This window comes from Cytobacillus sp. S13-E01 (assembly GCF_029193815.1).
Lineage (GTDB): Bacteria > Bacillota > Bacilli > Bacillales > Bacillaceae_L > Bacillus_BV.
Map to the genome: position 1 here is coordinate 1 of NZ_JARFVC010000013.1, position 57,671 is coordinate 57,671.

At 36.8% G+C, this 57,671-nt stretch carries 53 protein-coding genes and 7 pseudogenes (1 of these 60 running past the window's edge); 49 read left to right on the top strand and 11 right to left on the bottom strand.

Features of this window, described 5'->3' with window-relative positions; genetic code table 11:
* The coding region (gene tnpA / locus PY093_RS10175; RefSeq protein ID WP_275645788.1) for an IS200/IS605 family transposase at positions 1 to 304 on the bottom strand (304 nt) is incomplete at its 3' end.
* Between the two features lie 408 nt (positions 305 to 712).
* Between tnpA and PY093_RS10180 the strand changes: the two genes are divergently transcribed.
* The 8 genes and pseudogenes from PY093_RS10180 to PY093_RS10215 all read left to right on the top strand — a co-directional run bounded on the left by PY093_RS10180 (position 713) and on the right by PY093_RS10215 (position 4,525).
* Positions 713 to 1,285: a hypothetical protein gene (locus PY093_RS10180; RefSeq protein WP_275645789.1), complete on the top strand. Its 573-nt coding sequence runs from the start codon at positions 713 to 715 to the stop codon at positions 1,283 to 1,285.
* Between the two features lie 173 nt (positions 1,286 to 1,458).
* Positions 1,459 to 1,632 (top strand): annotated as a pseudogene (locus PY093_RS10185) (DNA alkylation repair protein); the annotation flags it as partial.
* A gap of 103 nt (positions 1,633 to 1,735) precedes the next feature.
* The gene (locus PY093_RS10190) at positions 1,736 to 2,359 is read left to right on the top strand and encodes a hypothetical protein (protein ID WP_275645790.1); all 624 of its coding nucleotides are present in this window, start codon (positions 1,736 to 1,738) and stop codon (positions 2,357 to 2,359) included.
* 154 nt (positions 2,360 to 2,513) lie between these two features.
* Positions 2,514 to 2,771, top strand: coding sequence for a hypothetical protein (locus PY093_RS10195; protein WP_275645791.1), 258 nt, complete (start codon positions 2,514 to 2,516; stop codon positions 2,769 to 2,771).
* A gap of 124 nt (positions 2,772 to 2,895) precedes the next feature.
* The gene (locus tag PY093_RS10200) at positions 2,896 to 3,309 is read left to right on the top strand and encodes an RrF2 family transcriptional regulator (protein ID WP_275645792.1); all 414 of its coding nucleotides are present in this window, start codon (positions 2,896 to 2,898) and stop codon (positions 3,307 to 3,309) included.
* A gap of 72 nt (positions 3,310 to 3,381) precedes the next feature.
* The gene (locus PY093_RS10205) at positions 3,382 to 3,852 is read left to right on the top strand and encodes a Crp/Fnr family transcriptional regulator (RefSeq protein ID WP_275645793.1); all 471 of its coding nucleotides are present in this window, start codon (positions 3,382 to 3,384) and stop codon (positions 3,850 to 3,852) included.
* A gap of 68 nt (positions 3,853 to 3,920) precedes the next feature.
* Positions 3,921 to 4,316: an IDEAL domain-containing protein gene (locus PY093_RS10210; protein ID WP_275645794.1), complete on the top strand. Its 396-nt coding sequence runs from the start codon at positions 3,921 to 3,923 to the stop codon at positions 4,314 to 4,316.
* Between the two features lie 2 nt (positions 4,317 to 4,318).
* The gene (locus tag PY093_RS10215; protein WP_275645795.1) at positions 4,319 to 4,525 is read left to right on the top strand and encodes a hypothetical protein; all 207 of its coding nucleotides are present in this window, start codon (positions 4,319 to 4,321) and stop codon (positions 4,523 to 4,525) included.
* 158 nt (positions 4,526 to 4,683) lie between these two features.
* Here the strand turns inward: PY093_RS10215 and PY093_RS10220 are convergent, their stop codons facing one another.
* Positions 4,684 to 4,833 carry a nitroreductase family protein gene (locus PY093_RS10220; RefSeq protein WP_275645796.1) on the bottom strand — a complete coding sequence of 50 codons (150 nt, stop codon included), beginning with the start codon at positions 4,831 to 4,833 and terminating at the stop codon, positions 4,684 to 4,686.
* Here PY093_RS10220 and PY093_RS21415 point away from each other — a divergent pair.
* Together PY093_RS21415 and PY093_RS10225 are read left to right on the top strand one after the other, a co-directional pair.
* Positions 4,832 to 5,122: pseudogene (locus tag PY093_RS21415) on the top strand (thioredoxin domain-containing protein); the annotation flags it as partial. The gene PY093_RS10220 and the pseudogene PY093_RS21415 sit on opposite strands and share 2 nt — an antisense overlap.
* 154 nt (positions 5,123 to 5,276) lie before the next feature.
* Positions 5,277 to 5,531 (top strand): annotated as a pseudogene (locus tag PY093_RS10225) (DsbA family oxidoreductase); the annotation flags it as partial.
* Between the two features lie 110 nt (positions 5,532 to 5,641).
* Here PY093_RS10225 and PY093_RS10230 read toward each other — a convergent pair.
* Positions 5,642 to 6,559: a phosphatidate cytidylyltransferase gene (locus PY093_RS10230; RefSeq protein WP_275645797.1), complete on the bottom strand. Its 918-nt coding sequence runs from the start codon at positions 6,557 to 6,559 to the stop codon at positions 5,642 to 5,644.
* Positions 6,560 to 6,651: 92 nt separating this feature from the next.
* Between PY093_RS10230 and PY093_RS10235 the strand changes: the two are divergent.
* The 4 genes and pseudogenes from PY093_RS10235 to PY093_RS10250 all read left to right on the top strand — a co-directional run bounded on the left by PY093_RS10235 (position 6,652) and on the right by PY093_RS10250 (position 10,398).
* Positions 6,652 to 7,208: pseudogene (locus PY093_RS10235) on the top strand (hypothetical protein).
* 305 nt (positions 7,209 to 7,513) lie between these two features.
* Positions 7,514 to 8,230, top strand: a complete 717-nt coding sequence (locus PY093_RS10240) for a (Fe-S)-binding protein (RefSeq protein ID WP_275645798.1) — start codon at positions 7,514 to 7,516, stop codon at positions 8,228 to 8,230.
* Between the two features lie 21 nt (positions 8,231 to 8,251).
* On the top strand, positions 8,252 to 9,682 hold the full coding sequence (locus tag PY093_RS10245) for a LutB/LldF family L-lactate oxidation iron-sulfur protein (protein ID WP_275645799.1): 1,431 nt from the start codon (positions 8,252 to 8,254) through the stop codon (positions 9,680 to 9,682).
* Positions 9,679 to 10,398 (top strand): LutC/YkgG family protein, encoded by a 720-nt coding sequence (locus PY093_RS10250; protein WP_275645800.1) that lies wholly within the window; start codon positions 9,679 to 9,681, stop codon positions 10,396 to 10,398. Before PY093_RS10245 ends, PY093_RS10250 begins: the two co-directional genes overlap by 4 nt.
* A gap of 92 nt (positions 10,399 to 10,490) precedes the next feature.
* On the opposite strand, the gene PY093_RS10255 is transcribed toward PY093_RS10250, so the two are convergent.
* From PY093_RS10255 to PY093_RS10265, 3 genes are all read right to left on the bottom strand, one after another.
* Positions 10,491 to 10,865, bottom strand: a complete 375-nt coding sequence (locus tag PY093_RS10255) for a GntR family transcriptional regulator (RefSeq protein WP_275645801.1) — start codon at positions 10,863 to 10,865, stop codon at positions 10,491 to 10,493.
* 352 nt (positions 10,866 to 11,217) lie between these two features.
* A complete protein-coding gene (locus PY093_RS10260; protein WP_275645802.1) occupies positions 11,218 to 13,530 on the bottom strand; it encodes a thiamine pyrophosphate-dependent enzyme in 2,313 nt (770 codons plus the stop codon).
* Between the two features lie 19 nt (positions 13,531 to 13,549).
* A complete protein-coding gene (locus PY093_RS10265) occupies positions 13,550 to 14,557 on the bottom strand; it encodes a 2-oxoacid:acceptor oxidoreductase family protein (RefSeq protein ID WP_275645803.1) in 1,008 nt (335 codons plus the stop codon).
* A 528-nt stretch (positions 14,558 to 15,085) separates the two neighbouring features.
* Here PY093_RS10265 and PY093_RS10270 point away from each other — a divergent pair.
* The 13 genes from PY093_RS10270 to PY093_RS10330 all read left to right on the top strand — a co-directional run bounded on the left by PY093_RS10270 (position 15,086) and on the right by PY093_RS10330 (position 32,289).
* Complete coding sequence (locus PY093_RS10270) at positions 15,086 to 15,778, top strand: response regulator transcription factor (protein ID WP_275645804.1); 693 nt, start codon at positions 15,086 to 15,088, stop codon at positions 15,776 to 15,778.
* Entirely contained in the window at positions 15,756 to 17,969 is a 2,214-nt protein-coding gene (locus tag PY093_RS10275; protein ID WP_275645805.1) for a HAMP domain-containing sensor histidine kinase, read from the top strand. Before PY093_RS10270 ends, PY093_RS10275 begins: the two co-directional genes overlap by 23 nt.
* A 437-nt stretch (positions 17,970 to 18,406) precedes the next feature.
* Entirely contained in the window at positions 18,407 to 19,303 is an 897-nt protein-coding gene (locus PY093_RS10280; RefSeq protein ID WP_275645806.1) for a hypothetical protein, read from the top strand.
* A gap of 348 nt (positions 19,304 to 19,651) precedes the next feature.
* On the top strand, positions 19,652 to 20,803 hold the full coding sequence (locus PY093_RS10285; protein WP_275645807.1) for an MGDG synthase family glycosyltransferase: 1,152 nt from the start codon (positions 19,652 to 19,654) through the stop codon (positions 20,801 to 20,803).
* A gap of 38 nt (positions 20,804 to 20,841) precedes the next feature.
* On the top strand, positions 20,842 to 21,456 hold the full coding sequence (locus tag PY093_RS10290; protein ID WP_275645808.1) for a DedA family protein: 615 nt from the start codon (positions 20,842 to 20,844) through the stop codon (positions 21,454 to 21,456).
* Entirely contained in the window at positions 21,449 to 22,264 is an 816-nt protein-coding gene (locus PY093_RS10295; protein ID WP_275645809.1) for a patatin-like phospholipase family protein, read from the top strand. The genes PY093_RS10290 and PY093_RS10295 overlap by 8 nt, the downstream gene beginning before the upstream one ends.
* Before the next feature lie 104 nt (positions 22,265 to 22,368).
* Positions 22,369 to 23,112, top strand: a complete 744-nt coding sequence (locus tag PY093_RS10300; RefSeq protein WP_275645810.1) for a hypothetical protein — start codon at positions 22,369 to 22,371, stop codon at positions 23,110 to 23,112.
* Positions 23,109 to 23,837, top strand: coding sequence for a hypothetical protein (locus PY093_RS10305; protein ID WP_275645811.1), 729 nt, complete (start codon positions 23,109 to 23,111; stop codon positions 23,835 to 23,837). The genes PY093_RS10300 and PY093_RS10305 overlap by 4 nt, the downstream gene beginning before the upstream one ends.
* 254 nt (positions 23,838 to 24,091) lie before the next feature.
* Positions 24,092 to 27,883, top strand: a complete 3,792-nt coding sequence (locus PY093_RS10310) for a DEAD/DEAH box helicase (protein WP_481769293.1) — start codon at positions 24,092 to 24,094, stop codon at positions 27,881 to 27,883.
* Positions 27,876 to 28,616 (top strand): hypothetical protein, encoded by a 741-nt coding sequence (locus PY093_RS10315; protein WP_275645813.1) that lies wholly within the window; start codon positions 27,876 to 27,878, stop codon positions 28,614 to 28,616. The genes PY093_RS10310 and PY093_RS10315 overlap by 8 nt, the downstream gene beginning before the upstream one ends.
* A gap of 520 nt (positions 28,617 to 29,136) precedes the next feature.
* The gene (locus PY093_RS10320) at positions 29,137 to 29,589 is read left to right on the top strand and encodes a CBO0543 family protein (protein WP_275645814.1); all 453 of its coding nucleotides are present in this window, start codon (positions 29,137 to 29,139) and stop codon (positions 29,587 to 29,589) included.
* 147 nt (positions 29,590 to 29,736) lie between these two features.
* Positions 29,737 to 30,207, top strand: a complete 471-nt coding sequence (locus PY093_RS10325; protein ID WP_275645815.1) for a GNAT family N-acetyltransferase — start codon at positions 29,737 to 29,739, stop codon at positions 30,205 to 30,207.
* Positions 30,208 to 30,639: 432 nt separating this feature from the next.
* On the top strand, positions 30,640 to 32,289 hold the full coding sequence (locus PY093_RS10330; RefSeq protein ID WP_275645816.1) for a catalase: 1,650 nt from the start codon (positions 30,640 to 30,642) through the stop codon (positions 32,287 to 32,289).
* Positions 32,290 to 32,441: 152 nt separating this feature from the next.
* On the opposite strand, the pseudogene PY093_RS10335 reads toward PY093_RS10330, so the two are convergent.
* The 3 genes and pseudogenes from PY093_RS10335 to PY093_RS10345 all read right to left on the bottom strand — a co-directional run.
* Positions 32,442 to 32,681, bottom strand: a pseudogene (locus tag PY093_RS10335) (nuclear transport factor 2 family protein); the annotation flags it as partial.
* A gap of 81 nt (positions 32,682 to 32,762) precedes the next feature.
* Positions 32,763 to 34,568, bottom strand: a complete 1,806-nt coding sequence (locus PY093_RS10340) for a YhgE/Pip domain-containing protein (RefSeq protein WP_345774239.1) — start codon at positions 34,566 to 34,568, stop codon at positions 32,763 to 32,765.
* 2 nt (positions 34,569 to 34,570) lie between these two features.
* Positions 34,571 to 36,628 (bottom strand): efflux RND transporter permease subunit, encoded by a 2,058-nt coding sequence (locus tag PY093_RS10345; RefSeq protein WP_275645860.1) that lies wholly within the window; start codon positions 36,626 to 36,628, stop codon positions 34,571 to 34,573.
* A 168-nt stretch (positions 36,629 to 36,796) separates the two neighbouring features.
* Here PY093_RS10345 and PY093_RS10350 point away from each other — a divergent pair, with 168 nt between their 5' ends.
* On the top strand, positions 36,797 to 37,363 hold the full coding sequence (locus PY093_RS10350; protein WP_275645818.1) for a TetR/AcrR family transcriptional regulator: 567 nt from the start codon (positions 36,797 to 36,799) through the stop codon (positions 37,361 to 37,363).
* Between the two features lie 490 nt (positions 37,364 to 37,853).
* Entirely contained in the window at positions 37,854 to 38,561 is a 708-nt protein-coding gene (locus tag PY093_RS10355; protein WP_275645819.1) for a DNA alkylation repair protein, read from the top strand.
* 304 nt (positions 38,562 to 38,865) lie between these two features.
* On the opposite strand, the gene PY093_RS10360 is transcribed toward PY093_RS10355, so the two are convergent.
* Complete coding sequence (locus PY093_RS10360; protein WP_275645861.1) at positions 38,866 to 39,537, bottom strand: DUF1829 domain-containing protein; 672 nt, start codon at positions 39,535 to 39,537, stop codon at positions 38,866 to 38,868.
* 299 nt (positions 39,538 to 39,836) lie between these two features.
* On the opposite strand from PY093_RS10360, the gene PY093_RS10365 reads away from it, so the two are divergent.
* From PY093_RS10365 to PY093_RS10405, 9 genes and pseudogenes are all read left to right on the top strand, one after another.
* Complete coding sequence (locus PY093_RS10365; protein ID WP_275645820.1) at positions 39,837 to 40,220, top strand: VOC family protein; 384 nt, start codon at positions 39,837 to 39,839, stop codon at positions 40,218 to 40,220.
* A gap of 69 nt (positions 40,221 to 40,289) precedes the next feature.
* Positions 40,290 to 40,886 (top strand): class I SAM-dependent methyltransferase, encoded by a 597-nt coding sequence (locus tag PY093_RS10370; protein WP_275645821.1) that lies wholly within the window; start codon positions 40,290 to 40,292, stop codon positions 40,884 to 40,886.
* 253 nt (positions 40,887 to 41,139) lie between these two features.
* Positions 41,140 to 41,305: pseudogene (locus PY093_RS10375) on the top strand (tyrosine-type recombinase/integrase); the annotation flags it as partial.
* Between the two features lie 264 nt (positions 41,306 to 41,569).
* The gene (gene sstT, locus PY093_RS10380; RefSeq protein WP_275645822.1) at positions 41,570 to 42,808 is read left to right on the top strand and encodes a serine/threonine transporter SstT; all 1,239 of its coding nucleotides are present in this window, start codon (positions 41,570 to 41,572) and stop codon (positions 42,806 to 42,808) included.
* Between the two features lie 153 nt (positions 42,809 to 42,961).
* Positions 42,962 to 43,108 carry a hypothetical protein gene (locus PY093_RS10385; protein ID WP_275645823.1) on the top strand — a complete coding sequence of 49 codons (147 nt, stop codon included), beginning with the start codon at positions 42,962 to 42,964 and terminating at the stop codon, positions 43,106 to 43,108.
* 169 nt (positions 43,109 to 43,277) lie between these two features.
* Positions 43,278 to 43,769, top strand: coding sequence for a DUF2975 domain-containing protein (locus PY093_RS10390; RefSeq protein ID WP_275645824.1), 492 nt, complete (start codon positions 43,278 to 43,280; stop codon positions 43,767 to 43,769).
* Positions 43,770 to 43,779: 10 nt separating this feature from the next.
* Entirely contained in the window at positions 43,780 to 44,001 is a 222-nt protein-coding gene (locus PY093_RS10395; RefSeq protein ID WP_275645825.1) for a helix-turn-helix domain-containing protein, read from the top strand.
* A gap of 314 nt (positions 44,002 to 44,315) precedes the next feature.
* Positions 44,316 to 44,612, top strand: coding sequence for a nucleotidyltransferase family protein (locus tag PY093_RS10400; RefSeq protein WP_275645826.1), 297 nt, complete (start codon positions 44,316 to 44,318; stop codon positions 44,610 to 44,612).
* Between the two features lie 100 nt (positions 44,613 to 44,712).
* Positions 44,713 to 44,943 (top strand): HepT-like ribonuclease domain-containing protein, encoded by a 231-nt coding sequence (locus PY093_RS10405; protein ID WP_275645827.1) that lies wholly within the window; start codon positions 44,713 to 44,715, stop codon positions 44,941 to 44,943.
* A gap of 214 nt (positions 44,944 to 45,157) precedes the next feature.
* On the opposite strand, the gene PY093_RS10410 is transcribed toward PY093_RS10405, so the two are convergent.
* Complete coding sequence (locus tag PY093_RS10410; protein ID WP_275645828.1) at positions 45,158 to 46,249, bottom strand: carbohydrate kinase; 1,092 nt, start codon at positions 46,247 to 46,249, stop codon at positions 45,158 to 45,160.
* A 284-nt stretch (positions 46,250 to 46,533) separates the two neighbouring features.
* Between PY093_RS10410 and PY093_RS10415 the strand changes: the two genes are divergently transcribed.
* From PY093_RS10415 to PY093_RS10465, 11 genes and pseudogenes are all read left to right on the top strand, one after another.
* Complete coding sequence (locus PY093_RS10415) at positions 46,534 to 47,628, top strand: carbohydrate kinase (protein ID WP_275645862.1); 1,095 nt, start codon at positions 46,534 to 46,536, stop codon at positions 47,626 to 47,628.
* Positions 47,629 to 48,546: a pseudouridine-5'-phosphate glycosidase gene (locus PY093_RS10420; RefSeq protein WP_275645829.1), complete on the top strand. Its 918-nt coding sequence runs from the start codon at positions 47,629 to 47,631 to the stop codon at positions 48,544 to 48,546.
* 476 nt (positions 48,547 to 49,022) lie between these two features.
* Entirely contained in the window at positions 49,023 to 50,390 is a 1,368-nt protein-coding gene (locus PY093_RS10425) for an FAD-binding oxidoreductase (RefSeq protein ID WP_275645830.1), read from the top strand.
* 125 nt (positions 50,391 to 50,515) lie between these two features.
* Positions 50,516 to 51,224 (top strand): annotated as a pseudogene (locus PY093_RS10430) (DNA alkylation repair protein).
* 458 nt (positions 51,225 to 51,682) lie between these two features.
* A complete protein-coding gene (locus tag PY093_RS10435) occupies positions 51,683 to 51,904 on the top strand; it encodes a hypothetical protein (RefSeq protein ID WP_275645832.1) in 222 nt (73 codons plus the stop codon).
* Complete coding sequence (locus PY093_RS10440; protein WP_275645833.1) at positions 51,897 to 52,166, top strand: type II toxin-antitoxin system RelE family toxin; 270 nt, start codon at positions 51,897 to 51,899, stop codon at positions 52,164 to 52,166. The genes PY093_RS10435 and PY093_RS10440 overlap by 8 nt, the downstream gene beginning before the upstream one ends.
* 278 nt (positions 52,167 to 52,444) lie before the next feature.
* Positions 52,445 to 53,149, top strand: a complete 705-nt coding sequence (locus PY093_RS10445) for a response regulator transcription factor (protein ID WP_275645834.1) — start codon at positions 52,445 to 52,447, stop codon at positions 53,147 to 53,149.
* Complete coding sequence (locus tag PY093_RS10450) at positions 53,146 to 54,147, top strand: sensor histidine kinase (protein WP_275645835.1); 1,002 nt, start codon at positions 53,146 to 53,148, stop codon at positions 54,145 to 54,147. Before PY093_RS10445 ends, PY093_RS10450 begins: the two co-directional genes overlap by 4 nt.
* Before the next feature lie 86 nt (positions 54,148 to 54,233).
* Positions 54,234 to 54,995, top strand: a complete 762-nt coding sequence (locus PY093_RS10455) for an ABC transporter ATP-binding protein (protein WP_275645836.1) — start codon at positions 54,234 to 54,236, stop codon at positions 54,993 to 54,995.
* On the top strand, positions 54,970 to 56,862 hold the full coding sequence (locus tag PY093_RS10460) for an ABC transporter permease (protein WP_275645837.1): 1,893 nt from the start codon (positions 54,970 to 54,972) through the stop codon (positions 56,860 to 56,862). Before PY093_RS10455 ends, PY093_RS10460 begins: the two co-directional genes overlap by 26 nt.
* Positions 56,863 to 57,109: 247 nt before the next feature.
* A protein-coding gene (locus PY093_RS10465) for a hypothetical protein (RefSeq protein WP_275645838.1) crosses the window boundary here: on the top strand, positions 57,110 to 57,671 show its 5' portion. 32 nt of this gene lie beyond the right edge of the window; only the first 562 of its 594 coding nucleotides appear in the window; it begins with the start codon at positions 57,110 to 57,112; its stop codon lies beyond the right edge, outside the window.

Here is a 57,671-nt window from a genome sequence, read left to right on the forward strand (position 1 = left end):
TGTTGTAGAATTCTTTTAATTTAGGGAACTTCTTAAATAATTCTCTAGCAGAAATACTTTTAAGGATACGGACTACGTCCGTAGGTGCAATTGTTGGCTTGGTTGATATAAATAAATGAATATGGTCGGGCATTATTTCTATTTCTTTAATTTCAAATTCATATTGAGTGCTAATAATCCAAAGGATTTGTTTCAACTCTGATTCTACGTTCCCTTTTAACACATTAAATCTAAACTTTGGACACCATATAATATGGTATTGGATAAGGAATTTACAATGATTTAATCTATTGTATTCGCTCATTTTTCACCTTAAAATCTTAAAATCAAAACTCTATATGTGAATTTTACCACACAGGAATGTATGTTCTCAATACATATTTTGAAAGAAAGTCGCTCAAATAGGGCAGTCCGAAGACTACCCTTGAGCGAAGCCCTTACATCGACGGGGCAAGCCCGCGTGGTTTTACGGGCTATTTCTATAACAAATAATTTTTAAATGACTGCCAATCTACAATTTAAATATCATATGAAATCGAGTATGAGAACCGCACATGGTTTTATACTCGATTTTTTGTTTTGTATGTGATTATGACGGTATAACCCTTAAAACAACGTCTTATTTTAACAGAAACAAGGGAAAATATGTTAAAATGAATACGAAGATTATGAATATTTCACTTAAACTAAACTCAAGATGGAGGTTAGCTTAATGAACATCTTCTTTAACGTCTTAATGCTATTTGCTAATTTTTTACTCATCGCAGTCTTAATCGGATTTCTTACATTTTTTATGAGCTTATTTTTCAAGAAAAGAAGTACACTGATTGCTTCTGTGATTATAGTGATTTTTGGAACCCTCTTTATTGTGGACCAAATGCAATATACAACTTTTCAAAAGTTAGTTTCAGACCAGCTCAATGAAGAAAGTATTGTTGAAAGTATTTCGATAACGATTAATGATGTGTCTGAATCTGGTGGTTTACCAGTGAGGGTAGCGCGTGTGAAAATAGAAGATGAGGAGATTATTAAACGTATATTGCAAGATTTTTCAGATATGGAACTAAAAAGAGATGTCGATGCCCGTCAGACAGGAAGAGACTATTCTGTTAGAATCCTAACAACAAATGAAGTTAAGGAGAATTTTTTAGAAACTAGTAGTATAAGCTTGGAGTTGGATGATTACTATGTCAATGAGTATGAAATAGTCAATAAGACAGTTCATTTAAAGACCATTGAATCACTGGTTGAAAATGATGAAATCGATTGGGATTACTATGAGTAATTTATTGCTAAAAAATTTTACCACGAAAATAAATTAAGTTATTTAAAAAGAACAACGGTTAACAATAAAAATATTATGTTAACTACAATTCGAAATAATCCCTAATCAGTTTATAAAATGAATGAGTCTGAAATCTTGTTTGATTAAGGTTTATAAATCCTGTTGGCGTTTAACTTAGATATAAGGCGGAGACGGACCAAACAAGGTTATACCGCTATATTTTAACAAACGCAAACAGTAAGGAATTCTTTATCCAAAAGGCAATTGGATGGGCCTTAAGAGAATACTCTAAAACAAATCCAGAGTCGGTACGACAATTTACCAGTGAAAATACCCTTGCTAAATAAAGCTTTCGAGAGTGTAGTAAATACCTGTAAACCGTTTAAAGTGAAATTAGGCAAACGGTAAAAACGTAAGCAATATTGCCAGACACAAAAAAGAGGTGGAAAAATGGGAGAGAAGAATGATTATGTGTGGTATGCAAGCTATGGTTCAAATATAAATGTTGATCGATTTTTATGCTATGTACAAGGAGGACAGCCGTTTGGCTCATCGGAAATTGAGGTAGGATGTAGAGATGACTCCCTTCCAATTGATGAGAGTACATTTATTATTAATCACCAACTCTACTTTGCAAAAAAGGCTGCAAGATGGGACTCCGGGGGTGTCGCATTTATCGGACAGCAAAAAAGTAAAGATATCACATTAAGTAAGAAATATTTAATAACAGCAGAACAATTCTTCGACGTTGTAAAGCAGGAAAACAGTGGAATTGAATTTGAAATAAACTTAAATGATATAAAAGAAAAAGGGTCCCAAATACTTCGAAGCAATTCCTGGTACGGAAATATTCTATATCTTGGCGAAAGCAAAGGTTACCAGATTTTTACGTTTACAGCCCCATGGGATATGAATGAAGTAGAGTTGAGTAAGCCTTCCCATGCATACTTAGCCACCATTATTACTGGATTAAAAAAGGATTATTCAAACGAAGAAATCTATGACTATTTTAATACCAAATCAGGGATAAAAGGAAACTATTCTCCTGAGGAATTAGCTCATTTGATCTTTTGATCTGAGAATTAATAGCTTTGTACAAAAGAAAAAAATAAAATTTCATGCCACCATTTTAACACCTTCTTTCGATAACTATGATGAAGGTGTTTATTTTATATTTATGAAAGGTGGAAAATGAAATGAATAGTAACCTTATTTTGATGAGAGACCATTGTTAAATATTCCGTCATTAGCTACTGCAATTGGCTTAAATGAAAGCATTATTTTACAGCAGTTGCATTATTGGTTACAAAGAAGTACTAACATTCGGTTGGATGAGAAATGGGTCTATTTTACATGCGATCAATTGGGAGAGCAATTCCCATTCTTTTCAATCAGTACAATTAAAAGAGCGATATTACGACTTGAAGGCCGTGGTCTACTGAAATCAAGTCAATTTAATAAAATGAAAATAGATAAAACAAAATGATAGTCTATTGGGACATAGGACATTTCCTTCGTCCTGTATTTGACTTTTTTGACTGTAACATTTATTATTACAGTATAAGCGCTGCAGGTTCTATTTAGGTAGTGACAAAATTGGAGGTTGTAATTTGAATAGTGATTTCACATTAGCAGTTCACAGTTTAACTCTTTTGTCACTGCTTCCAGATCGAATGTGTTCAAGTGATGCCATTGCAAAGAGTGCTTGTGTACACCCAGTAAGAATCCGTAAAGTATTAGGTTTATTAAAGAGACAAGGGTTAATTCAGTCTAAAGAAGGAACTGGCGGGGGCTTTGTGTTTGTAAAAGATCCTGCTGACGTTACACTTTGGGAGTTATATAAACTGACATCGGAAGGATCACTGCTACCTAAATGTCCAAAAGCGAATTCAGAATGCATTGTGGGTTCAAGTATGAAAAGTGTCCTAACCTCGATATTTTCCGAAGGTGAACAGCACCTAGGGATTTTTTTAAACCAATATACAATTAAAGACATAATCAAACAAGTCAAACAGGAGCAATGAGCAAAATGCTTTTCATTTTCCAATTACTTAATTAAAATGTAAAATAAATCATTACAGTTAGGAGTGAATGAAATGAATGCTTTAATATCAAAAAACACTCAAGAAGTTGACGATAATCTAGACCTTAGCAAATATGGCAATACAATGCAAATAGGGCAAAAACAGATTATCTACTCTCCTGACAAGCCTACAATATCAGCTTTTTATTTGATGAAAGGTTGCGTTAAAATAGTTAATATTCAAAAAGGAACTTCTCAGGTCGTTAACAAGGGACAATTCTTTGGAGACCGTTCAATCTTTTATTCAAAGAATATTTATGCCGAAGCGTTAACAGATGTTGAAATAGTGGTAATTAACAATGATAATTTCCATAAAATGATTAAGCAAGATGTTGGGCTTGCGTTTCGCATTACTAAAGAACTATCAAATATGCTAGGGCGAAATGATCGAACTACTTCAAAAATGGACGACTATATCACAAAATTTAAAAATAAACGTAAAGATAACACTGGACAAGTACACAACAACGAGTGTCATTGTTAGTTATTCATTTGACATCATAACTCGTAATTATTTATTTAACATTATAACGCTTTTAGGCGGTGAGGGTAGTGGAACAGTTGGGAAATCATAAAGTTGGAGCATGGATTAAAGGAAAATGGAAGAATGGAGAATTATTTCACGGATTTATTGATAGTTATGAGCCGTTTTCTAGGAGTGTTAAAGTGAGAGTTGTGAAAAGTGATAATGAAGGTCTAGAAGGGAAGACGATTTCCGTGATCGAATCAAAAATAGAAAGATTAGGAACAACGATTACCTATTCAAGAGAGGCGATCTTAAACTTAATAGATGTGGCACTTTTAATAAAAGATGAAAATTGGTTTAAGGAGTTATCATTACAATTAGAATGTGTAAACGAAAAAGAAGAAAATAAAGATTCTTCTTTTACAATAAAGAAAGAAAACGAGATAAAGCTAGAACACAAAAACCAAAAGGGGAGAAGATAAAAATGGCGATTGCAAATACTAGAAATAAAACATTTGATAATGACCCAAAACAAGGCGCCGTATTAGGAAAATTAGAGGGTCAGACAATAAATAACGAGTACAAAGGTAGTCAAAAAAGAGTAGGTAGTGAGCCAGAACCACAGGACAAAGAAAAACTTATCCTAAAGATTGAAACTGGAATGGCGTGTGGGCCAGGTGGTATGTGTTAGAAAATATGAGTATGACTTTTGGCGATTATTGGATTTTGACAATCTTATCGTAAATTTCCGATTTAAAGTGAGTTTGAATACAGCATGAGTTTATACACTCATGGGAAATGTCAACAATCCTAAGAAGTAGCCTCGAATCTGAGGCTACTTCTTACTTTTTAATGATAAGAAACGATTTTGTCTAATTTAAAGCGGTGATGCTCATAGCCTTCAGTATCAGCAATACCGAAAGGTACCATTGCTGCAAATTTAACATGTTCGGGAAGACCTAATATTTCTTTTACTTTTTCTTGATCAAAACCGAGCATTGGGACACTTGAGTATCCGTGTCCTTGTAATGTAGTTACGGAGGTTCCGCTTTAAGAGGCTATAAAGGGTAAGGATATTGAAATTGAGTGGATGCCTTATGAGTTACGCCCATATCCAACAAAAACGTTATAACCAGAAGGAGAATACCTACAATCAACTTGGGAACATCACGTTTACCCGATGGCAGAAAGACTTGGTGTTAAAATAATATTGCCAAGGGTTTCGCCACAACCTTATACCCATTTAGCATTTGAAGGTTATCAATATGCAAATAAGAAAAGCGCAGGGCGCCCACCTTTCGGCGACAAGCATAAGACGAGCCCTGACTGAAGGCGTTTTTTGCCTTCGGGAAGGGATTGGCTTATACCATAGAGCCGATGGCGCCCGGAGCTAGACACTAAAACTAGGTACAAACTTTTATACTTTCTTATCTTTAGAAAAAGGAAAAGCGAATGAATACAACCATCGTATGTTCACAGCCTTTTTTCAAGAAGAACAAGATATAGGCAAAATTGAAATCTTAGTAAATTTAGCGGGAAAGTTAGGGCTCGATCAAGAAAAATTCAAAGAAGCTTTAGAAACAAGGAAATACAAAAATGCTCATCAACAAGCATTACAGCATGTCTACAATGAGGCCAATATACAGGCTGTTCCTACATTTATAATAGGTAAAACAGAACTTCAGGGTGCTCGTTAGAAAGAGGTATTAGAACAGATTATTGATGACGAACTATACAAAGGGAACAAAAGGACCTGACCCACAGTACGTTACAGCTTTAACGCGTTGGGGTCAGGCACCTGAAAAAATTACATAAAATCAAAAAAGTACCGAATCACATGGAAAAAGATTGGCGTAGTATAGGTTAGGCTATCAACTCGGCTAAGGTAACTTTCTTTGGGTGACGTTAATTTTTCTTCATCACCAATTAATAAATCACGTTTTAATACGGATATTGTAAGGGCTCCAAAAAAGCCTCCAAAACCAATAAGTAGGCCTGAGATGATACCAAATTTCACATCAAAAGGTGTTAGGTAAGGATATATAAAATAAGCTACAATGGTCGTAATGATTGTTGCTCCTACAAAACCTTCCCAAGATATATTTGGGTTTGCTGTGGGCACAACCTTTCTTTTTCCGAAATAGAGAGAAATTAAAAAATGTACAACATCATTAAGCTGTGTTAATAAAACTAAGAACAATACTAGATTTGCTCCATATTCTGGTGAGGCAAATTGGAAGTATGCTAGATGACTTAACCCAAAAACCATTAGCATTAGTCCCCATTGAGTGGAGCTGACTGATCGTAAAAGTCCGACGGTACCTTTGTTTCCCAGTATTCTAGGTAATGGTAAGAACAAAAAGACATAAATCGGAATGAAAACAATAAACATCCCGTACCACTCGATGTAGATCCAATAAAATTGTATAGGGATTGATAAATACGCCCACAAAAAGGCTCGTCGATCAACTTTCCTCGTTTTGATCATTGAATAATATTCTTTAAGGGCAAAAAAGCAAAGCACCATTAATGATATCAAAGAAACGACCGGATTAAATAATGTAGCAAAAACAAAAATAACAAACATTCCCCACCATGTTTTCACTCGCAAAGAAAGGGAAGAAAAATCCTTGTCGGGCTGAATCTTGTTAATGATGCTAAATAATAAACTAATCGTTAGTAAACTAATAAAAATAACTAACTGTGTCCAGAGTGTGGTAGTCAACCTCTCACCAACTTTTACTATTTATATTTTTAAGATCCGTCAAGTATAATTAATCATAGGATAAAAATGTCATTTTTAAAAGAGGTAATAAAATGGAAACGACACGAAGTGTATATATTATGCTCACCGATACAGGTACCTTCTTACAAAATCGATAAAAAAATACACAAAGGCTCCTTATAACCACGCCTCAATCGCCTTCGACTCTGATCTACAAGAGTTATATAGTTTCGGCCGAAAAAAACCAAACAATCCTATTAATGGTGGTTTTGTGAAGGAGGATATTTTTGAGGGCACCTATAGTAAATATCCAGAAACAACATGCGTAATCTATAGAATAGAAGTTTCCGTTCGAGATGTTGAAAAAATGAAGCGAGTGATAAATGTCTTCAAGAAAAATAAAAACAAATTTCTATATAACTTACTTGGCTTAGTAGGGGTCTCTCTAAATGAACCCGTAGAGTTCAGCAACTCTTACTTTTGCTCTCAGTTTGTTGCGGAAATTCTCCATCGATCAGGGATTCGCCTGTGGGATAAACTCCCAGCACTCATTACCCCTGACGATTTCCGAAACAACCCACGATTCCAACCAGTGTATGAAGGTAGATTATTTGATTATGAACCGGTAAAAAGACGGTTTTCTCGGTAGAAAGTAAGGAATAATCTTCAGTGAAGAGCCTGTCCTCCAGTCCTATAAAGTTTTAATGGAGTGGGGGACTAGCCACTATATTGTTCCTATTTAGGTGTGATTTTGGTATAATCGAAGTAGCCATAATGAACTCCTTTCGGGATAGTTGATTCAACACTTCTATTTTACCGAAGAAAGCTCATTTTGGCTTTTCTTTTTAAAAGGTTAGAAAGTATGAAAGTTTGTACTTAGTCTTAGTGTCTAGCTCCGGGCACCCTGTGCTTTTCTTAATAACTATAGTAACCTTTACGAGACGAGGGAATGAAATGAAAGTATCCTTATTTATTACGTGTTTAGCCGATGTCTTTTACCCAGGTGTCGGTAAAGACGTCATTGAAATTCTAGAACGAAATGGCTGCGAAGTAGATTTTCCTGAAAATCAGACTTGCTGTGGCCAGCCAGCATACAACAGTGGATATCATAAAGACACAAAAAAGGTAGCCAAACATATGATTCACACATTTGAACATGCTGATTATGTTGTGATGCCATCAGGTTCATGTGGAGCTATGATCCATGAATATGTTCACTTGTTTGAGGATGACCCAATTTGGAGAGAGAAAGCAGCTACATTAGCAACCAAGACGTTTGAATTCACGCAATTTCTTGTAGATGTACTTAAGAAAGAGGATGTTGGAGCCGTTTTCTCTAAGAAAGTAACGTATCACACCTCATGTCATATGACTCGTCTATTAGGGGTCAAAGATGCACCAATGAAATTATTAGAAAATGTGAAAGGATTAGAGTTTACTAGTCTACCAAATAAAGAAACATGTTGTGGCTTCGGAGGGACATTTTCAGTGAAAATGGTACCGATTTCAGAGCAGATGGTCAATGAAAAAATTGAACATATCGAAGAAACGGAGGCAGAGGTTTTAATAGGTGCTGATTGTGGTTGCCTCATGAATATTGGTGGAAGAATTGAACGTCAAGGAAAACCAATTCAAGTGATGCATATTGCACAAGTATTAAACAGCAAATAATAACAAAAGGTGGTGAATACGATGCCCATTAAGATTAGCGAGGATAAATTTTTTGACCGTGTCAATAAAGGACTTAAAAATGAGTTTATGAGAAATGCAATGGTGTCGGCACAGGAAGGATTGAAAGGTAGAAAACTCAATGCACAAGAAGAACTAGGAAACTGGGAAGAGTGGAGATTATTAGCTGAAGAAATTCGTCAACATACATTAGAGAATTTAGACTACTATTTAGATCAGCTTTCTGAAAATGTTAAGAAAAGAGGGGGACATGTTTTCTTCGCTCAAACGGCGGAAGAAGCAAATGAGTATATTACCAACATAGCCAAGCGAAAAGAAGCAAAAAAGGTAATTAAATCTAAATCGATGGTAACAGAAGAAATTAGTATGAATGAAGCGTTGGAGGCAGCTGGCTGTGAGGTAATAGAGTCTGATTTAGGAGAATATATCCTTCAAATAGATGATCACGATCCTCCGTCTCATATTGTTGCTCCTGCGTTGCACAAAAATAAGGATCAAATCCGGGACACGTTTAAAGAAAAGAAAGGCTATACGAAGTCTTCGAAGCCTGAAGAACTTGCTTTGTTTGCTAGAGAACAGTTACGGGAAGAGTTCTTATCAGCTGATATTGGCATCACCGGCTGTAACTTTGCAGTTGCTGAATCAGGTGCAATTTCACTTGTCACAAATGAAGGAAATGCTAGACTTGCCACATCCCTACCTAAAACGCAAATTACGGTTATGGGTATGGAGAGGATCGTACCGACTTGGGAAGAACTCGATGTTTTAGTAAGCATGCTTTGTCGAAGTGCAGTCGGACAAAAATTAACTAGTTATATTACTGGATTAACAGGTCCTAAAGAAAATGGAGAGGTTGATGGTCCTGAGGAATTCCATCTTGTTATTGTTGATAATGGACGATCTAATATCTTAGGGACAGAGTTCCAATCGGTGCTTCAATGCATTCGTTGTGCAGCTTGTATCAATGTTTGTCCAATATACCGCCATGTTGGTGGACATTCCTATGGGTCGATATATCCAGGACCAATTGGTGCAGTTCTTTCACCATTACTCGGTGGGTATGACGAATACAAAGAGTTACCATTTGCGTCCACTTTATGTGGTGCATGTACGGAAGCTTGTCCTGTCAAAATCCCACTTCATGATCTCTTAATAAAGCATCGCAGGAACATTGTAGAAGAGCAAGGTAAAGCTGGGGTTGGTGAAAAGCTTGCTATGAAGGGGTTCTCCTTAGCTGCAAGTTCACCAAAGCTTTATAACTTGGGTTCTAAAGCAGCACCAACAATGATGGGACCATTTTCAAGTGAAGGTAGAATTAAGAAAGGCCCCGGACCTATTAAACCATGGACTGATATTAGGGATTTTCCAGAGCCAAGTAAACAGAGCTTTAGAGAGTGGTTTAAAAAGCGTGAGAAAGGTGGCGACAAATCATGACAACTGGTAGCATCCAAAATAAAGATCGTTTTTTAAATCAAATTGCGAAAAATCTAGGTCGCAATCGTAAAACAACACCTGTCGTCAGACCAAACTGGAAGCACCAACCACAGTATGAAGTGTTCAAAGGATTTAGTCAGGAACAATTAGTAGATATCTTAAAAGAACAATGCACGAAAATTCATACACAAGTGGAAGAAGTGACAACTGAGATTCTTCCAGAAGCCTTAGAAAAAATTGTAATTAGTTTGAACGCTAAGTCAATTGTTAGTTGGGATGATAGACGGTTTGTAGAGTACGGGGTGGACAGCTATTTTGGCAGAGCATCCTCACTAGGTGTCGATGTTCATAAATGGGATCCCAGTATCAAAGATGAAAATGTAAAGATCGCTGAAAAGGCCGATATCGGTATTACCTTTTCGGATATGACATTAGCTGAATCAGGCACTGTTGTTTTACTAAGTGGTAAGGGAAAAGGGAGATCAGTCAGTTTGCTGCCAACCAACTACATAGCCATTGTTCCAAAGAGTACGATTGTTCCTCGTATGACACAAGCTACTAATTTTATTCACCAAATGCAAGAGGAAAAAGGAATTGTTCCTTCCTGTATAAATTTTATATCTGGACCAAGTAATAGCGCTGACATTGAAATGAATCTCGTTGTTGGTGTCCATGGCCCAATAAAAGCTTACTATTTAATTGTTGAAGATAAATAATAAAAATAATTAGTTTGCTCATTATTTATAATTTTTCTGCAAGTATATTAATAACATTCTCGACTTGATCCATTGCTTTAGAAAAGTGTTCTTCACTCATTCTGACTTTTTTGCAAAAAACCTTGAACACTATTAATATGTTTCACCATTAACTCGCTGGCAAGTGCTGCATTTCGTTGTTTCATTGCCTGAAGAATATCCTTGTGAAATTGCAGTGACTCGTTCATGACTCCTTGAACAGTTACCGCTTTTACTTGAGCCTGTTCAATTAAATTATTGATAGATTGGTATAGATTATACATGACTAGGTTATAGGATGATTTGGCTATTTTTTCATGGAAATCTAAATTTGCCGAGACATAATCGTCCATATTATTAACGTTAATGGCTAATTCCATATCTTCGATGCTTTGCTCGATTGCCATAAAGTCTTCGGATGTCGCTCTTGTGGTAGCGTAAAAGGCCATTCGCTAAACTAAAATATTGATAATACTTAACTATAAATTATAAATATAGCTGGAGGATTGGGAATGCTGGTTGTTATCGTCCTCCATTCGTTGAGCTTAAGATAGGAGATAAGCAGATACAGAATGTCCTAACATTTGTAGTAATTAACAAAGCAGAAGAATCTAGACCAACAAAGCATTATGCTGAAGAAAAACATACGTGGTTTGGGCGCCATCTCCAGTTCATAAACGTGTTGGGAGACATGTGCTTCTTTAAAACTCCCCCTAGTTTGAAATGACAACTAGAGGGAGAAATTTTAACCTAGCTTTTTGTGTCTAGCTTCGGGCTCCTAACACCACCCCTGCGTATTTCTTAGAGATATGGACTTTCATGCTTAGCTTTCAGTTGGTTCCAACGACGTTCTACCTCATCGCGAAACTCTTGAAGCATTTCTCCACTTTCTTCTTTTAGTAAATGCTTCGTTTTCCCCATTAATTCGAGCCATCCTGTAACATCGATACGTTTGTTCTTGGCTTCAGGATCATATGTTACTGTTGTGATCCCTCGCTCCACTTCATAGAGAGGGAAGAAGCAGGAGTCAACAGCTGCTCCTACAATGGTTTGCCCTAATTCATCCTTTGATTTCCAATTCAGTGGACAGGTAATTAAAATCTTGCCGTACACCAAACCTTCATTTTTAGCATACCACTGCGCTTTTGCTGCTTTTTTCAATAAATCTCGATCAAAGGCCTCTGTTCCAGTAAAGATATAAGGAATATGGGTGGCAGCCATAATTTGTGCTGTATCTTTATGATGGAACGGTTTTCCGTTTTGGAAACCACCAATGTTAGATGTACTGGTCATGTGACCCATTGGTGTTGAATAAGAAAGCTGACTTCCAGTATTCATATAGCCTTCATTATCGTATTCAAGAATGATCATTTTATGGTTCCGTAAAGCTGTTCCAATCGCAGGTCCCATTCCAATATCCATCCCACCGTCACCAGTCACCATGACAAAAGTAAAGTCATCACTTAAGCCAAGTTCTTCGAATTCTCCACGTCTTTTACGTTCATGGAACATTTCAACAAGTCCTGATAAAGTCGCAGAACCATTTTGGAATAGGTTATGGATATAAGTTGCTTTATGAGAGCTATATGGATAGCCAGTCGTAACTACCATGGCGCAACCTGTATGGAACAAGGCCACAATGTCACCTTCGATTCCTTTGAAGAACAGTTCAAGTCCTGAAAAAATACCACAGCCAGGACATGCGCCATGACCAGAAGCAATCCGTTTTGGTTTTTTCGTTAAGCTCCGTAAAGGAGGGATCTTCACATTGAGTTCTCCGGTTTCATCATTTGGAGTTACCGTTATTAATCCAGTATTTAAATCTTCCTTTTTCAGTGGATTTACGACTCGTTCCGGAGTCAATCCAGGCTTTCCAGGAGAATGCCCAAAATAATCAAAAGGTTTTTCTACGAAATCTTTTTCAATAGCATCAGTCGCTAATTGGAAAAAGTGTTCTGCATCATCAGCATAAAAATCTTTTCCACCTAATCCGTAAATTCGGTTGATTACTTTTGTACTACTATTTCCATGAGTTTGTAAAGCTGCTCTAACTTCTAGAGCCATATTCCCACCATATGCCCCATATGAGTCTGCGCGATCACCGACAGTAACCGCTTTCACATTTTTTAAACACTCAGCAAGTTGTTTTTGTGGGAATGGGCGAATCATATTGGGAGAAATAACCCCAGCCTTAATTCCCTTAGTGCGGAGTCGATCGACGACATCCTTACACACTTCAGCCGCAGAATTAAGCATAAAGACCGCAACTTCTGCATCATCCATTCGGTATAAATCTAATAGGGGATATTCTCGTCCTGTCAGTTCAGTATACTCTTTAGATATTCTCTCAAAAACCATACCAGCATTATACATCGCTTCAGATTGTTGATAGCAATTATTGATATAATCTGGCTCATTCATATACGGACCGATCGTAACTGGGTTTTCTCGATCTAAAGCGTGAGGGAAGTTCGTCGGCATTTCACCAATAAACGCATGAACATCTTTTTTATTTTTTATAACCTGTACACGTCTCTTTTGATGGGATGTAAAATAGCCATCGAATGATACGATAACGGGTAACCGAACCTCAGGATCTTCGGCTAGTTTAATAGCAATAATGTTCATATCATAGACAATCTGTGGATCGCGCGCCATTAAAATTGGCCACCCAGTATTTAGCGCGAAATATAAATCAGAATGATCACCATGAATATTTAGAGGACCAGATATAGAACGATTTACCAAGTTCAATACCATTGGAAAACGGGTTCCAGATTGAACTGGTAATTGCTCAAGCATATATAAGAAACCATTCGCACTCGTAGCGTTAAACACACGACCGCCACCCGTAGAAGCGCCGTAACAAATACCAGCAGAACCATGCTCTCCATCAGCTGGGATCAATACAATGTCATGTTCTCCTTTTGCTTTCATACCATCTAAGAACTGGGCCACTTCAGTAGAAGGGGAAATAGGGAAATATCCCATCACATGATAGTTAATTTGGTGTGCTGCATAGGCAGCCATCTCATTGCCTGACTCGAAAACAATAGATTGTTCAATCGTTCCTTTTTGACCTTTTACTGTTCCATTTGTTAAGTCTACCGCCATCTTTTTTTACCACCTTTCCTTACTTTTTTATTAAATCAAATAAATGGGGAACTCGATTTGATTCCGCATAGCCATCATCATGTTCTCTTTCATCTGTAAGCGCTTCCACTGGGCATGCATGAACGCACTTCAAACAACCCTTACAATATTGGTAATCAATCCCTTGTAGGAACATTTGTGGTCGTCCCCGTTTATCCTCTTTCTCTTCCCAAACAAAACAAAAGTCAGGACAGGCCGTATCACAGGCAGCGCAATTAATACACTTTTCTTCATGAAAATGAGGGAGCATGCCTGCGCGCGAAATACTTAAATCTTTTAAAAAACTATTTCCAGGATTTGTGATCGTTCCACCCATTGGTTGATTTTCATAGCCAAGAGCAGCTTCAGCTCTTACAAAAGGTGTAAGGTCTGCATCTTTGTTGGGGGTGAAGATCTTGAACTCTACTTCATGATAGCCACGGTCAAACGTACGAATATTTGGCTCCACTAAATGTGGATACTTATTCTCAAACGTGCGTCTAATCGTAGCCTTCATTGACTCAGGGTCCAAGAAATCTAGTATCCGATAAAGCGCACCTAGCATCGCAGTATTTACTTTTGTTTGCTCTTCTAAGGCGATTTCTGTTGCATCAATAACAGCGACAATTCCGCCTTGAATGTCCATTAGATCCTTAAGCTTTTCAGGTGATTTCTTTGAGTTGACTAACACGGTGCTATCACTAAAAATACCACTTGTACAATTGATTGTTTTAAATAAGGCATCATGGAATATTCCAACAACGTGAGGGCGTTCTATAGGTGTGGTATCTCGTATGTTTGTGTCAGGTTCACAAAAGCGAATATGCGCTTTTACAGGTGAACCCTTTTTTTCAGAGCCGTAAGATGAGAACCCGATTCCATTAAGTCCATTTCCAACAACTCCATCTTCAGAAAGCATTTTTCCTGCTAAATTGGCTCCCAATCCACCAATAGATTCCAAGCGAATTTCAAAAAATCCTAATTCATTCACTTTAGGTAATTGTGTCAAAAAGATTCCTCCAATCAATAACGAAAATGTAGGTAGACTAATAGATTGGAAAATTATAAATTTTCCAATAAATCATAATTTGATTGTAACAGGATAGAAAATGAAATACAACAGAGTAATCATTTTAAAGGTAAAATTAATGAAGCATTTATTTTAGGTGGGGGTGTGCATACATTTTAGAGAAAAAAAGAATCTGTATTCCAATCTCCTGTTATAATACATATGAAAGTTGTGGTATAACAGTCGAAAAAGTTTGAGTGTTGATAAAAAGTAAAGATGGTAATATGAAGATTGAAGCAACAATGAAATAGAGTGTGAACCATCAGAGAAACGGCAGTCCTTAAAGAGGAAATTGATCTATCTAGAATCCTAATAGTATGTATGTTTGTTTTCGTATAAGACGTGGTAAGTAAATTTTAAAAATCTTAAGAAATTCTTCATTTTTCCCCTACTATTTACTTAAGAACTATTGTTTATACTAAGAACATTCCTAACAAGTGATTTCATGTTGGAAAGGAGGAGTTTTTGATGAATCAGTATGTAGTGTTGGTTGTAGATGATGACAAAGATATTCGTGATGGGATTGAAATCTATTTAAAAAATGAAGGTATGAAAGTAATAAAAGCGCAGGATGGTGTTGAAGCACTTGAGTGTTTAAATAAGCATGAGGTTCATCTGATACTCTTGGATATTATGATGCCAAGAATGGATGGGATAGCCGCAACGTTTAAAATACGTGAACAGAGGAGTATACCGATCATTATTTTAAGTGCGAAAAGTGAAGATACGGATAAGATTTTAGGTTTACAGATTGGTGCGGATGATTACGTAACAAAGCCTTTTAACCCATTGGAACTCATTGCAAGGGTAAAATCACAGCTAAGAAGGTATGTTACTTTAGGACCGTTTGAAGGGTTAAATAAAACAATTGATTTGAACGGACTTACAATCGACCAGGCTGCAAAGGAAGTTACGTTATATGGTGAGCCCGTAAAGTTAACACCTACCGAATATAAAATTGTAGAATTGCTGATGGTAAATGCTGGTCGTGTGTTTTCTATTTCTGAAATATACGAAAGGGTTTGGAATGAGCCTTGCTACAATTCAGAAAATACAGTAGCAGTGCATATTCGTGGAATTCGCGAAAAAATCGAAATTGATCGTAAGAATCCTAGATTTTTGAAGGTGGTATGGGGAATTGGATACAAAATGGAAAAGTAGAATTGGTATTTTAGCATGGCTAATTTTGTTTACGTACGGAGTCAGTGGTGTTTTCACAGCATTGTTCGATGATAATGATTTTACAAAACGTAGCTATTTTGAGACAAGAAAATTTGAAAATCATGTAGAGAGATTATTGAGTTATATTGATGCATTTGAAATTTCCTATCAATCGAAAGAAGACTTAACAAAGTCTCTCACTGTAACAAAGGATGAAATAGAGGAATATCGAAGCCGTTTTGGTGATTTTTCTGAACAGAAAAGCAGTATAGAATTGCAATACGAATCAAGAATTCAGGAAGCACAAAACGAAAAAGACCAAAAGGCTATTGATACTTTAATTGAAGAAAGAGATAAAAAAATTGAAGAAATCACAACGATTTTTGAAAATGATGAGTATGTTACAGAGCAAATATTATTAGGAAAACAAGAAAAATGGGAGGAGTACTATCAAGAGGTAGAAAGTCATCGTGCGGAATATGAAAAGTATAAATCTGCATTTTTTTATTACCTAAAAAACACACAATCTGCTCAAGTTTACACTAACCTGGAAGCCAAAGAAATTATTAATGAAGAAAATACACATTACATCAGTAGCTACCCAGCAAATAATCAAACATATCCTCTAATGAATGATCGACCATTAGTATGGAGCAATGATGAAGAAATATCGAATAGAGTAAGACAAAGTTCGAATGCCTTTTACGAAGGAGAGATTGGGATATCGAAAAACATTCCGAACTCTAATTTTATTATGTTAGAATATCGTGACTTTCAAGTTCAACGAACATTGTTTTGGATTTACACAGCTGGAGCTATCCTCGCTTTGCTACTTGCGATAATTATTGAAAAGAGGAAAAGCATCCTACGTAGAATTGTTCCTGAAATATGGAAGAATCTATATAATAAAGTTCCAATTGATGTTGCATTGTTTCTTTTTGCGGTATCTGCCATTCTAACACTAGCATTATCTTTTGAAAAACCCTATTTATTTTACAGTAATCAGATAACAGGAATGATAGAGATCATTTTCTATCATCTTATAACTATTACTATTATTTTTGGAATAACCATCGTACAGGGTGCTTATTTATACCGAAGACTAAAAGATGTCGGTTCGATCCGAGAAGACTGGAAACACTCTTTATTTGCAAGGTTTTTAAACTTGATTAGAAATGCGTTTCAAAATAGAAGGGTCGGAACACAAGTTTTCTTGATTTTGACGATAGTCTTTTTGTTTGGTCTAGTAACTGGCCTCCTTGGGGTTGACGAAAATTTCTTTGCTCTTTTAATTCCGGCATTTTTTATTGTGGGTATACCACTTTTCATCATTATTCTCAAACGGATTAGTTATTTTAATAAAATTCTGAGTAATGCAAGGGCATTAGCCAAGGGTGAATTTGAGGCTGATTTAAAGATTGTCGGAAAATCTGTTCTTGCTAACTTAGCCGAGGATCTGAATAAAATGAAATACGGTGTAAAAACATCACAACACGCCCAAGTAAAAAGTGAGAGGCTTAAAACCGAGTTAATTACAAATGTTAGTCATGATCTACGTACACCATTAACATCAATAATGACCTATTCTGAGCTTTTAAAAAATCCTAACTTATCTGAGGGTGAACGTAATTCATATATAGAAATTATTGATCGAAAATCAAATCGATTAAAGGTGTTAATCGATGATTTGTTTGAAGCATCTAAAATGGCTAGCGGGAACGTTGAGCTTGTAAAGGAAAGAGTTGATATCAATCAATTACTTCATCAAGCACTAGCTGAATATAATGAAACAATTAAAGAATCAACCATTCAATTTCGTGTTTCAACACCAGATAATCCTGTATACGCCCGAGTTGATGGCAAAAAAATGTGGCGTGTTTTTGAAAACCTAATTGGAAACATCCTAAAGTATTCTCTCGAAAACACAAGAGCTTACATTCATGTCAATGAGGAAAATGGTCAGGTCCTAGTAACATTTAAAAACATATCAAAATATGAGCTTAGTAATAATATTGACGAGCTATTCGAACGATTTAAACGTGGTGATGAATCCCGCCATACTGAGGGTTCAGGTCTAGGACTATCGATTGCCAAATCAATTATTGATTTACACGAGGGATCCTTAGATATTGAAGTGGATGCTGATTTGTTTAAGGTTGAGATTAAATTGGAGATGTTGGGTAAAAAATAGCAGCTTAAATTCCATTCGTTCATGCAACCTAAACAACACGTATAGAAAAATAGAAAGAATATTGGCTCGCCACTCGGCGAGTTTTCTTTATAAGATAAGAAAGTATAAAAATTTGTACCTAGTTTTAGTGTCTAGCTCCGGGCGCGCCTTGTGCTTTTCTTATACTATCAATCAGAGTTTATATGTTGATCCATTTAGACTTTAAAAACAGCATAATAGATCAAAATTCCCGGTATAATATACCTTGGTCGAAGAAGGATATATTTATATAAAAGCGAAAGAGATAGAGCACAGTGGCGGAAAGTAAACAAACAACTCTAGACGAAAAGTGGACTCTAGATGGGCTACCAAATGACAAGGAACCAACAGAAGAAAACATGGTTTAGGGAACAAGAAGAAAAGAAGAACAACCCTAAAAAATAGCGCAACCTATAAAAATGGTCTTTTTTGCAGAAACTGCAGAAAGGGCCTCTTTTTATTTACCCCTATCAGTGATTTCTAAATGGGTTCGAGTATCAAAAAAATATAACTCCGAAAAAATAAAAAACGGTAATCAAAAGAGCAATCTGATGCCCGAAATCTCGAAAAAAATAGAAAACGGTAATCAGAGGGGCAATCTGATGCCCGAAATCGCGAAAAAAATAAAAAACGGTAACCAAAAGAGCAATCTGATGCCCGAAATCGCGAAAAAAATAAAAAACGGTAACCAAAAGAGCAATCTGATGCCCGAAACTTCGAAAAAAATAAAAAACGGTAACCAAAAGGGCAATCTGATGCCCGAAACTCCGAAAAAAATAAAAAACGGTAACCAAAAAGGCAATTTGATGCCCGAAATTTCGAAAAAAATAAAAAACGGTAACCAAAAGAGCAATCTAATGCCCGAAATCGCGAAAAAAATAAAAAACGGTAACCAAAAGGGCAATCTGATGCCCGAAATCTCAAAAAAAATAGAAAACGGTAATCAAAAGGGCAATTTGATGCCCGAAATCTCGAAAAAAATAGAAAACGGTAATCAGAGGGGCAATCTGATGCCCGAAATCTCGAAAAAAATAAAAAACGGTAACCAAAAGAGCAATCTGATGCCCGAAATCTCGAAAAAAATAAAAAACGGTAACCAAAAGAGCAATCTGATGCCCGAAATCGCGAAAAAAATAAAAAACGGTAACCAAAAGAGCAATCTGATGCCCGAAATCGCGAAAAAAATAAAAAACGGTAACCAAAAGAGCAATCTGATGCCCGAAATTTCGAAAAAAATAAAAAACGGTAACCAAAAGGGCAATCTGATGCCCGAAACTCCGAAAAAAATAAAAAACGGTAACCAAAAGACGTTTTAATCGACCACCTTCTTAATGGAACCGTCTTATGCTTGTCGCCGGTAGGCGGGCGCCCTGCGCTTTTCTTTAGCTAATTAGAATTTATATCCATAAATTCTAAACTGCATTAGGTCAACTACACCTCTGTCTTCGCCCTTTGGGTTCGCCACTCGGCGAGTTTTCTTTATAAAATCTTAAGATTTTTAGTAAGAGATTCTTAATTTTTGTGCTTTATAATAACAGCAGGATAGTAAGAAGTCAGCAAAAAAAGCAAGATATTTATATACTTTAAACCCTAGTGAATATTAATGGGAAAGTTCCCTATAGTGTTTAATTAATCGCATGAAATTAAAGAGAGGTGCTTCTAAATTGAAGAAAATTTTGTTATTCCCATTGTTAGATAGTTTGCCTTCGGGACATCATCAAGTAGCAAGTGCCATAACTGGATATGTTTCTAATAGATCAACTGACATTGAATGCAAAAAAATAGACTTATTGAATAGTTGGAACCCAGTAATAGAATCTATGATTACCAAAACCTATTTAAGATGGATTCAAAGATTCCCTAATTCCTATGCTTGGATGTACAGAAAGTTTGCTTATCAATCAAAGAAACAACGTTCTTATAAACACTACGATTTATTGTTTCTGAATAAGATGGAAAGGATTATCACTAAAGAAAAGCCTGATTTAATTATTTGTACCCATGCTTTCCCATCCTATTTAGTAAACAATTTAAAAAAGTCGGGTGCGTGTAAAGTTCCAACATTGAATATATATACAGACTTTTTCATTAATGATGTGTGGGGAAGAGAAATGGTGGATTACCATTTTGTTTCTGACAGCAGTATGAAGTCCAATTTAATGAGTCATTATTCACTACCAGAGAGAAGAATATGTACTACAGGTATCCCTATAGACGAAAGCTTTTCTAATACATCCCACCAAAAAAAACCTGCTAGGGAATTTACCCTTATTCTTACTGGGGGTAGTGCAGGTCTTGGTAAAATCAACGAGCTATTAAAAAATGCTAAACATGAACAACAATTAAAATTTTATGTTTTGTGTGGGAACAACAAACAGCTATTCGATGAAATTGCCAAACTAAATGACAAAAACATTCACCCCCTTCCTTATATTTCATCTCGAAAACAGATGAATGATCTGTACAATTTGGCAGATGCAATTATAACAAAGCCTGGAGGGGTAACGATTAGTGAGGCAATAAAAAAGAAAGTGCCGATCTTTATTCACTCCGCGCTTCCTGGACAGGAAGAAATCAACTTAAAGCACTTAAAAGAACAGGGACTTGTATTCACAATTAAGGCGGGAATCGACCCAGCAGAACAGATTCTTGAGGTATTGAGCAATGAGCCAAGAATGATGGAATATCAACGTTCATTACAACGGTATCTTAATACTCAAGACTTTAATGATCCTGAGGAAATCTTTTTATTTATCGAATCTATTCTAGCCACTAGTGAAAAAGACGTACAGAAAACTTTATTAAAAATCAATTAATCAATAAAACGTTGAAAATAGAATAGGAGGAGATCTTATTGATAGAAATAATCTTGCTCTGGTTAAAAGACATCGGACTTGTTGGACTATTTGCAGCAATGTTTTTAGAAGGTTCATCCCTCCCTTTTCCAGGTATAGCTGTTGTTTTAGCATATGGCTATATCCTGCCATTTAGTTATTGGAATACTGTTTGGGTAGCTGCTGGGATGAGCGTTGTTTATTGTTTGGCTAGCTTACTTCCTTATTTTCTAGGAAGTAAACTCGGAGAGCTATTTCAAAAGCGACCTAAAATTGGCTTACAAAAAGCTAAGGACCTTTTTGTTCATTATGGCGCATGGAGTGTGGCCATGTCCCGACCGTTTGGGCTTGGAAATTACATTTCATACGTAGCAGGAATGAGTAAAATGAAGTTGATTCCGTACTTACTTCTTACATTTATTGGTATTTATCCTTGGTCTTACGGGATGATTTTAGTAGGAAATTATTTTAATGGAAGTTATGAGGCATTTAAGGCTTTTTACCAGAACAATAGTGTTTATCTTTATATAGCTGCAGCCATATCATTCGGAATTATTTTTCTTTATTTCTTTATTAAAGATAAAAGGAACGAGCGAAGAACAACTGTAAGGGAAGGTGGAAACCATAGTGGATGAAACAGGAGTATCACTTGGGGGAGGTTGTTTACGAGGGGTCGCCCACATCGGAGCATTAAAGGAAATACTTTCACATAATATTGCAATAACCCATATTGCAGGAACAAGTGCTGGGGCCGTTATTGGTGGTCTTTATGCCTGTGGGTTACACCCTGATCATATGGTAAATGCCCTCGAATCTTTATCAATTCGAAAGCACCTAGATGTTGGCTTTAACCGTAAAGGCTGGTTAAAAGGTGATCGGATTTACAACACTTTTCTACAACTAACCGATGGGAAATACTTTTCGGATTTAGATATTCCCTTTGCAGTTGTATGTGTAGATTTAAATTCAAGAAAACTAACAATCATTAATGAGGGAGAAGTAGCCAAAGCATTACGTGCATCAATAGCCATACCTGGCGTTTTTTCACCAGTTGAAATTGGTAAAAAATTATTAGTCGATGGCTATATACTAAATAATAACCCCGCCGATGTCGTAAAAAACATGGGAGCTAAGCATGTTATAGCTATAAGAGTGCTAAGTTCTAACAGTCAAAACAAAACACCAACAAGCCTAATCTCTTGTGTAAATCGCTATATGGACATTGCGAGCTATACTCAAACTGATCAACTTCTGAAAAATCATGCAGACATCTTAATGGATATTGATTTGGTAGATGTGGGAAGGTTTGAAACAAAGTCACTTTCTAAAGTTATCCAACGTGGACAAATAGAAGCAAGCAAGGTTCTTGAAAAAGAAATAGCAAGAGGGTCAGTTGGTCATGTTATTTACATGGATCAATGGCTTAAGAAGACTTCAAGTTAATATGTTTTTTTAGGATCTGGGATAAAACGAATAATTATTCGACTCTTATGCTTTTAACACCTAATGGGGCAATTAAATTCGGCATCTTGACAGGAGTCCTTGCCATGTTTCTGGATGCCGCAATCGGTCATGGGCTATTTTGGAAAAATGACCCTTACTGGACATACTGGGTTACCGATGCTTTTTTAATTACAATGATTATCAGTCTTGGAACTTCTATCCTAGGTATTGGAATTTGGCAGGGAATAGTATTGATTGCTATTCAAGCCTTAACGTTGGAGGTTTATTATGAATTCCTTTCTCCTGTAGGTCTTCCGCAAGAGCCCTTTTGGCTTTCCCATTATGACATATGGACAACTGGATATTTAGTACATTATCTTGTTTATCTTGCTGGATTTTTACTTTCATTATGGATTTGGCGACGACGGGTTCATGTAAAGGAATTTATGAAGGTCATTAAACCGAGGAAGATTGCTCTTTTTTCATTAGTAACGGCGGTGATTATTCTACTCCTCGATGGTCTGATCACACACACAGTTATAATCGGTGATTATCCTGGATTTACTTTCTTCCTCCAAAGGCTAATTCTTGCGTTTGTTTTCTTGTTCGTTTGGAATAGTTATGTTGGTTTGGATATAAGGGGATTGATAAGTGGAGCTTTCTTGCTTAGTTTATTATGGGTGACATATAATATGTATCTTGGACCTCTAGGTTTACCAAGATATACTCCAACTTACCTAGGTTACAATGAACTTTGGTTTATGGCATTTCCAGGAGCCTTATCGTCCGCGTTAATTGGATTATTTATCACAAGAAGGTTTATGCCAATCGGGGATAATCTATTATGAGACGAGTTTCATTACTCTTATTATTAATTATATTAACCACTCAGAGCTTAGCGGCAGCGGAGGGTAGCGGATTACCAGCAAGTGCCAATACTTCAGGTAAAGGGGTAATTGTTACAGGTCCTGATCCATATAATTTTGAAAAAACAAAGCCTATTAATGGAATGATTTCAATCAGAGTCAATAATAAGGGAGATCGAGGTTCGCCGCTTCAAAATATAGATGAAATATTAGTAAAGGCCAAATTTTCAACTGACGCATCTGAATATGAAGAAACAATTACCGAACCTATGGTTAACCAAATTAATGGAAGAGACCCGACATGGTTTGGGGTTGTATATAATCAGAAAATGCTTGGTGATACCAAGACTGGGACAAGCAATCTGCCAGAAATGGAACCAGACATTGCACTTTGGGGCTGGGCGGAAGTGTATAAAGATGGAAAGTTAATTCAAACTAGAGTTCCAGCACATGTTAAGGTTATGGGAAAAGCGCCTTTAAAAGGAGTTAAATTACAGGTTGGTGTAGAAGGACAGACCCTTCCAAACACTGCAGATGGCTACATACATATTCAATGGCCAGAAGTAGACCAACTAGTAATGCCAAAGAAACAGCAAAAAACGAGGGAATGGCTTGGTTGGAGTGGATTAATACTTATTAATCTCTGGTTTGGTTGGCTGGCCGTTAAGGAGCCTTTGGTGGAAACATTAGAAGACACTAGTGAGTGAGGTGATTACTAACTTTTTTTCCATAAATACAAGAACACATTCTGAATGGTCGGGTTAGGAAAAAAAGAGGCATCACTTCCCATGATTGGCACAGGACATGCGCGCTTCTAGTGCCTTTTCACAAGCTCATAAACAGTATGGTATAATACAATTCTTCTATTTAATTCTCAATAATTATCAAATAAAATAGAATGATAGATTTATAAAAACCATACAAAAACGTTTTGGTGTTGATAAAAGCAGGTGAACACATGATGAAGAACCATAGTGCGACATATCGTTGTCCGATAACTTTGACCAATAAAGCAAAGGATAAGTTTCGGGAGCTCGGGTTGGATGAGCGACTTTTGTTATTGGAGAAATCGTTTCACGTTTATATAGAAAAGTATCCACAGGAGGCAGATCGCATTCTTTCGGTTGCATTGATATTTGACAATAAGGCGAATGTACGAATGGCAGATAAGTGCAATGGGTTTGTGGTTGTTCTGCATTGTGTAGTAGAGCAGGATCGGTTTATTGCGACGAATGTGACGACAAGAGCGGGGAAATCATCATTGCAGTCTAATTGGCGCCGCCCTGTAGAAATTACGTTTGATTTGAACGCTCAGCGTAGTGAGCCTGTCCCGCTTGAATTGCTGGCCTTGATTCAAAACATGCCGGTTGCGCAGGAAAGTTCAATGTATGTGAAAAAGCGTATTGCGAGTTGGGAAGGCTACTTGAAAATCCAGGAGCGGTCTGCGGATATTCCTGATATGACATCTCGCTACATGAGGCTTATATACAATGATGATTTCAGCCGAGTAACGATTACGGGTTGCCTGCTGAATGAAAAGGAATGGAAGTCACTCAAGGGTTTGAGCGTCAAGCTCAAGGGAATTGACCAGGATATCGGTAAGGTTCTAAAAGCGAATCGTTCTGCTTCCACGGTTGAAGTGGAATTATCTAGATTTATGGAGGAACAGGCCCGCAGGCAGCGGCTTGACATACATCCAAAAGAAGTCGTATTTAGTAATTTTGCAACTTTAAGCCAGGTGAAAAGATTGCGGCAAGGCTTTAAGCAATTAGAAAATGGCCAGGCTGCAAATCGGGAGCTTGAACGCCTTTTATTTGAAAACAAGCCACCAGTCAAAGCAGTGAAAAAGCGAGCAACGCTGCAATTTCACAATCGATTGAACGAGTTCCAGCAAGAAGCGGTCATAGGCGCTATGTCTGCTGAAGACTTATACGTCATTCAAGGGCCACCTGGAACAGGAAAAACTACGGTTATTTCAGAAATTTGCCTGCAAAATGCGAAGGCTGGGCTGCGTACTTTGGTTGCTTCGCAGTCAAATTTAGCGGTCGACAATGCCCTTGGTCGATTGCTAGCTAATAAAGACATCCGGATTCTTCGAGTCGGACGCACGGAAAGTATTGAAGAAGAAGGCAAAAAGTTCATTGAAGAAAATGTTGGGCAATATTGGAAAGACCATACGTTACAGGATGTTTCTGCCCAATTTGAAGCTCGGAAACAACGAGAAATCGAAATAGAAGCGGAATGGGTGGAAAATGAACAGGAACAAGAGCGACTCCAGCAAGTGCTTGCACGAGTGGAGGCTGATCTTAAAGCGAAAAAGAAAGCAGAACAGCAGTTTAACGAACTTCAGTCTACCATCGATAAGTATAAAAAGAACGTGCACGGTGCAAAACAGGAGCAGCAATTAGTACAGCGACATTTCCAGGAAACCTGGCAGTCACTACGTCAGTTGAATGACATCATTGAAAAAGACGAAACGTTTCTAGCTGGTGAGCCTGACAGTGACGTGATTCAAAAAGAGTGGGATGCTACCCAGCAAGAGATTCTGCGACTGCAAAATAGCGTTGCCTTTCAGGAGCTTGATAACGAGATTAATGAAAAAAAGCAAACCATGGAGCAATTTTATGCAGAATGTAAAAAATCGGCTGAGGTAACGAAGCAAATAGATGCCTTAACGATAAGAATAACAGCTGCAAAAAAAATGGACAACTTAAAATGGATCATTCTGGAACAAAATATGAAACGATCTTTACGAGTTCAGCAGTTAATCGAAGAGCTCGATGAACTCCGCGGAGAAAAAAGCCAGTTGATTAAATTGAAAGAATATAACGACAAATTAAACCGGGCTATTTTCTTTGTTGAACAGCTTTTGGAGCGACAGAACATGTCAGCAGGCCAGCTGCAGCAGCGAATGAAAAATGTGACTTCCGTTTCTACTACCGCTGTGGAAATTGATCAGTTTTTAGACAAACTAAGAAGTGAATTAAAAGGCAAACCAATAATCTATCCGCAGACACTTCTAACATTTCTTGAAGGATTATATGGTAGGAGACACTTCGTATGGAAAAAGGCGGAACGGTTAAAGCCGTATAATGTGTATATAAAAATGGCGCAAGAAGCAATTCAGCTATTGAAGCAAGAACTTACCCGGCAGTTTCAGAACATGCAGCATAAAAACAATTTGGTGCACCAAAAGTTGCAGCGCTCAATGGACGAGGAAAGCACCAAGCTTACTTTTCTACAAAACAAGCATAAGCAAATGATGGCATCCGCAGAAATCATTCCAAACGTAAAAGAAATGCTTACTCAAAAAGAAGCAAAAGCGCTTGAACTGCAGAATATGAAAGATCAATATGAGCAAGCTACGCTTCAGGTTGAAATGAATCGTCAGAAAAGAGCAAAAGAAGCACTTCAGCTACAAGAAGCAAAACAGAACCGAACACAAATCGAATCCCGCCTCGAACAACTGTACAGTATGCTCGAAGAAAAGGAAGTAGAATTGGCAGCTTTACATGAAATCATGTCTACAGAACCGCAAGTGGAACACGAAAGGGTATTACGTAAATTAGCAAGTATTTCTTTTACACGAGAGTCATTAAAACAGGAAAAGCAGAAACTTCCGTTATTCCAGTCCATCCAGGGGATGTGGCTTTCCTTGCTAGAAGAAGCAAATGATCATGACCTAAATGAAATCAGAAAGCTTTATGTAAAGCATTCAAATGTAATTGGAACAACGTGTGTGGCATCCGCACGCAAAGATTTTATCGAAAATTTCCCTGTTTTTGATGTTGTCATCATTGATGAAGTATCAAAAGCAACCCCGCCAGAGCTGCTTTTACCGATGCTAAAAGGGAAAAAAATCATTTTAGTTGGCGATCATCACCAGCTGCCACCTCTTTTAGGAAACGATACACTAGAAGAAACGCTACAGGAAATGGCGGAAGAAAGTGAAAACTTTGAAGGTAAAGCTGAATTGAAACAGCTGTTAAATGAGTCCCTGTTTGAACGGTTGTTTAAAAACCTGCCGAAAACGAATAAAACGATGCTTGCCATCCAATATCGGATGCATGAAAACATTATGGCAACCATTACCCAGTTTTATGAGCAAGAAAACGAACGACTCCAATGTGGCTTGACCGACTCTGATTTGGAACGGGATCACATGCTTGTATCACCGCTCATACAGCGGAACAATCATCTACTATGGCTGGATATGCCCAACGAGCCTGCGTTTTTCGAAGAAAGAATGAAAGGCGGGAAAAGCCTGTATAACCCGGCTGAATTGAAGAGGATCGGTGCATTGCTGAAGGAATTGGATGAAGCGGCGGCACAGGCGAAGCAAGCTGGAAGAATGGAAGTCGATGAGAAAAAAAGCATTGGCGTAATTAGTTTTTACGGTGAACAAGTGAAAAGGATCGACCGCATGATTCATCAGGAGCTTCGCTTGCCCCACTTAACGATTCGCACTGGGACAGTCGACAAGTTTCAAGGCATGGAAATGGATGTGATTCTGCTAAGTATGGTGCGTAATCACGATAATACTCAGGATGACATCGGCTTTGCCAAAGATTACCGCAGGCTAAATGTCGCCTTGTCGAGAGCAAAAGAGCTACTTGTGTTGATCGGCAGTATAAAGATGTTTACTGAGCGGACGAAACATAGGGATACTAGACATATGTATACGTACGTATTAAATGCCGCGAAAAAACAACATGGACTGCGAACGCTTGAAGAGGTGGGCTTGTATGAATAAATTAAAAAATCATTTACGCTTGATCTTACTTGAAAATCCAGCTATCCAAATCAAGAAGTCAGCTATGTGGCATTTGCCGGTGATGACATATGATGTGGCATTTCAGCGGGTAAAGCGGTCTAAAATGGACATTCTCATGAAAATGATGCTGCTCACTTTTGAGCAGGTCGAAATCCGGCGAGCAGCCAATTTGTCCGAACTGTTGCTGGTAGAAGAGCTTTTCATTGCAGATTTACTAAAAAAAATGCAGCGAATGGGCTTGATTCGACTGGAAAAAGTAAGCTACAAGCTAACATCGAAAGGGCATGAGCAGCTAAAGACAGGAATCATTGTAGAGGAATTGGAAGAAGAGTCGACAGTGCTTTCATACAGCCCAGTTCATGATAAGTTTTGGCCAGAGATGACCGAATCTTTGCCTAAAACCAACGAAGAATTGCCGCTTTTTCGATATGCAAATAATCAGGACCTTATCAATGCGGACCGAATTTTGCAAGTTCTCGCCGAGAGAGAAAACGGGTTGGAGGAAAACGGCTTCCAAACAGTAGTGGCGGTTGTATTTAGCTTCGACCAACAGAAGGTTGAACAAGTTCCATGCCTAGAATTTCAAATCTACAATAAAGAACAGGACATTTTCTACGCGCGCGTCTGGAATACATGGCACGGGCGCTGGGATGATACGCTCGAAAAACAAATAGAAGAGAAGGAACGGCTGGAATGGCGAGAAAATGGATGACAGTATGGGATTAGGAGGGGACAAGTTTCATCTCCCATCCCATCCCATCCCATTGTTTTCTTGTAACCAGGGTAAATGCAGGAGCTCAAACCCTGTCTAATCTCCTTTGTATTTATCTATCTCGACCGTGAAATAGCAATGTCTTCGCTTTGGGTGAAGCTTGATGAGAGGATTGAGCCAGTTAGTAAGGTAAATGTATAGATAGTAGAAGAAGCTTACGAAGCGTAAGTCTCTTTTTTTGATAAAATAAGTAAGCATAAAAGCTTGTACCTAGTTTTAGTGTCTAGCTCCGCGCGCCCTGCGCTTTTCTTAGCATGAAAGGGGACGGAGTAATACTACCTCTTCATTGTTTAATACAAAATATATTATTGATTGAATAATATTAAATGTCGAATTATGTAGACAAAAGAATGAGTATATTGTACTCTTATTAGGAGTTTATGTAAAATTCATACTATTCTTTAATCAGCTAGATATTATACACCTTTGAAAACTTGTGAGAAATAAAGGTGGGATTACTATGTTAGAAACAATAATAGAAATATTAGCTTGGATCGTAGGGATAATGTTACTTTTTTGTGTCCCTAAATCAAAAAGACGAGAAGCATTTATAAGTATACTAGTTATGCAAGTATTTACATGGCCACTTGGGTTTATTGTAACTGAATTGAAACTCGTAAGTTATCCTATTCGATTCTTTGAGTACGCTACTTCTTCTAGTTTTACATTTGAGTATTTTATCTTTCCTGTAATAAGCGCTTTATTCAATATATATTATCCAAAGGAACGTTCATTTCTGCAAGTGCTTACATATACGAGTGTTATCGTTTCATTATTAACAATAGGTGAAGTAATCTTAGAGTTATATACTGATAACATTCAGTACTTAAACTGGGATTGGTATTGGAGTTGGCTAAGTATGTTTGTGCTATTGCATCTATCCAATAGAACTTATAATAGACTTATAGCTTAGAATCGAAGTAGGGCTTTATTTACAGCCAGAAATTTTAAAATTTGTCATTTATTCAGAAATAGAGCGGTTATGTGGAATAAGGGAAGGGGTTTTCTGAATACAAATAGAATAATAAAGTTAGCGAAAATGTATTGAAGGAGATTTTTAATGCTTATAAAATTGATACCAATGAATGAAGAAACATTTAACCAATATTATAATTACTCACTGAAAGAGTATGCAAATGAACATGTTAAAGCGGGCAATTGGAAAGAAGATGATGCAAAACAAAAGGCACGAGAACAATTCGAGCAATTACTGCCGGACGGTTTAGCAACTAAAGAACATGTTCTTTTCTCTGTTCTACACGATGAAAAACCAATAGGGATTCTTTGGTTGCATATCCAGTCAAGTAATGAGGAAAAGCAAGCCTTTATTTATGATATAGAGCTTTATGATAGTGAACGTGGAAAGGGGCTTGGATCTGCAACGATGGCAGCTCTTGACGAGTATGCAAAGTCTGAAAGTATCAAACAAATACGCTTGCATGTTTTCGCACATAATCAACGAGCCATAGCACTTTATGAAAAGATGGGCTATGAAATGACAGATCATCAAATGTTGAAACGACTGTCATAAACCCGTAGAAATCCCATCACACTGGGACTTCTACTTTTAATTTGGTCACTACAACCTTTTTCCGACAATTTCGTGTTTTCTTTTCAATGGGTCTTGTACCTTAAGAAAGTTGTAGTGCTTTCAAGTTCTCATAGGTTAAGTTAATGTAGTCAACGTTTGGTTCAAATTATTGATTTCCTTATTTTATTGAATGTATTTTCTCCCCCTTTTAAATCTGGAAGAGTCCAAAGAGTGCAAGGAATTTTAAAATTAAAGAATATTTCCAAGACTTGTACAAAGATTAAGACGGCAACAATTCGAGTGATTTTTTCAGGAATGTTACTATAAAATCTTCTTGAATGATCCTTCCTAAAAATACCCCTTGACTATTGTATAAATTTTACAATAAGAAACCAAGATATAATGGTAACTAATTTTAAGGGGTGGGCATTTATGGCAGAGAACAATGATATGAATACTTCAAATGAACAAGAAGTTAAACGTGAGCCGTTGACCACACGCCAAGGTCATCCTGTGACGGATAACCAAAACATTCGTACAATTGGCGGTCGTGGTCCAGCGACACTTGAGAATTATCATTTCATTGAAAAGATTTCCCATTTTGATCGGGAAGAGGTACCAGAGCGTGTGGTACACGCACGAGGATCAGGAGCATTTGGATATTTTGAAACATACGGAAAAGTTGGAGATGAACCAGTAGAAAAGTATACTCGCGCAAAAGTTTTTTCCGGTGCTGGGAAGCAAACTCCATTAATGGTGCGTTTCTCTACAGTGGCTGGGGCAAAGGATTCACCAGAAACAGCACGAGACCCACGCGGCTTTGCGGTAAAAATGTATACGGAAGATGGCAACTGGGATCTAGTTGGGAACAACCTGAAGATTTTCTTTATCCGCGATGCGATGAAGTTCCCTGATATGATTCACGCGTTTAAAGCAGACCCAGCTTCAAACGTGCCAAATCCGGAGCGGATGTTTGACTTCGTTTCATGTACCCCTGAGGCAACTCATATGATTACATTCCTCTTTTCTCCATGGGGGATTCCTGCTACATACCGCCATATGCAGGGTTCCGGTGTAAATACATATAAATGGGTAAATGACAAAGGCGAGGCTGTACTGGTGAAGTATCACTTGGAGCCAAAACAAGGAATTCGTAATTTAACACAAGAAGAGGCAGACGCTATTCAAGCAAAGAACGTCGGGCATGCGACACAGGACTTATATGAAGCGATTGAACGTGGAGATTATCCAGAATGGGAGCTCTTTGTACAGATTATGGAGGATGATTACCATCCAGAACTTGATTTTGATCCGCTCGATGATACGAAACTTTGGCCGGAGGATAAGTTTCCATGGCTGCCAGTAGGTCGTATGGTCCTTGATCGCAATCCGGTTGATTTTCATGCTGAGATTGAGCAAGCTGCCTTTGGTACAGGGGTTCTTGTTGATGGAATGGACTTCTCAGATGATAAAATGCTGCAAGGTCGTACATTCTCATACTCCGATACACAGCGATACCGTGTAGGTGCGAACTATCTGAAAATACCAGTGAACGCTCCAAAATCACCTGTTCGCACAAATCAGGAGCGCGGTCAAATGGATATTCGTGACCAGAAAGAGTTTGGAGATAATCCACATATAAACTATGAACCATCAATGCTCGGTGGCTTACAGGAAGCAAGTGCAAAGGGGCGTGCACCACACCAACCAGTGTATAATGCGGCAGCTATGAGCGCACCAATTGATCGCCCGAACAACTACGGTCAAGCAGGCCACACATACCGTAGCTTTGAAGATTGGGAGCGCGATGAATTAATTAAAAACCTATCCGACGCACTTTCGGTATGTGATAAACGTATTCAAGATGCCATGCTTGAGCATTTCACTAAAGCCGATGATGATTATGGTCGCCGTGTGAAAGAAGGAATCGAAAAGAAAATGCAGGAACTACAAAAAATGGAGAAAGAAAGCAAAGTTCCAGGCCGTGAAGCAGGTCAATCGAAATTTGGTCAAGGTTCACTAGCTGCGAACGAAGCAACAAATGATGCTGTGGAGAAAAGCCACGAAGCTAATCCATATTAATTATGAAGAAAGCGGAAGGCTGCCCTAGAAAGTCAGTGAAAACAAAATGGCAGCCTTTTTATAATGTCCTTTCCTTAATTGAATTCTAAATATACATAGGGGAAAAATTTACAATTGTTTTTGCATTTTTATCAAGGAATCTCTTTAGTACGTTAAAACATGCCTTTCTCATTAAGGCAATCCTCTGGTATTGGTTGACCAACATCCCACAATTCAACTATTTTGCTGTCTTGGAAACGAAAGATATGTACAACCGCCCCTCCAAGATCTTCTGGACTCTGCTTCACATGGGAGTGAACGGCAACTGTATCTCCTTCTTCAATAACCAGTTTAACCTCAAGTATTTTGTTAGGGCTTTCGGCTGCATTTTCTTCCATTGCAATCAACAACGAACCATCCTAAGTACAGACTTTTATAAATATCCTAAAATTCAGAGAACCCTCTATATTACAAAGAGGGTTCACTGTTCTCATTTAAAATAACCCTAACAGCAGATCCCAAAATCCTTTTTCTTTTACGGGTTCTTCTTGCTCCATTTCTTGTTCTTCTTTTTGGATGCTTTCTGTCTTTATAACGAATTGTACGGAGTAGACTTTTTCATTTTTAGAGGAAACAAACGAAACTGGTTTAAAATCAGATTTATCATATTCCTGGATCATCTGATTGATTTCCTCTTGCATTTGATCTGGTAAGTCTTTGGTTTCTTGATATAATTCATCCGTTCCGTTGTGGAGTTTGCCAACTCCATTTGCTAATTCGCCTGTTCCATTTGACAGTTCAGTAATTCCTGTATGCAGCTTGTTATATGAAGCAGATAATTGGCTTACTCCTTCTGTATAGTCAACTAATCCAGTATGAAACTCTCCGTAATTTGTGGCCAATGTTGCCAAGCCATTCTGTAATTCTCCTAGCGCACTAACATCCATCTCTTCAAGAGAAGCCGAAAGATCATTTGCGATAGAAGTCAGTGTTCCGCTCATCTCCTTCAAAGCTCCACTAGCTTGGTTCAAGGATGGTTCAACTGCATCAAAGGCTTTTTTTGCAACGGAATATGTTCCTTTCACTTTTTGTGCAGCTGAATAAAATGCAACCAATCTATCAAGCACATCAGAATCAGCACCACTCGTATACAAGCCAGCTATCTCTTCCTCGGTAAGCTGCCCAGCAGGAATTCCTTCGATGGCGTCATCTAATGCAAGATATGCTTGAGAGTAGCTCTCCTGTAGAGTTGATAACCCATTTGCCGTTTCCGTAAGGCCATTCGCTAACTGTGAAAGACCAGCAGGCAATTCAGACAGTTTAGTCAAGTCCATGTCATCGGAATTAGTAGTAAGGGAAGTACTAATTGTCTTAAGTGCATCTCCAATGGAATTTGATGCTGCAACAATTTCAGAGGATGCACCATCTATTTCGTTTATTCCGTCTCTAAATTGACTAGAACCATCTCGTAGTGTGGCTACTCCATTGTTTAATTGAGTAACGCCGTCTTTTAAGTCAGCAACACCGTTATTTACATCTCTGATTGCATTTGATAATGTCGTCAGGTCATCTGTCATATTACCCATTTCAGATGTATCAATCGGAAGAGTTGACGGTACCGCTGCTATTTCCATTCCTTGAAATTCAAAATCCTCAACATCTGCCTCTACACTAAACTTTTCCTCGTTCCCAGGCATAACTGTAAACGTAATTTGCTTATTTTTCCCTGCGTTTGCAACCATTCCACCTAAAGCTTCAAGGTTGCGATACTTATTCGATAGCATAAGAGAAATTTGTAATAAGTAGTTTTCATAAAATACTACACCAACATCTTTATTAGCTGTCGTATGGATGTTGATTTCGACATGACCAGTTTTTCCCGCAAGCTCCGATGGATCAACTTCACGTCCATCCAATGAATATGAAATCGTAATATCCCAAGGTAATTCAGAATCGTCTTTCATATCTCCTTGATAATAAAATTTTCCTTCTGGAGCGTCGATCCGAACTGTCTGACCCTCTGACTTAAGTTCCGATAAATCAGTCAAATTTTTAACGCTGCTATATTCTCCATAATCGAGAATCTCTCCGGCCTGTGCCACATCTAACGTATTCACGACGTAGATTTCACCTAGGTCTCCGTTAGCCTTTAAAGTTGCGTACACCACTTCATCCTTTGAAGTGAGTTTCCCATCTATTTTTTCAGCTTTCACATATTCTGTCGTATTAGCACTCACAAGAAATGAAGGGAGGAGTACTATAAAAGCCATCACAACTAGAAGTAATTGTTTTTTTCTCATCATCATTTCTCCTCATAAAAATTTGCTTTATAGGTTGTTTTTTTAATAAGTTTATCGCATACCAAAAGCATCGCCGGCAATAAAAGAACGACCATCACAAAAGCAAGTAAAGCCCCTCTGCCTAACAGTATACCAATGGAAGATACAATCGGATTAGAAGACGTTATCCATAAAATAAACCCTACACTCGATAAAATCGCTGCAGATATTGAAATGGAGAACGTTTTTTCGTCTAATGTTTTCACTATTGCTTTTACAGCAGTCATTTCTTTACGATGGTGATTATAAGCCTCTGTAAGTAAAATGGCATAATCTACCGTTGCTGCAAGCTGTACAGTACTGATGATTAAATATCCTACAAAGACTAAAGAGATATTTGTAAAATATGGAATTGATAAATTAATCCAGACGGCTGATTGAATCGTTATGAGTAAGACAATCGGAATTGAAACGGATTTAAAGGTTACAAGTAGCACAATTGCAATCGTAACAAGCGTTAAAGCGTTAACGACTATATTGTCCTTTGTTACGATATTTTTAATATCATTCAATGTAACACTTTCTCCTAAGCTAAGTGCCTTATCACCATAATATTTCCCAGCAGTTTCCTGTACCGTTTGTACAATTGAAAAGGGAACATCTCCTTCTGTTCCTTTGTTCGTATTAATAACAATACGGCTATAGTTCTCTGAGTAAAATTCATTCGTAACCGATTCATCTAAAAATTCAGGTGGAATCACCGAACCCACCATATTCACATAAGCGATAACACTTGTAACATGATCCAGCTCTTGCAACTCTTGGACGAGCTCCGTCTCTTTTACTACAGTACCTTTAGGTACTAAGAGAACAATGGGCGTGGTTTCACCAAACGCCTCTTTTACCGCTAAAAAGTCACTACCAGCACGTGACGTTTCCGGTTGTTCTCCAAGACCATATGTAAATGTTGTATTACTTTGTGCCAAATAAGACGGAATGAGAATAGCAAAAACAATAAGTAAGCTCGGAATTTTTAATTTTAGCATAAACTTTCCGATGCCCGTGAAGCTCGGAACAAAGCTTTTATGCTGTGTTTTATCCATCCATTTATAAAAACATAAGGTTAACGCTGGTAAAAATACCATCACACTGATAAAACTTATGACAATTCCTTTCACTAAATTCACTCCAAGATCAGAGCCAATTTCAAAATTCATAAATGTAAGGGCAATAAATCCAAAAAAGGTCGTTGCTGCACTTGCGGTAATTGCTGGAAAAGACTTTTTCATTGCAAGCACCATGGCTTCCTCCGGATTATTTGTCGTTTTCCGATAATCAGCAAAACTATGAAGCAGAAAAACGGCATAATCGAGTGATACTGCCAGCTGTAATATCGGAGCAACCGACTGGGTTACGAAGGAGACCTCCCCGATAAAGATGTTTGTCCCTAAGTTAATCAGTACAGAAACGCCGATGGCCGTTAGGAAAAACAGTGGTTCTACCCACGAATTAGTAGAGATGACAAGAATAAAAATAATGATCGGAACTAACAATATGGCTGCATAAAAAGCCTCCGTTCCGGCCATTTTCTGTGAAGTTGCTGTGTTGATTGCTTCACCTGCAATTGCACCATTTTCTCCAATCAATTCATAAATGGCATCGGTTATTTCAACCTCATCACCAGAGCGAACACCGATTGAAAACAGCGCATTGCGATCCTTGTAGTAGGTTTCTACCGTATCTTCATCTGCCATTTCTAATGGGGTCTGCAAATCAACCACATCATCTAACCAAAGCACATCGGAAATACCGTCAATGGCTGACAATTTTTCTTTATACGTGAGTGCTTCCTGCAAGGATACATCTGTTACCATAACTCTTGTATCTGGAACAGAAGCTGTAAATTCACTTTCCATGATTTCTAACGCTAGTGTCGATTGAACATCATCTGGCAAATAATCTACCATATTGTAATTGACCGACACAAAAAATTGGGCCACCGCTGAGATTACCGTAAACAAAACAAAAGCAACTACAACGGATTTTTTATGTGCTAGGATACGGGCTGCAATACTTATTATTTTTCATCCTCTCTTGAGTCTTTCGCATTTTCACTTTATTATTATATAGACACCGTGTTGGTTATTCAACAAACAGTTACGTTCCATACGTTTAGTTCACAACAGAAAGCTACTTTCTGTTGGTTTACTAATTTAATTTTTAAAATAAGGAAGGAAAGGACGTTGATTTTGAGTTCTAAATTGGACAGACGCAAAAAATATACTCAGATGGTTTTAAAGACTAGTCTCATGAAATTATTAAAGGAAAAGCAAATTTCTAGTATTACCATAAAAGAAATTTGTGAACGTGCGGACATCAATCGATCTACATTTTATTCCCATTATTCTAATCAGTACGACCTGCTTTATTCAGTTGAAGAAGAGTTTATTGAGGATATGGTAGCGACTCTTAGTCAATACAATTTTTCAAAAGAAGAAGAGGCATTGCAAATGACAGTCAAAATCTTAGAGTATATAGCAGAAAAAAGTGACATTTGCCGAACTCTCCTAAGCGAGAATAGCGATATCCACTTTCAAAAAAGAGGTATGATGATCACGAAACAATTCATATTCAAAAATTGGATAACTGACAGCAAGCTTGACCAAGAAACATTTGAGTACATAAGCCTTTTTGTCGTAAGTGGAAGTATTCATGTCATTAAAAATTGGTTAGAAAATGGGATGAATAAAACTCCCAAGGAAATGGCCGAAATTATCAACAACTTCACAAACAAAGGATTATCAGACATACGTTAGTGCCATGTGACACAAATTCCTCATCCTACTAGCTATACTTATAGTGCCCGACCCACAGTATACTAAAGCGATACAACGCTTGGGGATCAAGGACAAGGGTCCACTAATAACTCATTTTAGTTAAATAGACTTACTCTAATAGAATTGGTAAAATTAAGTCGATAATTGAATTTAATATCAAGGATAAGGTGTGAGTATGAAGATGTTTCTAACTTTTTTTCATATATAGAAACAAACCATTTTAATGTTGATAGCCTAGATAATAATGCTGGGATATTGGGCAAGAAATATAATGGAATATCAGGAAGCTGATATTGATATTATACTTTTTGAATGACTGTAATAATTGTAGCAAGAGTACTTAGGGAAAATGTTTTTGAACTAACTTCTCTTGTAGGGCAAGCTATTTTGATCTTTAACTAAAGTTAAAGCATTGCTTGATAATGCTTACAATGCGGTGGAAATGATCGTAAAGGAAGGAAGTGCAACGATGGATTTCGAAATGGTTATGCAGGAACTAGAAGCGCTAGGTAGTGAACGAATCAAAAAGACGTACATAAGCAATGGTGCAAACGAGCCGCTTTTTGGCGTGGCTACAGGCAAAATGAAGCCAATCGCAAAGAAAATTAAGATAAATCAGACGTTGGCCGAGCAGTTGTACGCGACCGGGAACTTCGATGCCATGTATTTTGCTGGCATCATTGCGGACCCAATGACAATGAATGAGGCGGATTTTGAGCGTTGGATGGATGCGGCGTATTTTTATATGCTGTCAGATTATGTGGTTGCCGTAACTTTGGCAGAAACCAAATTTGCGCAAAATGTTTCCGATAAATGGATTGCAAGCGGTGAAGAACTTAGAATGTCGGCAGGCTGGAGCTGTTACTGTTGGCTGTTGGGGAATCGTAAAGACGGTGAATTTGATCCAAGTAAGATTGCTAGTATGCTTAATCAGGTGGAAAATACGATTCACGATTCTCCTGAACGAACGAAATCCGCTATGAATAATTTTATCTACACAGTCGCGATTTCATATTTACCGCTCCATGATAAGGCAGTTGAAACCGCTAAGGCTGTTGGCCCAGTTGAAATCAAGCGGGGCAAGAAAAAAAGCAGCATTCTACTTGCTTCCCAAAATATTCAGAAGGAAATTGATAGAGGGGTGCTTGGTTTCAAACGTAAAAATGTACGGTGTTAGCATAGTTTGTAGATATAAATACACTAATGGGAATGGGTACGAGAACTCGATACACCAATCGAAGGTTGCAGACAAATAAGGACTTGAAAATACTAAATATATGCTTAAAATTTATAAAGAGCCAAAATCGCTTTTAAGTAATTGTTTGGCTCTTTAATTTATAATAATGAAAACTAAATTAAAATTAATTAAATTTAAACAGCGTAAAGAACTAGAATATAAATATTATATGACGATTGTATCTGACTGTCTCACACGGGCTTATATAAAATTGTCATTTTTGAGTCAGTTTTTTATATTTTATCTAAACACTTGATTCCTTCACTACAGTATCTCTATTACTCCATAAAATAGGATAAATTGTTTCATTAGTCAAAGCATTTATTAAATTACCATCTACTTCTTTCTCTTGGTCATTAATAAACACATATAAATCAGATTTATGTGATTTTTTTATTCTTGTATCCTTTGTGTCGCCCCAAGCAAAAATGATATTTGATAAAGTACCCTTAGATGGGATATTCATTGTGTGGATTACTCTTTCAGGTATTTCTTTAAAGTGATGAATGACAAAGTTGAAATTATGATTGTAACCACTTTTTCCTGTGAAGAAGGTATTTTCTGTATACCTTATATTATTTAACTCAAGAAAATTCCCAACGTCCTCAGCAAATAAATTACTTACAGTTGATTTTGATGTCATAAACATATCGTTAACTGTCACCATTGCCTGAATGAGCATATGTTTTTTTCTAGGAAAGTCTTTTGAATCCGTGGTTATATAAAGTTCATTGTATTTATTATCCAATGAGACCCCGTAACCGCTTATGATCATATTAAATATATTTTTTCTTCTATTGGAACTATTAAGTTCAAAACCGTTTAATTGTAAATCTGAAATAATATAACCATCATCAGTTAATTTTATTTCACCGTTTTTTTGTGGAATAGCGAAAATTTGAAGTCTATCATTAATACTTTAAAAACTAGTTATCCATCAGGGACGAGGTACCTGTACCTTAATCCCTTTGACATGCAACTATACGGTTGCTTATACTTGATGTATGTGGGACAAAGACGCTATATTCAAAGCACTCAGTGACTAGACCCGGCGTCTTTCAACAACTAACCACTTAAAAATTTGCAAAAAAAGATGGATAGAGTAATTTTATAAAATCAGAACAGACTTTTTGCCAAATGTGTGGGTTGTTTACTTGCAGCCAGATTGTTAGCATAGTACTATGCGTCATAAATATCAAAGGAGGCAAAAACAGTATGAAAATCATTGTTACCAGTATATTCGTACAAGATCAAGACACGGCACTGAAGTTTTATTCAGAAATCCTGGGCTTTGTAAAAAAGCATGACGTTCCCACAGGAGAATTTAGGTGGATAACGCTTGTTTCTCCCAGCGATCCAGAAGGTACCGAGCTTTTGCTCGAACCGAATAACCATCCAGCTGCCAAAGAGTATCAAAAGAAGCTATTTGCAGAAGGCATCCCAGTAACAATGTTTGGCGTTGCAGATATTCGTAAAGAGTACGAACGATTATTGAAAAACGGCGTGACGTTTACTATGGAGCCGACAAAAATGGGCGAAGTCACAATAGCTGTTTTCGACGATACATGCGGAAACCTTATTCAGATAATGCAGCAGTAACTTAAGGTTTTGATTTTTTCTATAATGACCACTATGTAGCTTAAATTTTTATAAAAAGGGGAGTGGAATATGGAAAATAACGTTTTTGAAGAGATGGCAAAAAGATATGATACAGAAGAAAGAATTGAATTAGCTAAAGTTATAGTTAAGGAAGTAAGACCAGAATTACGAAAGAGTAAATCAAAATCTTTAATTGACTATGGGAGTGGTACTGGTCTAATTAGTTTAGAATTATCAGATCTAGTAAATTCTATTTTGTTGGTAGATTCATCAAAACAAATGTTGGATGTTTCGAAAGCTAAAATTTCTCAACAAGGAATTACCAACTCAAAAGTACTTTATTCAGATTTCACTCAAGAAACTCCTGACCTTAAGGCAGACATCGTTTTAATGTCACTAGTCCTTCTTCATATTCCGGATACTAAAAAAATTGTACAAGCATTGTTCAACATTTTAAATAATGGTGGCAAGCTAATTATTATTGATTTTGACAAAAACGATAAAATAAATCATCCAAAAGTTCATAACGGTTTTTCGCATGAAGAACTGAAAAGAAGATTATCCGAAGTTGGATTTAAATCAATTGAAATCAAGACATTCTATCATGGACATCGTATTTTTATGAATCAAGATGCCTCAATGTTTATATCCAGTTGTATAAAGTGATTTCTTGTTTTTTGTTTCTTAGTTCACACAATCTTTAAAAAAGATCCATTCATATCAAGGGTTTTGTCCTTTGACATTGTGAAATGTCATTAGTCTAGTTTATCCCTGTTGATGTGACTGGTTCTTTGAACACTTTTGGTTGATTTAACTTTCTGTTGTTGTTTGTTTCTTGGTGTTATTTTAATTTTTTGAATTAAGGTTTTAAAAACGAGAATTTGCGGTGTGAAAATCTCACAATTTGAGAAGAAAACCGTTGCTGAATCAAGGTGTATTTAGTTTTGATTTGAATGGTGATGTAAAGGAAATCAAAGCTTTAGAAAACATTCCAAAGGGCATACTCCCAAGCCCTCTGGCACGATGATAAGCTAAACGCAATGTACAACCATTACTGGACATGTCATGCACGATTGAAAGGAAACCGAACCTGTTTGCTTTTTACGTGAATATTTACAAAATTAGAACTTTTTTAAATGTAGATAATCATCTTGTAATCTATTAAAAATAGACTATAATACTATTTATATCAGAAGTACAGTTGTCTTTTTCAAATGGAATACGTTGGTATTGTTAACCATCTAAGAAATAAAAACACCTAGTATTCGTCTACCAAGGTGTAATGGGAAATGAAGAACTAATGTGTAGCAGGATTAAAAAATTCACTGAAACTAGTAGGGGGAGCATCAATGAAGAACATACTGAATAAGTGGAATTATCTGGGTCTTGTCAAACAAATTATTATAGGCTTAGTTATAGGTATTGCCCTGGCGGTATCCATCCCGGAAGGTGCAAAATCTGTTGTTATTTTAGGCTCTTTATTTGTAGGTGCGTTGAAAGCCATAGCGCCTGTGTTGGTACTTTTTTTGGTTATGTCTGCAATCGTTCAACACAAAAGTGGCCACAAAACAAATATGAAATCTATTATCCTTCTATACCTTGTAGGAACCTTTTTAGCTGCATTAATCGCTGTTTTGGCAAGTTATATTTTTCCTGTAAGCTTAACACTTAAAGAGGGGGCGGAGGGTTTCACGGCTCCTGGAGGTGTAATAGAGGTTCTGAGAACGTTACTGCTGAATGTGGTTGATAACCCAGTTAATGCTATTACGAATGCGAACTATATCGGTATTCTAGTCTGGGCAATCATCCTTGGTTTAGCGTTAAGAGGTGCCCCTGATACAACCAAAATGATGATTTCTAATATTTCAGATGCTTTATCTAAAATCGTGACATGGGTGATTAAGTTTGCTCCATTTGGAATTATGGGTCTCGTATTTGAATCTATTACAACAAATGGACTGGATTCGTTACTAAGCTATGGTAGTTTACTTGCCTTACTACTTGGATGTATGCTCTTTATGGCACTAGTTGCTAATCCACTAATCGTGTTCGCCATGATTAGGCAAAACCCATACCCGCTTGTTTTCAAATGCATAAAGGAAAGTGGAATCACAGCATTCTTTACACGTAGCTCAGCTTCCAACATCCCTGTTAATATGAAACTATGTGAAAATCTAGGCTTGGATAAGAATAGCTATTCGGTATCCATTCCATTGGGAGCCACTGTTAATATGGCTGGTGCGGCAATTACAATTTCGGTGTTGACACTAGCAGTCGTAAACACACTTGGCATTCAAGTCGACCTTCCTACAGCCATCATCCTTAGTGTACTAGCAGCAGTTAGTGCTTGTGGTGCTTCAGGCGTTGCTGGTGGATCTTTATTACTAATACCACTAGCAGCAAGCTTATTTGGAATCCCGAATGAGATTGCAATGCAGGTCGTAGCAGTTGGCTTTATCATTGGCGTTTTACAGGATTCTTTTGAAACAGCCCTTAACTCATCAACAGATGTACTCTTCACCGCTGCTGCTGAATATAAGAACTGGCGTAAAAAAGGGAAGAAAATAGAAATCCGTAAAGTAGCATAAAACATAAAAATCTCATATTTAGGACCTAATTGCACCTCCATTGTTAGAGACCAACCTAACAAATGGAGGTGTTTTTCTTTATGGGAAAACCCTACTTTTGATGGTACTTGGAAAGATTGGAAGGTATCAAAAATTACTCTGAATGAAAATATGATGAGTCAAGTTGATGATAAATCATATGAAGGAAAAGAAGTGTATTTGATTGATTTTCCTACAAAAAGTGAATCCATTCCAACCAATATGATTGTTTATGCAGACGTAAATACTTTTAATTACATAGGTAACGGTCTTGTAGATTAGGATAGTTTATTAGTGGAAAATGAGGGTTCTAGAGACCCCCATATTTTATTTTAGAATGAACAATTCTATAAACAATAATTTTATAACTAAAATCAATATTATTTTATTGTAAAACGATAAATTATATGTTAAAATCAAATTGAATATAAATAAGTGAGGTGCTTTTATAATGAAACAAAGATCAACACTCTTTTTAAAGATAGCTGTTTTTCTTATTGGAACTCCAGTTCTTGCTTTGTGTATCTTTTTGTTGCCTCAGATTGCAAATGAAGCAATTGAAGAAGCAGTAAGTGGTTCAAAGTTGGCTTATGTGGTATTTGGTATTTTAATTGTTATGTATGTTTCGGCGATCCCATTTTACTTCGCTTTGTATCAATCTTTTAACCTTTTAAGCTATATTGACAAGAACCAAGCTTTCTCTCAAATTTCTGTAAGAGCTCTAAAGAAAATCAAAAACTGTGCCATCACAATCAGTGGCTTGTATGTGGTTGCTCTTCCGCTCGTCTATATCATAGCGGAGTGGGATGACGCACCAGGTCTCATATTAATCGGAATGGTCATGATTGGTGCTCCCATGGTGATTGCTGTCTTTGCGGCTGTTCTTCAAAGACTTTTACAAGAAGCCATCGATATAAAATCTGAGATCGACTTAATAGTCTGAGGTGAAAACAATGGCAATTATTATCAATATTGATGTGATGCTGGCTAAAAGGAAAATGAGCGTAACAGAACTTTCGGAGAGGGTTGGAATAACAATGGCTAACCTTTCTATCTTGAAAAATGGAAAGGCAAAAGCGATTCGTCTATCAACTTTAGAGGCAATTTGCAAGGCTTTAGAATGTCAGCCTGGTGATATTTTAGAATATAGAAGTGACGAAGACTCTCAAGGGTAATGAAGTAAGAAATATTTAACATTGTGAACAAAAGGACGATATTTCCAATTTCATCCTTAAAGGAGGAAAATGTATGAGCAAAGAACCTATCATCAGCTTGAGTAATGTGACCAAACGAATTGGCCGAACCACCATATCGACAATCTTACATTTGACGTACCGCAAGGCGAAATGAACTTAAACAACGGGGTGCTTATGTAGGTGTGTGTGTATTAATACTTTTATTAACAAAGATATAATTTATTATTAAGAAGAGATATACAGATTTAGGTAATGTTCTGTAGAATAAGATTAAAGAATTCTTTCAACGGGTGGTGGATAAATTGCAAAGAGAGTTCATAGAAGAACAATTAAAAGCTTCTAAGAAAGTGTTACAAGAACAATACGGAATAGAAAAGATAGGAATTTTTGGTTCTTTTGCACGGAATGAACATCATGTGAAAAGTGATTTAGATATTTTAATCGAGCCAGGAAAGCCCATAGGTTTAGAGTTTTTTGATATTAAGTATTATCTCGAAGAAAAACTTGGTGTTTCTGTTGATTTAGTAACTATAAATGGTTTAAAACCACAACTGCGTGACCGAATTCTCGAAGAGGTAATTTTTCAATGAAAAGAGATTATACACTTTATTTAGAAGACATTGTAGAGGCCATTCAAAAAATAGAGAAGTATACGAATGGTTTGTCTTTTGAAGGATTCGAGATAGTAGTTTGATTGTTGATGCTGTAATCAGAAACTTAGAAGTAATCGGAGAAGCTGCCAATAAAGTACCAAGTGGAATAAGGGAACGAAATCCTAAAATTCCTTGGAGAAAATTGATTGATCTACGGAACATATTAATTCATGAATACTTTGGTGTAGATCTTGCAATAGTTTGGGTAGTTGCAACAAAAAACATCCCTGAACTAAAACAATACTTTTTAGAACTTAATAAAAATTAACCCAAGCTAGCTTGGATTTATACTTTTAGGCATTCTAAAAGTGTGTGCGAGACTTAGAGAAGCAACGTATCTCCACATATTTATTTAAATGACATTGGGCCTGCCCCCCAGTCTATTAAAGCGTTACAGCGCTGGGAGTCAGGCCCCACTTTATATAATTAGTAGCTATTTCTAAGTCGTGCAAGGCTAGTGGGGCAGGCCCTACTTTTTTTCATCACGAAAATTCCTTTACTATTTCATGAATTTTTTCAGGTTTTAAAAATGGTGAGATCGACTTTTCTGTTTGAAGGGTAAGAGCAGCACCAGCAAGTCCTAATTGGCAAGCAGTAAATAGCGAATCTTCGTTCATGATTCCATAGATGGCACATGCAGCAAAAGCATCACCAGCCCCTATAACGTCAATAACATCCGTTTTGAAAGAAGGCAAGTGCCCAGATTCCTCAGAAGAGAAATAATAAATCCCCTGATCACCAAACGTGATAACAACTTTTTGAACGCCTCGCTGTCTAATTTTTTCACAGGCTGTTGGAAAATCATTGATTGAGTCGATTTTTATATCAGCAAGTACCTCTGCTTCGTTTCGGTTAGCAATCAGCAGTTCTACGCCGTCAAGACGAAAAGGAAGATTTCGTGCTTTGGCTGGAGAAACAGGGTCAATGTAAATAGGAATGCTTTCATCACTGCAGCGTTTAATTAAATAACTGATACATTCCTTAGGAATATTCGCATCCAAAAAAACAGCTTTTGAGGAAACGATATAGGACCATTTTTCCTCAAACATGGAAGTTGTTATTTTTTCGTATATATTCATATCAGCCATGGAGACTATACTTTCACCATTAATATCCAATAAGGTGGTAAAAGTACCTGTCCGTTCTGTTGGCAACACCCATACCTGACTAACATCAACTCCCTGAGTCTTTGTTTCTTGCAGTATCCAGCTACCTTCTTTATCGTCCCCGACGCAAGTCATAAGAGAAGTACTAAGCCCTAGTCGACTTATATTTTCAGCAAAGTTGCGTGCTACACCGCCACAAGCTTCAGTAATTTTGACTGGATTTGATGAATACAAAAGTACCTTCTGATTTGCTCGTGCTTTCCGGTCTGTGTTTGCCCCTCCAATACACACGATCGACGATTCTTCTCGGAGAACATAGCCACGTCCTTTGATTACACCGCGTTTTGTCAAGTTAGCAATATAATTAGCAACCGCAGGTCGTGATAATCCCACTTTACTTGATAATTCTTGCTGTGAAATGAAAGGATTCATTTTTATGTGATGTAATATTTGGGTTTCTTTACTCATGGAACAACCTCATTTCTTAAACAATAGTTTATTATATATAAAAATGTTTGTAAACGCCAATTGTATAATACAATTTTGAAAGTCGATGATGATATAGTCATTGCATTATATTTAAAAAATAGATTGCAGAAAAGTCCAAAGTTTGGTTTGAGGTTAGCATTATTTAATTAAAGTTTTTTAAAAAAAACATTATTGACAATAAAAAAATGAAAGCGTATGCTAAACATATGTTTTATCAATAAACTTTTGTTATTGGTAAAGGAGGTGTAAAAATGACTAATGATATGAATGAAATTGAAGAACTAATTTTAAGTATGATTAGAGATAATCCTTTTATTTCTCAACAGGAGTTATCAGAAATTTTCGGATTATCTAGGTCGTCAATCGCTATTACTATTTCTGAACTAATTAAGAAAGAGTACATTTTTGGCAAGGCTTATGTTGTAAATGAAACAGCCCCTATTATTTGCATAGGGGGAGCTAATATAGATAGGAAATTCTATGCAAAAGATGAAATTACTTATGAAACGTCTAATCCAGTAAAATCTTCTAGAACGGTTGGAGGAGTAGCAAGAAATATTGCTGAAAACCTAGGAAGATTAGGTGAGGAAGTTATCCTAATTTCATCAAGTGGCCAAGATTCAGAATGGCAAGAAATTTATGACTTATCGTCACCTTTTATGAATTTAGAGCATGTCGCTCAATTTGAACATTCGTCGACAGGATCCTATTCAGCAGTATTAGATAAGAATGGCGATTTATCAGTTGCGTTAGCAGACATGGACGTTTTTGAAAATATTACACCTGAGTTGTTGATAAAAAATAGTAATATTCTTAGAAAAGCTAAATGCATCGTAGTAGATTTGAATTGTCCTGGTGAAACGATTGATTTTCTTAGTTCTTTCACATCTAAATATAATATTCCTTTAGTCATTATTCCTGTTTCTTCACCAAAAATGAAACGGCTTCCCAAGACTTTGGATGCAGCGAGTTGGCTCATTGTAAATAAAGATGAAACAGAAACTTTTATGAATATTAAAATCAATGATGAAAAGGATTGGGAAAATTCAGTCAAGAAATGGTTAGAGTTAGGAGTAAAAAATGTTATCGTAACTAATGGATCAAAAGGTGTCATGTCAGGTGTTGCAAATGGAGAGATTCATTATTTTCCAGCTATCGAAACACCAATGGTTGTTGATGTTACAGGTGCAGGAGATTCTTTTTGTTCAGGAGTTATTTATTCCTGGTTACAAAAGAAGGATATTGATTACATTCTAAAATCTGGTTTGGTCAATGCCCATAAAACAATTATGTCAAAGTATACAGTTAGACAAGAATTATCACAAAAACAATTTAAGCTAGATATGGAGGCAATTTAAATGAAAAAATATATTGAATTATCTGCAGAGGTCCAACAAGCAAAAGAGGAAGGTAAAGCAATCGTTGCATTAGAATCAACGATTATTTCCCATGGTATGCCTTATCCTCAAAACGTAAAAATGGCTCGTGAAGTTGAACAAATTGTTCGTGATAATGGTGCAGTTCCAGCAACAATTGCAATCATTGAGGGGAAAATTAAGATTGGTTTAACAGATGATGAATTAGAGTTATTTGGTAAAAGCTCGGATGTAGCTAAAGTATCAAGACGTGACTTAGCTCAAATTATCGCTTCAAAAAAACTTGGTGCAACAACTGTTGCAACAACGATGATTTGTGCTGATTTAGCAGACATCAAAATCTTTGTAACAGGTGGTATTGGCGGGGTTCATAAAGGTGCAGAAACTACTATGGATATTTCAGCAGACCTTGAAGAATTAGCTCAAACAGATGTAGCTGTAATTTGTGCAGGAGCCAAGTCAATCCTGGATTTAGCTCTTACTCTTGAATACCTTGAAACTAAAGGAGTTCCTGTCATTGGATTTGAAACTGAGTGCTTGCCAGCATTCTATACAAGAAAAAGTGAACATCAATTAAACTTCTCTACTGATTCGATCGATGTTATTGCTGAAACATTAAAAACTAAATGGGAATTAAACCTTAAGGGTGGAGCAGTAATCGCTAATCCAATTCCTGAAGAGTATGCGATGGATGAAGACTATATCAATGGAATTATCGATCAAGCCATCAAAGAAGCAGAAGAAAATCATATTATTGGTAAGGATAGTACCCCATTCCTGCTGGGAAAAATCAAAGAATTAACTGGTGGTAAAAGCCTTGATGCCAATATAGAATTAGTAAAACACAATGCTAAAGTAGGATCCCAAATCGCAGTTAGTTTCAACAACAAAACAAAGTAATACTATAATGAATTCATAGATAGGATTAACTCAACTTCTATAAAGTTAAGTAATAAGTATACCAAAGAATCTAAAATGCCCTTACAATCACTAAAAAATTGTTGGGCATTTTTTGCTTTTATAAGAAGGGGAAGTATTTTGTACTTAATGGCATTAAAATTCCCTCTTTTCCTACTATTATCTCTCAATCTATTTTAGTGAACCCGACTATTTTTCGTAATTTAGAGGAAGTAATTTTTTATTTTCACCCCCAAATAGTTCTTCATTTGTACTATATATACGCAAATATTTTCGTGAAACAACTTATTTCACCCATAGAGGTAATAATACACTTTTAGTAGAATTAAGTTTAATAAGAGTACAAGAAATATCCCTTCGTCCCACAGTAAAAAGTCAAAATAGTATAACAATTATGTGGAATATAATGGTATATTAGTACTATGCAAATTTTTACTAATATAAGGAGTGTGGAAAGAATGTTTAGTTTACTAGAAAAGCAGGTAGGTAGTCGCTTATTACTTCCAAATGATGATCAATATGAAAATACTCGAAAAGTCTGGAATGCTGTAATTGATAAAAAGCCAGCAGCCATCGTAGTATGTGAATCAGAAGAGGATGTAGTTGCAGCTGTAAGCTTTGCGAAGGAAAATGAATTGTCTATCTCAGTTCGAGGTGGAGGGCACCATGTTGGTGGCTTTGCCGTTTGTGAAGGTGGGTTGATGATTGATTTATCACAAATGAGAAAAGTAGTCGTGGATGAATCTAGAAATGTAGCACTAGTCGAAGGTGGAGCTACACTTGGAGATATCGATTTTGAGACACAAAAATATGGGTTAGCCGTACCTACTGGAACAGTTTCAAAAACAGGTGTTGCCGGTCTTGCTTTAAATGGTGGGCTAGGTTATTTAAGAGGCAAATATGGGTTAACATCCGATAATATCGTTGGTGCAAAAATCGTTACTGCAGACGGAGTGGCTCTTGATGTGGATGAACAAAACCATCCAGATCTTTTTTGGGCGATTCGTGGGGGAGGCGGTAATTTTGGTATCGTAACAAAATTTGAATTTGCTCTACATAAAGTAGGACCTGAAGTGTTTGCCCTAAATGTTATGTACGATCATAAGGACGCAAAGGAAATCTTACAAAAGGCACAAGCATTTCTAGCACAAGCCCCTGATGAAGCCGTTTCGATTAATATAACAGCAACCGTATTACCACCTGCTCCATTTTTACCTGAATTCTTACATTTTAAAAAGGTTATTATGTTTACAGGAATATACGTAGGAGATGCAATAGAAGGTGAAGCCATCCTTCAACCACTTCGAGAATTAGCAGAACCGCTCGTTGATCAAACAGGTGTTGTACCATTTGCAGACTATCAAAAGACACTAGATCCAATGGTACCAGACCATGTTCGCGTCTACGGGACTTCTCTGTACTTTGATGTGTTAACAGATGAAGTTATTGATCAGCTTCTTTATAAACTAGACAATGCACCTGCACCAAGTTATCTTGTTCAACTATGGGCGCTTGGTGGACAAATGAATCGAGTGCCTGCAACTACGACTCCATTTGCGATAAGAGATGCAAAGTTTGTGCTATTAGTTGATATGATGGCAATGGCTGGGGATGACGATGTATGTAAACAATACATTGATTCTGTATATGGTGGATTACTAGAATTCTCTCATAAAAAAGCATCATACCTAAATGGAATTGACTCAAATGAAGATGCAACAACTAACGCATTCCAAGAAAACTATGAAAAATTAACTCAGATAAAGAAAAAGTATGATCCTGAAAATCGTTTCCGTCACAACCATAATATTAAACCAATTAAATAGAATCTTTTAGATTAAAAACCGAATATAACCGCTAATAATAAGGAGCTTACGACCGACCTTATTGTTTTTACGACTAAGTAATAGTAAAATTTTAACCAAAACAGAATTTGGTTAGGATGAGTAGTTTGACATTTGAAGAAATTATGAAACAGCTTGAGGAATTAGGTTCAGAACAAACAAAACAGATCTATTTGAACCATGGTGTAAAGGAGCCTTATTTTGGCGTTAAAATAGGGGATTTAAAAAAGCTTGTGAAGTATGTAAAAAAGGATCATGAGTTGGCAAAAAGATTATTTAACTCCGGAAATCATGATGCTATGTATTTAGCCGGTCTATCTGTGAATCCGAAGCTCCTTTCAAAAGAGACATTGCAGGATTGGGTAAAAAAAGCATATTGGTATATGGTTGCAGAATACACAGTCGCTCAAGCTGCGGCTGAAAGTGAGTATGCGCTTGAATTGGCAAAAGAGTGGATGAATTCTGACGAAGAAATGACTGCAGTTGCTGGCTGGAGTGCTTATTCAAACTATCTATCAATTACCCCTGATGATAGGCTAGATCTATCTGAAATAAGAGATTTGCTAGCCAATGTGAAAGATTCCATCCATGATGAGCGTAACCGAGTAAGGTACGTTATGAATGGATTTGTCATTTCAGTTGGTTCGTATGTACCAGAATTAACAGAGGAAGCAAAGCAAGTAGCAGAATCAATTGGAAAAGTACATGTTGATGTTGGGAATACGGCTTGTAAGGTACCACTTGCATCCGACTATATTAACAAAATCGTAGAGAAGAATAGGGTAGGCGCCAAACGAAAAACGTTGTATTTGCTAATTCTTATTAGATATAAAAAAATGACATACCACCTACATAGATAATGTGTGTAGGTGGTATTTTGTTGTAGGATGTGTCAAAAAACAAAGAGGTCCTTTCATCAAGAACTCCTTACAGTTTCGTGCACGTTTAAGAAAAAAGCCCTCTCGTCTGGTATTTCGGAGCTCAATCCCTTCAACCGCTTGGCTTACGGCCCATTAGTTAACTGTCTACGCTTTTAAAAAAAGTATCAGTTACCTGCTACTCTCCAAGACTCGCTACGAGTGAGTGGCTAATTCTTTCTCGGTGGGAATCCAGCCCGCTATATAATGCGACCTTGCTCGGTCGCTCGGACAATGGACCTGTCCCTTCGTCCCCTGGGTTCCTCCCTGAATTTTTTGTCAAACCATACCTGACTAGTTATGTTATCTCCTTATTGTATAAGTTATAATAAACAATAAAGGAGATGATAAAATAAAATGGCAATAAAAAGAGAAGATATTTACAAATTAATTGAAACGGTACCCGATGAAAAATTATCAGATCTTGTTAGGTTAATTAAGCCCTTAACAATACCTAAAGCTGAGCCTACAAGGGATGAAGTTGAGGCAATTAAAGAAGCTCGGAAGGAATATGAAAGTGGTGAGACAGTTGCTTACACAATAGACGAATTACGAAAGGAATTTTTGGATAATGAGTAGATACTTACTAGAATTATCTAAGAGCTCAAAAAAATTCCTTACTAAAAGTGATAGAGTTACAAGGGAACCGATAATTAATGTATTACACGCTCTCACTGAAAATCCATTTTCATATCCAGGAATCGTGAAACTATCTGGGTATGAAGATACATATAGGGTTAGAGTTGGTAAATACAGGATAATTTATCAAGTATTTGATGAAAAACTTTTAATTTTTATACAAGATATTGATAGTCGCGGGGATATTTATAAACACCTATAAGTACGACTTTATTCACTTGCTTTAACAGCAAATGAATTTTTATCTTTAGAATCAAACTTCAATCTAATCTTTTTTCAACTTAAATTAGCTAGAACTTCTATAAGTTCCTCTAGATGAACTACTTTTTCCCTCAACCCGTATCTTTCCAAAATCATATTATGGCTAGCTTCGAACATTAACACTTGATCACAGTTTTGGGTAAGTGTTATATGTCTATAAGTGGTTTGGTCATATGTTAAATTAAAATTAATTAAATTTTAACCTAGGAGAAACTAAAAATGGAAAAAATTATGATCGTTGAAGATGATATAAAAATTGCAGACTATTTATGCTCCTATATAGAAAAATACGGATATGAAGTCAATATTGCCACAAATTTTGAAAATATAATGGCCACATTTCGTGATGTTCAACCCAATCTGCTATTACTAGATATTAATCTCCCAAGTTATGACGGATATTATTGGTGTAGGCAAGTAAGAAAAGAGTCCATTTGTCCAGTGATCTTCATTTCGGCTCGAACAGGTGAGATGGATCAGGTTATGGCATTAGAAAATGGAGGGGATGATTTTATTATGAAGCCATTTCATCCTGATATTGTCATGGCAAAAATCCGAAGTCAGCTACACCGTGCCTACGGGGAATATGCGTCTAAAATTGAGGAAAGAAAGCTTATCCTAGAAGGATTGACCTTATATCCGGAACGATTGGAACTTCGATTTGGAAATGAAGTGACACAATTAACAAAAAAAGAAACAGATGTTATCGAAAGTTTACTCGAGCGTTATCCTCGTGTGGCTGGCCGGCAAGATTTGTTGGAAAAGCTTTGGGATGATCAAGTTTATGTTGATGAAAATACATTGAATGTGAATATGACGCGCGTTCGGAAAAAGTTTCAAGAGATAGGGATTGAAGATGCTGTGGAAACGGTTAGAGGAGCAGGATATCGTATACGCACTACATGGAAAAAGGGGGAAGTATGAAATTATTTCTTCGTGAGCATTTATTACTCATAGTGATTCAACTCAGCCAATGTGTAATCATTCCTATACTATTTTGGCTAGATGGATACCGGGGTATCGGTGTAATTATATACAGTATTTTTCTATCTCTAGTCGTAATTTCGGTATTTCTTATCTATCAATTCGTTAGTAGGAAAAACCTTTACCAAAGGTTACAGAATCCTATGGGAACCCTGGATGGATCGTTAGAAACTACCGAAGGGACACCACTATCAGAAGCACTCAATCAATTACTTACTACACAGTATAGTTTGTATCGTGAAGAACTTCAAAAAGCAGAAGACAGACAGGATGAGCATTTGTTATATATGGACCGATGGGTTCATCAAATGAAAACACCACTATCTGTAATTGAATTAACTGCACAAACACTCGATGAGCCTGAATCGTCTAGCATTCGTGAGGAAACAGAACGAATGCGAAATGGCCTGAATACTGTCCTCTATATGGCAAGACTCCGTACCATTGAAGAGGATTTTCAGATTAAGCCAGTCACTCTTTCCAAATTAGTACATGAAGTGAATCAGGAGAACAAGCGTTTTTACATACGTAGTGAAGTGTATCCACAATTAAATGAAGAAAAACCAGGCATAGCAGTTGAGACTGATGAGAAGTGGCTATTCTTCCTTTTAACACAATTGGTACATAATGCAGTTAAATACTCTACCGGAAAAACAAAGCATCTTGTCATATCTATTTATGAAAGGTCAGGAGAATCAGTACTCGAGGTTAAGGACTTTGGAATTGGCATCCCCGTTGTGGACCAGAAACGCGTTTTTAATAAATTTTATACCGGTGAAAATGGCAGGAAATTTAGAGAATCAACAGGTATGGGCCTTTATTTGGTAAAAGAAGTCGCTGAAAGGCTAGAGCACGGCATTGAGTTGGAATCCGTGATTGGGGAGGGAACAACCGTCCGAATCATTTTTTCCAAAACCCAAAACCTTACATCCATGTAAGACTCGTGAAAGCATAATCGATAGTTTAAAGCGATTTGCACCGACTATACTTGTTCTAAGAGATATTAGCAGAGGAGAATGAGTATATGCTTAAACTTACAAAGGTAAGTAAGGTTTACGAAGGGAAAGTGGCTTACCGTGCCCTTACTGATATTAGTTTAGAAATAGAAAAAGGCGACTTTGTTGCCATTATGGGTCCATCCGGAAGTGGAAAAACAACACTAAATATTATTTCCACGAACGATGCACCGACTACAGGAGAAGTTGAAATCGAGGGGAAAACTCCACATACGCTGAAGAAAAATGACTTAGCTAAATTCCGTAGAAATGAACTAGGATTTATCTTTCAGGATTTCAATCTTCTGCATACATTGACCGTCGAAGAAAATATCGTATTACCGCTCACATTAGATGGTGCGAGTGTTAAAGACATGAAGGAAAAAGCGCATAAAATTGCTGAAAGTCTTGGTATTTCTTCAATCATGACTAAACGCACGTACGAAATCTCTGGTGGTCAGGCACAGCGGGTAGCCATTGCAAGAGCAATGATTCATGAACCTAAGTTACTGTTAGCTGACGAACCGACCGGGAATCTAGATTCGAAGGCCTCAAAGGATGTCATGACAATGCTTAAATCCATCAATGAGAAAGAAAAAACGAGCTTGTTAATGGTAACACACGATCCACAAGCAGCAAGCTATTCAGACAGAGTTGTCTTTATCCGAGATGGTAAACTTCATTCCGAAATTCACCGTGGAGAGAGTAGGCAAGCATTTTTTCAGAAAATAATTGACATGCTTTCGTTGATGGGAGGCGATGGCAATGACTTTTCGTCAGTTCGCTTTTAATAATGTTTTGCGCAACAAACGACTGTATATTGCCTACTTTCTTAGTAGCATGTTCACAGTGATGGTATTCTTCACTTTTGCCATTTTTGCATTCCATCCAGCATTTTCAGATGGTTCTGTTAATCAGAACGCACTATTTGGGATGGCAGTTGCTGGCGGTATTATTTATGTGTTTTCTTTCTTTTTTGTCCTATACTCGATGAGTTCTTTTTTACAGTCGAGAAAGAAAGAGTTTGGCTTACTTATCATGCTTGGTGCCACCAATAAGCAAATTCGCCTAATGGTTTTTTTGGAAAATATCTTAATTGGCTTTTTTGCTACAGTCGGTGGAATTCTGATTGGTTTGGTATTTGCAAAAGCCATTCTCTTAGTTGCTGAGAATGTTTTAATTATTAGTGAATCACTTAATTTTTATTTTCCTACACTTGCTATTGCTGTAACGTTTATTAGCTTTATCTTTCTATTTTTCTGTATATCGGTTTTTGTTTCATTTATTCTTCGTACGCATAAACTGATTGATTTAATTAAAGGGGATAAACAGTCCAAAGGAGAGCCAAAAGCTTCTATTGTACTATCTATTCTTGCAGCGCTACTACTTATCGTAGGATATGGCACGGCTATCTATGTTAAGGGTGTTCTTGTTGTTTATGCGATGATTCCGGTTATTATAGTTATCACACTAGGAACCTATCTCTTATTTACCCAATTGAGTGTGTACGTCATTCACAGGTTGAAACGTAATAAAACTATCTTTTGGCGGAAAACAAATATGCTACTGTTTTCTGACCTATCATTTCGAATGAAGGATAACGCCCGGACATTTTTCATGGTGGCAATCATATCAACGGTTGCTTTTAGTGCAATTGGATCATTATATGGATTCCAATCCTATTTAACAAAGGGAAAGGAGGTTAATACGTATACCTTTACGTATAGTCCGTGGAAGGATGATAGTAAAGAACTGATTGAAAAAGACATTCGTACAATTAACTCAGTCTTACAGGAAGAGAAAATAGATGCAAAGATGGAAGCATTGGAGTTAACTTATTTTGAGACACATGAGAACTTTAGTAGTGTGTTGATTGTGAGAGCTACTGACTACAACCGCTTTGCGGCATTACTAGATGAAAAGGAACTACATCCAAACGAAAATGAGGCAATTGTAGTCGAACAAAGTGATGCAATACTAACTCAGGAGTCAAAAGGAAGTGAGATTTTGATTGATTCTACTATCAAACTAGATAGTGGACAAGAAATTCAACCTAGTAGGGCAATTGTGTCTAATGTGCTATCAGTTTATTATGGTTATTATGTTGTGAATGACAAGATTTATGAGCAGCTTGGATTACCGGTAAGCACTGATATGAGTGCCGTATGGAAAGCTAAAGAAGGACAAACGGAACAGGTAATTGAAGTCGGAAGAAAGTTAAATGAACAATTGGAGCATAAAGCGTACTCTGTTGATTATACACTTTATGAAATAAATAAGGCGTTTGGAATAATCTTATTTATCGGCTTGTTTATTGGAATTGTGTTCTTCGTTTCCGCAGGAAGCTTTCTTTATTTCCGATTATTTGCTGATTTGGACGAAGAAAAGCGCAAGTTCCGTTCTATTGCAAAAATTGGATTAACACAATCTGAGTTGAAGAAAGTAGTTAACCGCCAAATAGCGATTCTATTTTTCTCACCAATTGTAGTTGCATTAATTCATGGTTCGGTTGCGCTTACCGCTTTATCTCATATGTTTGACTATAACTTAACAGTAGAATCTTCCCTCGTCTTAGGAAGTTTTGCTTTCATTCAACTTATTTATTTCTTGATTGTCCGTTTTTTCTATGTGAAACAGGTAAAAAGAAAAATATTTTAAGCCGGGCATTCATCGATTAAATTTTTCTGAAAGAAGATTTTCTCTTTAGTTTTATTAAGGGCGGAGCAGTACGAATTTTTATACTTTCTGGTCTATGAAAAAACCTTGTAGCAGTCCAATTGGCATATAATTATTAGGACTGCTAATTTTTTTTGAAATAAAGAAGACTATAAACGAATAACTAGCAAAAGCACTTCGTGTAAAATGGATATTCATGTTAAAACAAAAACAGGAAAGGAAAGTTCTCATGAAAAAACGGTTAAATAGAATTAAATACATACTCGGTGGGGTTATTGTAGTTTTTTTGTTAGTAGTTATAGCATTTAAAACAAACGCAATCCTTAACAATAAAGCGCAAGACGAAGCTATAAGACAAACACAACATTATTTAGCTGAAAACTATCAAGCTATGAATTATGATATACAAAACATTTCGTCTTCTACTGACTTAAAACATTATGGTTATTTTGAACATGCTGTAACAGTTAAAAACATTGATACAAAGAAAACCTTTACAGTATTTTATGATAAAAAAATGAATCGAATGGAAGATTCAATCATCATAGAAAAACAAGAGGAACTTTTGAATCGCGAAATAAATCCCAAAATTGAGAAATACATAGATGAATATTTTGGTGAAACAAGATATATATCTGTTAGTTACGATATAGGGATAGGTAAACCAATGATTGTTGTAAAATTTAATCAAAACCATAAGGACATAACACAAACTGATTTTGATACATTTATTACGTATTTAAAAGAAACAATTGGTCTCGATCATGCAAATGTAATTGTTGATTATTGGA

Bases quoted from the DNA above. Each gene is read 5' to 3' on its own strand.
- PY093_RS10180 (WP_275645789.1), top strand. From the start codon at position 713: ATGAACATCTTCTTTAACGTCTTAATGCTATTTGCTAATTTTTTACTC.
- PY093_RS10190 (WP_275645790.1), top strand. From the start codon at position 1,736: ATGGGAGAGAAGAATGATTATGTGTGGTATGCAAGCTATGGTTCAAAT.
- PY093_RS10205 (WP_275645793.1), top strand. From the start codon at position 3,382: ATGAATGCTTTAATATCAAAAAACACTCAAGAAGTTGACGATAATCTA.
- PY093_RS10215 (WP_275645795.1), top strand. From the start codon at position 4,319: ATGGCGATTGCAAATACTAGAAATAAAACATTTGATAATGACCCAAAA.
- PY093_RS10220 (WP_275645796.1), bottom strand. From the start codon at position 4,833: ATGCTCGGTTTTGATCAAGAAAAAGTAAAAGAAATATTAGGTCTTCCC.
- PY093_RS10240 (WP_275645798.1), top strand. From the start codon at position 7,514: ATGAAAGTATCCTTATTTATTACGTGTTTAGCCGATGTCTTTTACCCA.
- PY093_RS10245 (WP_275645799.1), top strand. From the start codon at position 8,252: ATGCCCATTAAGATTAGCGAGGATAAATTTTTTGACCGTGTCAATAAA.
- PY093_RS10250 (WP_275645800.1), top strand. From the start codon at position 9,679: ATGACAACTGGTAGCATCCAAAATAAAGATCGTTTTTTAAATCAAATT.
- PY093_RS10255 (WP_275645801.1), bottom strand. From the start codon at position 10,865: ATGGCCTTTTACGCTACCACAAGAGCGACATCCGAAGACTTTATGGCA.
- PY093_RS10260 (WP_275645802.1), bottom strand. From the start codon at position 13,530: ATGGCGGTAGACTTAACAAATGGAACAGTAAAAGGTCAAAAAGGAACG.
- PY093_RS10270 (WP_275645804.1), top strand. From the start codon at position 15,086: ATGAATCAGTATGTAGTGTTGGTTGTAGATGATGACAAAGATATTCGT.
- PY093_RS10280 (WP_275645806.1), top strand. From the start codon at position 18,407: ATGGTCTTTTTTGCAGAAACTGCAGAAAGGGCCTCTTTTTATTTACCC.
- PY093_RS10300 (WP_275645810.1), top strand. From the start codon at position 22,369: ATGTTTCTGGATGCCGCAATCGGTCATGGGCTATTTTGGAAAAATGAC.
- PY093_RS10305 (WP_275645811.1), top strand. From the start codon at position 23,109: ATGAGACGAGTTTCATTACTCTTATTATTAATTATATTAACCACTCAG.
- PY093_RS10310 (WP_481769293.1), top strand. From the start codon at position 24,092: ATGAAGAACCATAGTGCGACATATCGTTGTCCGATAACTTTGACCAAT.
- PY093_RS10315 (WP_275645813.1), top strand. From the start codon at position 27,876: ATGAATAAATTAAAAAATCATTTACGCTTGATCTTACTTGAAAATCCA.
- PY093_RS10320 (WP_275645814.1), top strand. From the start codon at position 29,137: ATGTTAGAAACAATAATAGAAATATTAGCTTGGATCGTAGGGATAATG.
- PY093_RS10325 (WP_275645815.1), top strand. From the start codon at position 29,737: ATGCTTATAAAATTGATACCAATGAATGAAGAAACATTTAACCAATAT.
- PY093_RS10330 (WP_275645816.1), top strand. From the start codon at position 30,640: ATGGCAGAGAACAATGATATGAATACTTCAAATGAACAAGAAGTTAAA.
- PY093_RS10340 (WP_345774239.1), bottom strand. From the start codon at position 34,568: ATGAGAAAAAAACAATTACTTCTAGTTGTGATGGCTTTTATAGTACTC.
- PY093_RS10355 (WP_275645819.1), top strand. From the start codon at position 37,854: ATGGATTTCGAAATGGTTATGCAGGAACTAGAAGCGCTAGGTAGTGAA.
- PY093_RS10365 (WP_275645820.1), top strand. From the start codon at position 39,837: ATGAAAATCATTGTTACCAGTATATTCGTACAAGATCAAGACACGGCA.
- PY093_RS10370 (WP_275645821.1), top strand. From the start codon at position 40,290: ATGGAAAATAACGTTTTTGAAGAGATGGCAAAAAGATATGATACAGAA.
- sstT (WP_275645822.1), top strand. From the start codon at position 41,570: ATGAAGAACATACTGAATAAGTGGAATTATCTGGGTCTTGTCAAACAA.
- PY093_RS10385 (WP_275645823.1), top strand. From the start codon at position 42,962: ATGAGTCAAGTTGATGATAAATCATATGAAGGAAAAGAAGTGTATTTG.
- PY093_RS10390 (WP_275645824.1), top strand. From the start codon at position 43,278: ATGAAACAAAGATCAACACTCTTTTTAAAGATAGCTGTTTTTCTTATT.
- PY093_RS10395 (WP_275645825.1), top strand. From the start codon at position 43,780: ATGGCAATTATTATCAATATTGATGTGATGCTGGCTAAAAGGAAAATG.
- PY093_RS10410 (WP_275645828.1), bottom strand. From the start codon at position 46,249: ATGAGTAAAGAAACCCAAATATTACATCACATAAAAATGAATCCTTTC.
- PY093_RS10415 (WP_275645862.1), top strand. From the start codon at position 46,534: ATGAATGAAATTGAAGAACTAATTTTAAGTATGATTAGAGATAATCCT.
- PY093_RS10420 (WP_275645829.1), top strand. From the start codon at position 47,629: ATGAAAAAATATATTGAATTATCTGCAGAGGTCCAACAAGCAAAAGAG.
- PY093_RS10425 (WP_275645830.1), top strand. From the start codon at position 49,023: ATGTTTAGTTTACTAGAAAAGCAGGTAGGTAGTCGCTTATTACTTCCA.
- PY093_RS10435 (WP_275645832.1), top strand. From the start codon at position 51,683: ATGGCAATAAAAAGAGAAGATATTTACAAATTAATTGAAACGGTACCC.
- PY093_RS10440 (WP_275645833.1), top strand. From the start codon at position 51,897: ATGAGTAGATACTTACTAGAATTATCTAAGAGCTCAAAAAAATTCCTT.
- PY093_RS10445 (WP_275645834.1), top strand. From the start codon at position 52,445: ATGGAAAAAATTATGATCGTTGAAGATGATATAAAAATTGCAGACTAT.
- PY093_RS10450 (WP_275645835.1), top strand. From the start codon at position 53,146: ATGAAATTATTTCTTCGTGAGCATTTATTACTCATAGTGATTCAACTC.
- PY093_RS10455 (WP_275645836.1), top strand. From the start codon at position 54,234: ATGCTTAAACTTACAAAGGTAAGTAAGGTTTACGAAGGGAAAGTGGCT.
- PY093_RS10460 (WP_275645837.1), top strand. From the start codon at position 54,970: ATGACTTTTCGTCAGTTCGCTTTTAATAATGTTTTGCGCAACAAACGA.